Source organism: Ruegeria sp. BE9 (assembly GCF_056538765.1).
This window is the reverse complement of record NZ_JBQFTS010000013.1, coordinates 1-43,489: the sequence shown is the minus strand read 5'-3', so window position 1 is coordinate 43,489 and position 43,489 is coordinate 1. Positions and strand designations below refer to the sequence as shown.

Here is a 43,489-nt window from a genome sequence, read left to right as displayed (position 1 = left end):
GAAGCCGAAGCCGAAGCCGAAGCCGAAGCCGAAGCCGAAGCCGAAGCCGAAGCCGAAGCCGAAGCCGAAGCCGAAGCCGAAGCCGAAGCCGCACAAGAGGAGCCTGCTGCCCCGGTTTCAGAAAAGCCCGACGACCGCAAAGAGGAAAAACGCAGCGGTTTTGTGCCAGCTTTGATTGGCGGTGTAATTGCGGCAGGGATCGGATTTGCAGCCGGTACCGCCGGTATGTTCGGTTCGGACAATTCGGACGCACTTGCCGCTTTGGAAGCGAAACTCAAGGAACAATCCAGCCAGATCGAAGCGCTGACGAATTCGCTGTCGGACAGTTCTGATGTGGATAGCAAAATCGCTGCGCTGACAGATCGGGTCACGCCACTTAGTGCGGAACTGACCAACCTAAAATCCAACCTCGACGGCTTGTCGGGTAAAATCGATCCATTGGCCAGCCGTTTAAGCGATCTGGAAAGTGGCGCGTTGACCCAAGGAGCGTCGCCCGAGGTTTCAGCCGCTTTTGAGGCAGAGCTGAAAAAACTTCAGGATTCGCTGGCTGCTCAGCGGGCCGAAGTCGAAAAAATGGTCTCTGATGCGCAAGCTCTTGAAACCAAGGCGGCGGCTGATGCGCAAGCTGCTTCAAATGCAGCCGTCCTGTCGCAGATCAATGGTCAATTGGATGCCGGGCAACCCTATGACGGACTGATCGCCGAATTGACCGCCGGAGGTGTGACAGTTCCCGATGCATTGTCTGCGCCTGCAGGCGAAGGTGTAGCAACTCTGGCTGAGTTGCGTGAGACATTTACGCCAGCAGCGCGTACTGCTCTCGCGGATGCAAGGGATGCCGACAAGGGCACAGGTTTGGTCGCCTTTCTGCAACGTCAGACTGGTGCGCGGTCAGTGACGCCGCAAGATGGGGATACCCCCGATGCGATCCTCTCACGTGCGCAAGCCGCGCTTTCGGATGGTGATATCTCGGCCGCTTTGAACGAATTGAAATCCCTTCCTGACACGGCGCAAGATGCACTTTCAGATTGGGAAAAGGCGGCTCAGACGCGGGTTGCCGCCGTGGACGCCGCAAATGCGCTGCAATCCAGCGTAAACTCGAACTAAAGGACCTGCCATGCTGTGGTCACTGTTAAAGATCCTTGTTTTTGTAGCGATTGTTGGCCTGCTGGCCGTGGGCGCGATGTTCCTGATGGACACCAGCGGCGGCGTGCAGATTACGGCTGGAGGCACTGAGTATACTCTGGGGCCGTTGCAATCGGTGATCGCGCTGGGCGTTTTGGTTTTCGCAATATGGGTGTTTTTCAAGCTACTGACCCTTTTGATTGCGACCCTCAAGTTCCTAAACGGAGATGAAACGGCCCTGTCCCGGTATTTTGACCGCAGTCGTGAGCAGCGTGGCTATCAAGCGTTGGCAGATGGATTGATGGCGCTGGCCTCGGGCGAGGGGCGCGTGGCTATGACCAAGGCGCAAAAAGCCGAGAAATTGCTGAACAAGCCTGAGTTGACCAATCTTCTGGTCGCCCAGGCCGCTGAGATGAATGGTGACACCAAAAAAGCGTCAGACACTTACAAAAAGTTGGTTACCGACAATTCGACGCGGTTTGTCGGCGTACGCGGCATCATGAAACAGAAGCTGGCCGAAGGGGATGATGAAACCGCCCTTAAGCTCGCTGAAAAGGCTCTAGCGATTAAACCGCGGCACGCTGAAACGCAGGACATTTTGCTTGGCCTACAGACTAAGTCCCAAGACTGGACCGGCGCACGTTCGACACTTACTGCCAAGCTGAAGGCCGGCCACCTGCCGCGTGACGTTTTCAAACGCCGCGATGCGGTGCTTGCGTTGTCTGAAGCCAAGGACATTCTGGACGAAGGTGCGACGGTCGAACAGCAGGAGCACGCGATTGAGGCCAACCGCCTGTCGCCCGATCTGGTGCCCGCCGCTGCGATGGCCGCGCGAGCTTATATTGAAAAAGGCAAGCCGCGTGCTGCGACTAAGATCCTGAAAAAAGCGTGGGAGGCTCAGCCACACCCGGATTTGGCCCACGCATTTGCCGAGATCGAACCAGATGAGACGCCTGAGGCGCGGATCAAACGCTTTACAGCTCTGACCCGTATTCACCCTGAGAATCCTGAAACCCGCCTGATCCTGGCCGAGCTTAACATCGTGGCCGAGGACTTCCCCGAAGCACGCCGAGCGTTGGGTGACGTTGTCGAAAAGCAAGCTGATGCACGCGCTTACACGCTCATGGCCGCGATCGAACGTGGCGAGGGTGCCTCTGACGCTGTTGTGCAGGGCTGGCTGGCCAAGGCGCTGAATGCGCCACGCGGACCGCAATGGGTTTGCAACAATTGCCACGACATTCAGCCCGAATGGGGCCCAGTTTGTCAAAACTGCAATAGCTTTGACACGCTCAGTTGGCAAACACCCCAAACACCTGAGATCGCAACCGCTACCGGTGTTCATATGCTTCCGCTGATCGTCGGTGCGCTCGAGGACAAATCAGAGCCTGATGGAGAGGTCGAGCCTGAGGTGGATGAAGCTGAAGAAGTTGCCGACACTGACATCATAGAGATGGAGGCTGAGCCGGTCCGCCCTGATGTGGAACCAGTGGTCGAGAAACAGGTCTAACGGGCAGTTTCTACGTCAAAAGCGTTGTTCCAGATCTTGAACAATTCAGCACGTCGGATTTGATCCCGCGCGACTAATAGTGCGGGTGAAAGGGCAATGAACCGGCGTGCGCTTGGGGGCAAACCCGTTTCGGAGGCGTCCATGCGTGCAACCAGTCCTGCAGAGGCCAAAAGGTTCTGTGCCTCAGGCGAGAGCAGGAAATCCAGAAGATCGGTCGCAGCGTCTTTGTTTTCGGCCTGAGCCGGGATCATGAATGCGCGGGACAGGACCAGAGTGTAATCCTCTGGCAGGATTACACCAACGCCGGGTGCATCTGCGTTGGCCACATAAGATCCCAACACGTTGTAGGCGATCAGAAACCGACCTTCAGCCACATCGCGGATAATCTCGGAAGAGCAACAGGTGGCGACGGCGTCGATCCGAGCAAAACCTTCGATCAACGAACCGAAAGTTGTGGCTTCAAGACTATCACCATAGGCAAACAAATACCCGAGACCCGAGGCGGCAATGTCGTAGGTTGCTACACGTCCCCGCAACAATTCGGGTTGTGTGCGCATGGCGTCCAGCAGGGCAAAACGGCTGCGAGGTACGTCCTGATCGTCAAGCAGGGCTTTGTTATAGGCGATGACAGCGGGCTCTGTTGTTATGCCCCACAGCTCGTTCCGCCATCTGCGCGCGTCCGGTAGCGCATCAGTCAACGGAGATCGGTAACGATGACCGCACGCTGAATTCACAAGCCATACCATTTGCTGGATCGCTGAGGAAAACACCACGTCTGCGGGGTTCTTACCGCCTTTGCAGACCGTGCGGCTGTGCTGGAACAGCGCGTTCGATCCCCATTGCTCGTAAGTAATCAAAAGCGCAGGATGCAGCTCGGCAAACCGCTCTAACACCGGTGCGATGATGGCAATATCGGTGGTTGAACGAATTAACATCGGCTCGTCACCGCTGCCGAAGCTCGCGCTTGCTTCCTGCGCGCGCAGTGCGCTGGGCAGGGCCAAAAGCAGGCAGACTATCAAAGCGCGGATCATTCCATCCCCCTTGCCGGCATGCGTGGAAAGCTGAGTGCGGCGCGAAAACCCGCTTCGTCGCGGGCCATCTCGACCTTGCCGTCAAATGCCTCGGCTGTGGATTTCACGATGGATAGGCCCAGACCTGTGCTGTCCTCGCTCGAGCCGCTTGTGCGGTTGAACCGGTCACCGATGCGGTCCGAGACAGGATTTGCAGGACCTGTGCCATGATCACGAACCCAAAGAATGGCGCGTTGGTTTTCCAGTGTCGCCCCAATTCTGACAGGTGGCTGACCGTGGCGCAGCGCGTTTCCCAGAAGGTTCTTGGCGGCTTCTCCAAGTGAAAATGCGTCGGCATTAACGAACACCGGGGTTTCGCCGATCTCAAGCCGTACCTCGACACCGGGCGCAACCAGTTCGTGGTCGCTTTGCTCTAACACATCCAGCGCCACCTCGCGCAGGTCCACAGGCAGCCGCGGTGCGCTGTCTATGCGGTGGATCACCATGGCGCGAGACAGCAGTTGGTCCAGCAGAGTACCGAGCGATCGCGTACGTCCCAGCAACCGGTCCAGTGCTCGTTTTCGGACCGGTGGATCAGGGTCATCCTGTGCGATTTCGGCCTGTACCCGGATCGCCGCAACTGGCGTCCGCAGCTGATGGGCGGTGTCGGCGATCAGGTTGCGCATCGTGTTTACCTGCCGGTCCAGACGTCCCATGAAACGGTTCATCGCGGTCAACATAACCTGCAGTTCGCGTGGCAACCCTTCGCTCGCCATCGGCGTAAGGTCGTGCGGATCACGCCGGATAAGGTCATCGGACAATGCTTCGAGAGGGCGCAAGGCAGATCGGGTGACGAACCATGACATGATAAGCAGCAAAATCCCGGCGATGGCCATTGGCAACAGGGCGTCCCGCATTAGGCCCGCCGTCATGGACTGGCGCGCGCGCAGGGTTTGACCAACCAGAATTTCGACCTCACCCGAAAATTCCCTTTCGGCAAACAAGCGGGCAACGCGAACAAAGCGTGCGGGCTCTCCGTTAAGATCAGCCGCAAAGTACAAGGGCGTCGTATCGGATTGTTGCGGGACTTCGATCACCGTGTCACGGTCCAGTCCGGTGATAAAGGCGCCGTTCGGGACTTGAACCGCGTAGAAAATGCGATCATCCGGAGCCTGCGCCAGCAACTGAAATGCGGAAACCGGCAGATCGACGATTGGCTCACCTTCCTGAATTCGAACGGATTCGGCGATATCACTGGCCGCGCCTAGCAGCAGTCGATCATAGGCTTGCCGCGCCGCCAGCCTGCCATTTGCCCAGATCGATAGCGCGACCAGGCAGCCGCCCAGCACAAGGATCAGCATCACGGCGCTGAGAACCCGTGCGGTCAGGCTGTGGGGCACGTACAGTCTAGCCATCCAGGCCAATCCGATACCCAACGCCCCGCTGGGTCGAGATGTTGACTGCGCTGCCAGAGAACTTCTTGCGTAAGCGGGCGATATACAGCTCGATGGCATTTTCGCCGACATCGGCGTCCTCGAAGCCATAAAGCGAGTCGTAAAGCCGCGTTTTGGACAGGTATTGCCCCTCATGCCGGATCAACGCGTCCAGAACGGCGGCCTCACGGGCGGTCAGATTCAAGCGCTTTCCATCCAAAGTGGCGCTGCGGTCCTTTGGGGCATAGATCAATGGGCCCAGCGTGATTTGTTCGCTCTTGCGGTCGGCATCGCGACGCACCAGAGCGCGAAGGCGAGCTTCCAATTCACGCTGGTCGAATGGCTTGCCCAGATAATCGTCCGCGCCCTTGTCCAATGCAGCCACGCGATCCTCGACCGAGGTGAGCGCCGTCAGCATCAATACGGGTATGCGGTCACCCGAAGCGCGGATTTTGCCCAGAAAGTTCAGGCCGGATCCGTCGGGCAAGTTGATGTCCAACAACATGGCGTCATAACTTTGTACTGCGCGGAAATCACAAGCGGATTCCACGGTGGTGGCCAAATCGCATACCACCCCAGACCGGGCGAGATGGGCCACGACACCCTCTGCCAGATCTTCGGCATCTTCGATCATCAATACGCGCATGACTCCTCCCAAAGTCGAACGCCGGAACCGTGACAGGTTCGTGACAGCATTATTCGGTAAACAAATTCAACCTGCAAGGAAAGGCCACGCGCCGTGATCCCTGCAGGCACCGGTTTCGGCTGTGGAACACAGCCCAAAAAGACCCGAGGAGGAGACACGAATGAAACTGTTTGGAACCAGTGGCGCGATTGCGGCTGCTGTCTTTGCACTGTCCGGCGTAGCCGCCAGCGCGCAGGAATGTATCGCACCGGCAAACCCCGGCGGCGGCTGGGACTTCACCTGCCGTCAGGTTGGTAAATCACTGCAGGATCTGGGCCTGATCGACCAGACTATGCAGGTGGTGAACCTTGCTGGTGGCGGCGGTGGCGTGGCCTTTGCCGAAGTAGTGAACAAGCGCGGTGACGACAACGAACTGATCGTTGCGGCCAGTGCGGCCACTGCGACCCGTCTTGCGCAGGGCGCGTATCCCGGAAACACCATGGATCAGGTCCGTTGGCTGGCCGCCATTGGCGCGGACTATGGTGTGATCGCCGTTGCGGCCGACAGCTCTGTGAACACTCTGCCCGAGCTGCTGGACCAGATCAAAAACGATCCCGCTGCCGTTTCCGTGGCAGGCGGATCTGCCGTGGGTGGCTGGGACCACTTGAAGGTGCTGATCGCTGCGAATGCCTATGGCATCGAAGATGTCAGATCCGTCAAATACATCGCCTTTGACGGCGGTGGTGAGGCTGTAACCCAGCTCCTGGCCGGTTCTGTGCAGGCCTTCACAGGTGACATTTCCGAGGCCAAAGGTTTTGTGGACTCTGGCGATATCAAGGTGATCGCTGTTCTGGCCCCAGAACGTCTGCCCGGCGAATTCGCCGATTTCCCAACAGCCAAAGAACAGGGCGTTGACGCTATTGGCGCAAACTGGCGCGGATTTTACGCTCCGGGCGGCATGACCGATGAGGCCTATGGTGACTGGGTCGGTAAGATCGGTGATCTATACGCCTCGGATGAATGGAAAGAGGTCATGGCCGCAAATGGTTTGGCCCCGCTGGATCTGCAAGGTGCGGCGTTCCAGGACTTCGTGGCTGAATCTGTAGGCCAGATCCAAACCATCTCGAAAGAGATCGGGATCATCAAATAACCACTCACCAAGACCCGGGCGCGGAATCAGTTATCCGCGCCCGGGTCCACAAGTTTTACCCGAAAAATAGGAGACACCGATGAGTGACCGCATCTTCGGGGTCGTCGGACTGCTACTCGCCATCGGATTTGCCTTTTCCGCTTTGGCGATTGAAGAGAGCTTTCTGTCCGATGCCGTTGGACCCAAAGCTTTCCCTCTGATCATCGCCGCCATTCTGGGCCTGTCGAGCATCGTCATTGCCTTGCGCCCCGATTCCGAACCCGAGTGGCCCGCGCTGAGCCGTCTTGTCGAGGTCGGCGCCGCTGTTGTGATGATGATCCTTTACGCCGAACTGTTGCCAGAGATCGGCTTTGTCATCGCCACCGCTTTTGCCGCCACCTATCTGGCTTGGCGTCTGGGCTCTGGCCCGATTGAAAGCGTGTTGGTGGGTATCGGCACATCTGTCGGTATCTACGTCATTTTCCACTTGGTTCTGGGCCTTTCGCTGGCCCGCGGCCCACTGGGATTCTGAGGAACAGACTATGGAAACTTTTGCATCCCTCGGAGACGGTTTCGCCATCGCGCTGACATGGCAGAACCTGATGCTGGCCCTGCTGGGCTGTTTTCTGGGCACGATCATGGGCGCGCTGCCCGGTCTTGGCCCATCAAACGGCGTCGCAATCCTGATCCCGCTGGCGTTCACACTTGGGCTGGGGGCGACGCCCTCGCTGATCCTGCTGACTAGTGTTTATTACGGAGCAATGTACGGGGGGCGGATCTCTTCCATCCTGCTGAACATACCCGGAGACGAGCCTGCCATGATGACCTGTCTGGACGGGCATCCGATGGCTAAAAAGGGCTTTGCCGGTGAGGCGCTGTCGCTGTCCGGTATCGCATCGTTCGTTGGCGCGTTTTTGGCCACTTGGGGCCTGATCTTCCTTGCGCCGCAGCTGGTGAAGATTGCGCTGCTGTTCGGACCGGCTGAGTATTTCGCTCTGTTCGCGTTGGCCTTCATGACACTGGGCGGCGTGTCCTCGACCAATCAGGCGAAATCCGCATTTGCCGCGGCGCTGGGCCTCGGATTGGCGACGATTGGCGTCGATACTCAAACCGGTGTACCGCGTTTCACTTTTGGCGAAGTGCACTTGTATGACGGCCTTGACTTCCTTGTGGCCATCGTTGGCCTGTTCGCCCTGTCCGAAGTGTTCATCTTCCTTGAACACCGCCACGGCGGGTCGGATGCCGCTGGCCGTAAGTTGAAAATCGGGCGTCTCTACCCGCCGATGTCGATGGTCAAGAAATGCACGCCAACCATGCTGCGGACATCGTTCCTGGGATTTATCGCTGGTGTTCTGCCGGGGGCCGGGGCCTCGCTGGGTTCGTTCATTTCGTATTCGATGGAAAAACGGCTGGTCGACAAAGAGAACACCTTTGGTACCGGTGATCCACGCGGTGTTGCTGCGCCCGAGGCCGGGAACAATGCAGCCGCTGGGGGAGCCTTGGTGCCGATGCTGGCGCTGGGCGTTCCGGGGTCGGGAACAACGGCTGTATTGCTTGCTGTGTTGCTGGCGCTGAACATTACACCAGGGCCGCTGCTGTTCACTCAGAACCCGGATGTGGTCTGGGGGCTGATCGCGGCGCTGTTCATTGCAAACTTCATGTTGCTGGCGATGAATATCCCGATGGTGGGTTTGTTTACCCGTGTCCTCATGATCCCTTCTCGCATCCTGATGCCGATCGTGGCGATGGTCAGCTTTGTCGGTATCTACGGTATCTCCGGCTCTAGCTTTGATCTTCTGGTGATGATCGGTTTCGGTGTCATGGGCTGGGTACTGCGCAAACTCGACGTACCGCTGGTGCCGATCATTCTGGGCACGCTGCTGGGCAATTCGATGGAGAACAACCTGCGTCGCGCAGTAACGATCGACAACGGCAATTGGTGGACCCTGATCGACAGCCCGCTGTCCATTGCACTGTGGTCCATCGCCATCATTGGATTTGTTTTGCCCCTGATCGTTGGGGCCCGTGTCAAAGCCAAGATGCACCAGCGCCGGGATGAGGAAGGCGCGATCAGCGACTAAAGAAAGGGCGCCGCCGGTTATGCACTGGCGGTGCCGACACTCAACCTTCTCAATCACTTTCTCCATCTCAACCCTAGTGTTTCTAAGGTCGGTTTTTTTGCTAAACTACTGCAAACGCAGCAAGTTCTAACAGGCGCACAAAACAAGCTCTGGAAAGATGAAGTGGAAACTGTAACTCTGATTATCTAGGGTGCAGATGACCGAAGGAAGCGCGTATGGAACTTAGTGATGAAATCCGTATCTCGGCACCGCGTGATGCGGTGTTCAAAGCTCTGAATAATCCCGAAATCCTGCAAGAATGTATTCCGGGTTGCGAAGAGCTGGTTCAGAACTCTCCGGAAGAGCTTGAAGCAAAAGTCGTTCTGAAAATCGGACCAGTTAAGGCAAAGTTCGCCGGCCAAGTTACACTGGACAACTCCAAAGCACCCGATGCGTTTTCATTGACCGGTGAAGGAAAGGGCGGAGCTGCGGGTTTTGCCAAGGGCGGGGCCGACGTGACGCTGACAGAAGACGGGGATGAGACGGTGCTGTCCTATACCGCCAAGGTTGATGTCGGCGGTAAGATTGCTCAGTTGGGCAGCCGTTTGATCTCGGGGACGGCCAAGAAGCTGTCTGGCAAGTTCTTCACCCGTTTCGGAGAGATCGTGTCCGAGCAGTCGCCGTCCTGACGGCTGTGGGCTTGGTGCGCTCTACGCAAAAGCTCAGGTTTTCCTGATCAGCACCCAAACAAAGCTTTTCATCACTTGCGCCGTGTCGGAAGATCGTCCTGCTTTTCTTTCAGCACGTTCTTGAACAGAGCGGTGAGTTCGGACTTTTCGATTTGAGGCAACGTGCGCCCCATGTCCAAAGGCTTTCTGTTTTCGCTAGTCATGGAAACGCGTGTCGTTTTTGCCGTCTTTAAACGATTTAGAAATAGCTTCAGGCGCATAGTGATTATCCTTGAATTCAAATCTAAAAAATGTGCCGCTGCAGACCCGATCCGAACTCTGGGCGAGGGCTCAAGGATCATTCATCCGTGAGTGGTTGGTCCGCAGCGACACTGTGCATTTAAGAAAGGTGTTTTTTGTGGCTAGGGGGAAGAATCTCAGGATTTGCATCATTAATTTATCGTCCGGTCAAAAAAATGATGTGAACCTTACGTTTACGTCAATCAGTTAAGGTCTGACCGGCGAAAACCGACGCTACGTCACTTGAAATGGTGGTCAGAAAAAGTGCGGGGAGCGCTGATTCAGCTGGCTCAGGGCAACGTATTCGGGGGTCTGAAAACTACAGAAAGAAGCCGGTCTTAAGGTGAATGATCGAGGAATATCGAGATTTGCAGAGATTTGAGGTAAAAAACCTGCAAGAATGTAAACAGTTGAACGCCCGGCGCTATGAGCCGGGCGAGAAAAAGTAAGATGTTACCGGAGCGGAAGCCGGTGTTTAGGGGGTAGGCTGATTTCCAAGGTTTTAATCGACGTTCTAGCGTTTTTCCTGCTGGTCGCGGCGCTATACCTTACTTTTCAGGCAGGAGCTTTTCAGAACGATCTAACGGACGGCGAAAGTAAGCCGCCCGTTGTTGTATTTGGCATCGCCTTAGCATTGGTCGCCTATCTGCTTTTGGTGTTTGCGTAATACTAGGCCGAGCCCTTTAGACAGGAAGCGAGTTTCGCGGTTTCGGCAGTTCCCAAGTTGCGATCAAACAGTACGAACCCCCTTAACAGGCCGTCGAAACGAACATTCAAGCTGAAGCGTGCCCCGATTGTCAGGCTGTTGATTGAGTGTGTTCCTACGTTATGTGGTCCGAAATCGGAACCGTTAAGGCGCACATCAGATTCAACTCCGTCAAACTTTGCGACGACTATGTTAGGTGCAGCTTCCGCAACCGGCCCCAATACAACGTCTGAGCCTCCGAATTGATGCAAAGAAAACGCTTCATAACGCAGCGAATTCCGACCGCTGGAATCCGCGCCATCCGTTAAATAGCAAGCGGCCCTTGAGCCGGTTGAGAATGAAATTCCCTGCGTCGAGGGTTGGCTCAGAGACTGAGGGAAGGTCACAGATAAATAGTCGTCCACGCCATCAAATTGCAGCCAATGATGGGTTCCATCCGTCTGGTATGTGGGGCGGAAGCTATTGTTAGCAGTTTGCAGGGCATCATAGCCATTGCCGCTCTTGTCATTAATGCGGGCGACAGGATCGCCCGAGGTCATGACCGGAATGGTTCCCGCAGCATCTTGAAACATAGTGGAGAGGTCGGACGGGTCGAGCCACGAGATTGGGGCCAGCGACTCAATACCCTCGTTACGCTTCCGCGATCCCGCCGAGATGGTTAAAGACAGACCTATCATCCCTGATCACCACAGGGCGAGGATAGAGCTTGCCGTTGTCCCGGTTTCCAGAACACGGGAGAACCTGCCGGGCAGAAGAAAGCCGCTTGGGACATTTTCATATGTTTCCGTATGGCCAAAAACCGTGGTGGCGCGAATGCTACCGCCTGATCCAACCCAAAGAGCGCGAGTGGCGGTTTCTAGATCTTGAGTGTCACTTACGGTGACCGCAATGTGGTGCCCTTGTGGACTGTCCAGTCCGGCTTGATGATTCTTGAAGTCGTCAGACATGGAACTCTCCGAAATTGTTTGAGAACTGGCATGAAAGGCAAACCTGCCGACAACCTTTTAAAGAGAGATTTCCAGACCGAACGGTAGGGTTCAGCTATTGGTCTTGACGTAACGATTTCTACGTTTGCACTGTTGGAAGGTCACAACCTGATGCCGTCGCTAGCGGTCTTAAAAAGATCCTGATCTATCGACTTAGGGGATTAACCCCCAAAGCTTCAAAGTGGCGTTATCGTTGTATTCTCTACGCTAATAGCCAGCACGAAATTCAACTAAACGGCATATGTTAAACAAGTTGTCATAGGAGCTACCAAGAACTGGATAGCTCAAGAATTTCACATGGCAGAAATCAGTGCGCTCGCGGCCCCGACAAAGCCTGCCACGGCCACCACACTCGCCAACAGTATGCAGAAAACTTCTAATACACTGAGCTTCATTTTGACCCCTATCAAAACGGTCTGCATGGGATAGATCAATTCGGTTATGCAGCAAAGTAGGGTTAACTTTACGTAGCGGAAACTTGCTGTTTGAGCAGCGCAAAATTGCTTACAGAGCAAGCTTTATTCGAGAAGAGGCGAGCCCAAAAAGCTTATCCCAAGAACGACTCGATCTGGTGAAAGGCTCCTTAAATAATGGGCCTGTGATGCTATGAATCTGAAAAGCAAAAGAAAACACGTTCGCCTTGCAGCGTGAGCGGTACAATTTCCAGTGCTTACGAAACCACTTTGCTTTCCAAAACTGTTTACTCCTAATGCAAAGCAGATGAGCGGATTTGTACTTTTGACAATCGCGACACCGAAAACGATGATCGAAATCATCAATGGAAACAGATTCATGATCACCTTAGTTGGGAAATCGACACGGAATCCTGACGAACGATTGTGGAATTTAGTCTTTTGTCGGGGGATTTGGTGCCCAGGAGAGGACTCGAACCTCCACGTCCATACGGACACTAGCACCTGAAGCTAGCGCGTCTACCAATTCCGCCACCTGGGCAGGTGTCGTGGAGGGGCGTTTAAGCCTACTGGCGAGGGGCGTCAACTAGATTCGGGAAGATTTTTGAAAGTTTTTTGACCGCCAACCAAAAGCACCTGTATTGCACTGTTTTTTTCACAGACACGCGGCGTTATTGCGCCTTGTTTGAAGGGGCGTAGAAAGGTAAATCGGATCAAGACCCACTAGCAGGAGCCCCCTCATGTCCAAAATGGTCACGATTTATGGCGGATCGGGATTTGTCGGCCGATATATTGCGCGGCGCATGGCGAATGAAGGGTGGCGCGTGCGGGTTGCAGTGCGGCGCCCCAACGAGGCGATGTTTGTCAAACCTTACGGCGTTGTAGGCCAGGTCGAACCCATTCTTTGCAACATTCGCGACGATGCTTCTGTTGCCTCTGCTATGCACGGCGCAGATGTGGTTGTGAATTGCGTGGGTGTGTTGAACGAGCTTGGTAAGAACGAGTTCGACAAAGTGCAGTCCGAAGGCGCTGAACGGATCGCCCGTTTGGCGGCAGAGGGCGGTGTCCAGCGAATGGTCCACATCTCGGCCATTGGCGCCGATGCAGAGTCTGATAGCGAGTATTCACGAACAAAGGCTCAAGGTGAGGCTGGTGTGCTGACCCATATGCCTAACGCTGTGATTTTGCGGCCCTCGGTCATTTTCGGGACCGAAGATCAGTTCTTTAACCGATTTGCCGGGATGACCCGTATGGGACCATTCTTGCCCTTGGTTGGTGCCGAAACGAAGTTTCAGCCGGTTTACGTGGATGATGTGGCCAAGGCGGCTGTCAAAGGTGTTCTCGGCCAGGCAGAGGCCGGCGTTTATGAGCTGGGCGGTCCAGAGGTTAAGTCCTTCCGTGCGCTGATGCAGCAGATGCTAGAGGTAATTCACAGACGCCGTGTCATCATCGGGATGCCGTTCTTTGTGGCCAAGATCATGGCAGGCGTTCTGGATATCGTGAAGTTTGTCAGCTTTCAGCTATTCCCGAACCACATTCTGACTCGTGACCAACTGAAGAACTTGCGTCGTGACAACGTTGTGTCTGAGGGTGCAAAGGGCTTTGCAGATTTGGGCATTGAGCCGGCCACTTTGGAATCCATCCTTCCTGAGTATCTGTGGAAGTTCCGTCCTTCGGGTCAGTACGACGACATCCAGAATTCGGCCGGCAACCTGCGTATCTGATCAGCTGTAAGCGATCACCAGTAGGATGGTGCCAAGTATTACCCTGTAAATAACATACGGGGTGAAGCTAACGCTGCGAAGCAGACGCATCATCAGGCTCAGCGCCAGAAGGGCTGAGATAAAGGCGAAAAACGCCGCGATTGCTCCGTCAATGGCAAGTTGTGCATTTGCTTCACGGATCACATCGACAGAAAGCAAGGTTCCCGAAGCCAGAATAGTCGGGATAGACATAAGCATTGCGATCCGAGCGCCGTCTTCGCGTGTATAGCCCAGCTGTCGGGCTCCGGTGATTGTGATGCCTGACCGGGATGTGCCGGGAATCAACGCCAGTACCTGCCATAGCCCCATGATCAAGGCATCGCGCGCGCCCCATTCTGTGGCTTTTTTAGTTTGAGAACCTTTCTGGTCCATCCAATACAGAAGAATTCCAAAGCCAAGCATCGCCCAGCCGATTACCGCCATCGATCTTAGTGAGTTACTTAGTCCTGTCTTGAACAGAATGGCACCGACGATGACGGTAGGAATCGTTGCAATGATCAGGCCCATGGCAAGTTGGGCTTGTGGGGTATCCGTGCGACCGGTCAATGCGCGAGGTAATCCGGCGACGGCTTGTTTGACGTCCGACCAGAAATACAAAATTACGGCGCCAAGTGTCCCGACATGCACGGCCACGTCGATCGCTAGCCCTTGGTCGTCCAAGCCAGTCAGGCTGGGCAAAAGTATTAGGTGTCCCGAGGATGAAATCGGCAAAAACTCAGTGATGCCCTGAATAATGGCTGCGAGAATCAACTGAAAAAAACTCATAATACTGCCCGTGCTGCCGTCACGTGTTCTATGCGATCAATGCGTATAAGTGTGGTGCCAAAAAGGAAAGTGCGCATATAGGTCCGAATCGGAACTAAAAACATCGATAAATTCTGCAGACTTGAGTTCAAGGCCAGATTTTTTTCAAAATAGGTCAGCACAATTGACTTTTCATCTGGTCGCGCATCTCTTAAAGAAACTCGACCAAGCCAATTCATGGAGTCTGACCCGTGGCCAAGCAACCGATGCTGAAATTTGTGCAGATCGACCGCGTCATGCCGGAAAAGCGTGCCGCTGATGACCGCAAAGCGGACTTTGACGAAATCTATGCTGAGTACGCGTCCGCAAAGGCGGAAGAGCAAGCCAGCCGCTGCAGCCAATGTGGCGTGCCATATTGTCAGTCGCATTGCCCACTGCACAACAATATTCCTGACTGGCTGCGCCTGACCGCAACAGGTCGTTTGGAAGAAGCCTATGCAACCAGCCAGGCCACCAACACCTTCCCCGAGATCTGTGGTCGCATCTGCCCTCAGGACCGTTTGTGTGAAGGCAATTGCGTAATCGAACAATCTGGCCACGGCACAGTCACCATTGGCACCATCGAGAAATACATTACCGATACCGCATGGGACAAAGGCTGGGTAAAGCCGGTTGCACCCGCAGCTGAGCGCAGCGAAAGCGTTGGCATTATCGGTGGCGGCCCCGGCGGCCTGGCTGCGGCAGACATGCTGCGCCGCGCCGGCATTCAGGTGACTGTATATGACCGCTATGACCGTGCGGGCGGCCTGCTGATGTACGGTATTCCGGGATTTAAGCTGGAGAAAGACATCGTACAGCGCCGGAATGACTTGCTGGCTGATGGCGGTGTTGAGTTCGTTTTGAACTGCGATGTAGACGCCGAAAAATTTGCAGAAATCCGAGCCAAGCACGACGCCGTAATCATCGCGACCGGTGTTTACAAATCGCGCGACCTGTCCATGCCAGGAAGCGGTCTGGCTGGAATCGAGAAAGCGATCGATTTCCTTACAGCCTCGAACCGCAAAAGCTTTGGCGATGCTGTCGAGGATTTTGACAACGGTCGCCTGAACGCCAATGGCAAGAAGGTTGTCGTCATCGGCGGTGGTGACACTGCGATGGACTGCGTGCGGACCTCGATCCGCCAAGGCGCGACCTCAGTCAAATGTCTGTATCGCCGTGACCGAGCCAACATGCCTGGTTCGCAGCGAGAAACCCAAAACGCTGAAGAAGAAGGCGTCGTGTTTGAGTGGCTGAGTGCTCCCAAAGGCTTCACTGGAGACGACAAAGTCGCTGGTGTGATGGTGCAGAAGATGCGTCTGGGGCAGCCCGACGCCACAGGCCGCCAAGCGCCCGAAGTGATCGAAGGTGCGGACTATGTCGAAGATGCCGATCTGGTCATCAAGGCGCTGGGCTTTGAGCCCGAAGATCTGCCGACCCTGTTCGGTCAGCCCGACCTGCCCGTAACGCGTTGGGGGACCGTTAAAGCAGCCTTCCAGACAGGTGAGACCGAGATGGATGGGGTCTACGCCATCGGTGACATCGCACGTGGTGCCTCGCTGGTGGTCTGGGCGATCCGCGACGGCCGCGACTGCGCCGATGCGATCATCGAACGGTTCAACGCCAAAGCTGCGGTAGCAGCTGAGTAAGCCAACGCCCAGCGACAGGAGGGTTTTATGCCTGAATTGCAAGGCCAATGTATGTGCGGTGCGGTCACTGTGACCGCCACACCAGCGAAGGAATCGCTGGGTGCTTGTCATTGCGATCAGTGCCGCGGCTGGACCAGTTCGATGCTGGTGACGTTTCAGGCTGAACCCGGCTATGCCGCGTTGGGTCCAGTCAAGACTTTTACGTCCTCCGACTGGGCCGAGCGCGCGTTTTGCTCGGATTGTGGATCGGCGCTGTGGTACAGAATTACACTGCCCGGCGAGATGCACGGACACACAGAAATGGCGGCTGGCCTGTTCGACGACACGGGCCTCAAGCTGCAACTGGAACTTTTTATCGACAAAAAGCCCGACGGGTACGCGTTCGCAGGTGAACGCAAGCAGATGACCAAAGCTGAGGTCGAAGCGATGTTTGCCCAGCCGGAAGAAGGAGACAGCCAATGACCAAATATGATTCCGATTGGGTGCGGGCCGAAGAAGCCAAACGCAAATGGATGGCGGAAAATGGTCTCTATTCAGAAGAAGAAGAGCATTCTTCCTGCGGTGTAGGCCTTGTTGTATCCGTTGATGGTAAGCCGTCACGCAAGGTTGTGGATGCAGGGATCGACGCTCTGAAAGCGATCTGGCACAGGGGCGCTGTGGACGCCGACGGTAAAACCGGCGATGGCGCGGGTATCCATGTGCAGATCCCGGTTCCCTTCTTTTATGACCAGATCCGTCGCACCGGTCACGAGCCCAACCTGAACGAGTTGATCGCGGTTGGTCAGGTATTCCTGCCCCGCACAGATTTCGGCGCGCAAGAAAGCTGCCGAACCATCGTGGAAACCGAAGTCCTGCGCATGGGTTACTACATCTATGGCTGGCGTCACGTGCCGGTCGATGTGACCTGCCTGGGTGAAAAAGCTAACGCGACCCGTCCTGAGATCGAACAGATCCTGATCTCGAACTCGAAAGGTGTGGACGAAGAGACCTTTGAGCGTGAACTGTATGTGATCCGCCGCCGCATCGAGAAAGCCGCAGCCGCCGCTGGTATCTCCGGCCTGTATCTGGCGTCGCTGTCCTGCCGCTCGATCATCTACAAAGGTATGATGCTGGCCGAGCAGGTTGCAGTTTTCTACCCCGACCTGATGGATGAGCGCTTTGAATCCGCGTTTGCGATCTATCACCAGCGTTACTCGACCAACACCTTCCCGCAATGGTGGCTGGCGCAACCGTTCCGCATGTTGGCCCATAACGGTGAGATCAACACGTTGAAAGGCAACATCAACTGGATGAAGAGCCATGAGATCCGCATGGCCAGCGGCACCTTTGGTGACTACGCCGAGGATATCAAACCGATCATCGCAGGCGGGTCGTCGGATTCCGCTGCATTAGACTCTGTTTTTGAGGTTCTGGTGCGCGCGGGCCGCTCGGCCCCGATGGCGAAAACCATGCTGGTTCCGGAGAGCTGGTCCAAACAGGCGGTCGAACTGCCGCAGGCGTGGCGCGACATGTATTCCTACTGCAACTCGGTGATGGAGCCATGGGACGGCCCCGCCGCTTTGGCAATGACCGATGGTCGTTGGGTTTGTGCTGGACTCGACCGGAACGGCCTGCGTCCGATGCGTTACGTTGTGACCGGCGACGGTCTTGTCATCGCGGGCTCAGAAGCTGGCATGGTGCCGATCGATGAGGCCAGCGTGACCGAGAAGGGCGCTTTGGGTCCAGGGCAGATGCTGGCCGTGGATATGAAGAAGGGCAAGCTCTACCGCGACACCCAGATCAAGGACAAACTGGCGCGAGCGCTGCCGTTTGGTGAATGGGTCGGCAAGATCAATGACCTTGATGAATCACTGGCAGGTGTAACCGAAGCTCAGATCTTCTCGGGTGAAGAACTACGCAAGCGTCAGATCGCAGCGGGTTATTCGGTTGAAGAACTGGAACAAATCCTTGCGCCAATGGCCGAGGATGGCAAAGAGGCGTTGGCCTCGATGGGTGACGATACTCCGTCGGCGGTTCTGTCAAAGAAATACCGCCCACTCAGCCATTTCTTCCGCCAGAACTTTAGCCAGGTTACCAACCCGCCGATCGATTCACTGCGTGAATACCGCGTGATGTCGCTTAAAACGCGGTTCGGTAACCTAAAGAACGTGTTGGATGAAGACAGCAGTCAAACCGAAATTGTTGTGCTTGGCAGCCCTTTTGTTGGCAACGCGCAATGGGACAAGCTGGTTGAAACCTTTGGGTCCCCGCTGGCTGAGATTGACTGTAGCTTTGAACCCGGTCGGGGTGCGCTTAGCGCCGCTTTGGCCCGTGTTAGAGCCGAAGCAGAAGAGGCCGTGCGCTCGGGTGCGGGGCATCTGGTACTGTCCGACATGAACTCGGGCGAGGGTCGTGTGGCAATGCCTATGATCCTAGCGACCAGCGCGGTTCACTCGCATCTGACCCGTCAGGGGCTGCGTACCTTCTGCTCGCTGAACGTACGTTCCGCAGAATGTGTGGACCCGCATTACTTTGCGGTTCTGATCGGCTGTGGTGCGACCGTTGTGAATGCCTATCTGGCCGAGGATTCGCTAGCCGACCGCATCGACCGCGGGTTGTTGGACGGCACCCTGACCGAAAACGTGGCGCGTTATCGCGAAGCCATCGATCAGGGCCTGTTGAAAATCATGGCCAAGATGGGGATTTCGGTGATTTCCTCGTATCGCGGTGGTCTGAACTTTGAGGCTGTTGGCCTCAGCCGCGCCATGGTAGCCGAGTACTTCCCGGGCATGACCAGCCGGATTTCCGGCATTGGTGTCACCGGTATTCAGACCAAGGTTGAAGAAATTCACGCCAAGGGCTGGGACAGCGGTCTGGACGTGTTGCCCATTGGTGGTTTCTACAAAGCGCGGAAATCGGGTGAGACCCACGCGTGGGAAGCCACGTCTATGCACATGATGCAGATGGCCTGTAACCGCGCATCTTACGAGCTTTGGAAGCAATATTCGGCCAAGATGCAGTCGAACCCGCCGATCCACTTACGCGATCTGATGGACTTCAAACCGTTGGGCAAGCCGGTGCCAATTGAAGAGGTCGAGTCGATCACCTCGATCCGCAAGCGGTTTGTGACACCGGGCATGTCGCTAGGCGCGTTGAGTCCCGAAGCGCACAAGACGCTGAACGTGGCGATGAACCGGATCGGCGCGAAATCCGACTCGGGTGAAGGTGGAGAAGATCCTGCACACTTCGTGCCGGAGCCGAATGGCGACAACCCGTCGGCCAAAATCAAGCAGGTGGCCTCAGGTCGGTTCGGTGTAACCGCCGAGTACCTGAACCAGTGTGAAGAGCTGGAGATCAAGGTGGCCCAGGGTGCGAAACCTGGTGAGGGTGGTCAGCTGCCGGGCATGAAGGTTACCGACTTGATCGCGCGCCTGCGTCACTCGACCAAAGGCGTTACGCTGATCTCGCCACCGCCGCACCATGACATCTACTCGATCGAGGATCTGGCGCAGCTGATCTACGACCTCAAGCAGATCAACCCGCGCTGTAAGGTGACGGTCAAGCTGGTGGCGTCCTCGGGCGTTGGCACGATTGCAGCCGGTGTGGCCAAGGCAAAAGCGGATATTATCCTTATTTCGGGTCACAATGGCGGTACCGGAGCATCGCCCGCGACCAGCATCAAATACGCTGGCTTGCCGTGGGAGATGGGCCTGACCGAGGCGCATCAGGTCCTCGCGATGAACAACCTGCGCGACCGTGTGACACTGCGGACCGATGGTGGCCTGCGCACCGGGCGCGACATCGTCATGGCTGCGATGATGGGTGCCGAGGAATATGGCATCGGCACCGCCGCTTTGATCGCGATGGGCTGTATCATGGTGCGTCAGTGCCAGTCGAACACCTGCCCGGTTGGCGTGTGTACGCAGGACGAAGATCTGCGCGCCAAGTTCACCGGCAACGCGGACAAGGTCGTCAACCTGATCACCTTCTACGCGCAGGAAGTGCGCGAGCTGCTGGCCAGCCTCGGCGCGCGTTCGGTGGATGAGATCATCGGTCGTGCAGACCTACTGGCTCAGGTCAGCCGTGGCTCGGCCCATCTGGACGACCTGGACCTGAACCCGCTGCTGATCACTGTCGATGGCGCTCAGGACATCGTCTACAACCGTGACAAGGATCGCAATGCGGTGCCAGATACGCTGGACGCCGAAATCGTTCGCGATGCGGCGCGGTTCCTGAAAGACGGTGAAAAGATGCAGCTGTCTTACGCGGTGCAGAACACGCACCGGACCGTGGGCACACGCGTTTCCAGCCATATCGTTCAGAACTTCGGTATGCGGAACACGTTCCAGGACGACCACCTGCATGTTAAACTGCAAGGCTCGGCCGGTCAGTCGCTGGGGGCCTTCGCTGCTCCGGGTCTGAAGCTGGAAGTGTCGGGTGACGCCAACGACTATGTCGGCAAAGGTCTGTCGGGTGGCATGATCGTCGTGCGCCCACCGCAGGTCAGCCCGTTGAAGGCGGATGACAACACCATCATCGGCAACACCGTTCTGTACGGAGCCACCGATGGTCACCTGTTCGCGGCTGGCCGCGCGGGTGAGCGGTTCGCGGTTCGGAACTCGGGCGCCAAGGTTGTGATCGAGGGCTGTGGCTCGAACGGGTGTGAATACATGACCGGCGGAATCGCAGTGATCCTCGGCGATATCGGCGCCAACTTTGGTGCGGGTATGACGGGCGGCATGGCCTATCTGTACGACCCCGAAGGCAAGGCCGAGGCGCTGATGAACATGGAAACGCTGGTGACCTGCCCGGTGACCGTTGACCATTGGGAAGATCAACTCAAGACGTTGATCGAAACTCATCAGGCCGAAACCTACAGTCGCAAGGCTGCGGACATTCTGCAACACTGGGATGTTGAGAAAAGTCACTTCCTACAGGTCTGCCCGAAAGAGATGCTGAACAAACTCAGCCATCCGCTGACCAATGAAGCAACAGCGGTTCCTGCCGAATAAGCAGCCGTTGATAGAAAGGCCTAAGAACCCGCGTGCCATCAATACACGCGGGTTTTCCTTTGGTATTTTGGATCTTGGAGCCGGATACTGGTAGAAAGCTGGTGTTCATTGTCCCAGTGGGCGTTCAGACGTGCGCTTACAATCTGCCTGCGTGTGTTCAGATCTTCGAATTAGTTCGTCTGTTCAGAAAATACTCTGTTGTATTGCTCTGCTGCTTGGGGTGCTTTGGCGATATAAATCGTTCCAAACATGGCCGCTGCATCGTATAGCAACAACATGGCAAAAAAAGCAGTACGCAAGTCGAGCAGTAAAAAAAGCAAAGCGTCAAAGGCAAAGAATAGAACACCCTTACGAATTCGCCGTTGGGTGACCCGTGCCTTATTGGGTATGGTCGTCTTTATCGTCGGGCTGGTGGCCCTGTATTCGGTCGTGAACCCGCCAGTAACACACACAATCTGGTCCGAGTGGCGCCGGTTGGGCAAGGTTCAGCGAGAATGGGTACCGATCGAAGAAATATCGCCGGTGATGGCGCGATCGGTTGTAGCCGCCGAGGATGCGAACTTTTGTTTGCATTGGGGCTTTGATGTAGAAGCCATTCGGGAAGCGCTTGAAAATGGCGGCACGCGCGGGGCGTCTACTATTACGCAGCAGGTCGTGAAGAACGTGTTCCTGTGGCAGGGTCGCAGTTGGGTACGCAAGGCGCTGGAAACCTCAATCACGCCGGTTGTTGAAGTTTTCTGGAGCAAACAGCGTATTCTTGAGGTGTACCTGAACGTGGCGGAAACCGGCCAAGGTGTGTTTGGTGTCGAGGCCGCAGCCCAAACCAATTTCAACGTCCCAGCGGCCCAGCTTTCACCGGTACAGGCCGCCCGCATCGCAGCGATTTTGCCATCACCCCGGAAAAGATCGGCCATAGACCCTTCGGTTCGAACCCGTAGGCGAGCGGCTTCGATCCTCGATGGGGCGGCCACCATCCGCGCAGATGGTCGCGCAGATTGTTTCGAGGATTGAAACTCAACACCTCTCAGGGCTAAAGCTGGGAGGTATTCACTGGTTCGATTGGAAGCCCATGGCGCGTCTGTTTCACGTTCCCCTTTCCCCCTATTGCCGTAAGGTTCGTCTGTCTCTGGCCGAGAAAAAGATCGAAGTTGAGCTGGTTGAGGAGCGATATTGGGAAAAAGATCCAGACTTTCTGCGTCGAAATCCGGCAGGTAAGGTTCCGGTCCTCCGTCTTGATGGCCAGGTCATGTCGGAAAGCGCGGCCATTTGCGAATACATTGAAGAAACACGCCCAGAGCCTCCACTCATGCCGAAAACACCCGAATCGCGATACGAAGTGCGTCGCCTTGTTGGGTGGTTTGACGACAAGTTCCACCACGAGGTTACGTCAAAACTGTTGTATGAGCGGGTGAACAAGAAAGTGACCGGCGAAGGCTATCCTGACAGCAAAAACGTCAAGGAAGGCGCGCGCGCGATCAAGTATCACTTGGACTACATGGCCTGGCTGTTGGATCATCGCCGCTGGCTGGCTGGTGATCAGATGACCTTGGCAGATTTCGCGGCGGCTGCGCATCTTTCGGCCTTGGATTATATCTCGGATGTAGATTGGAACCGATCTCAGGCGGTGAAGGATTGGTACGCCAAAATTAAGTCACGCCCGGCGTTTCGCTCGATTCTGGCGGACCAGGTTCCAGGGTTCCGCCCACCGGCTCATTACGCTGATCTGGATTTCTGATAGGGTCCTTACGACAGGGGGCTTCGGCCCCATTGCGGCCCTTTTGGTCAATTCACCCCAAGGATTCTTTTTGACCAGATGAAGAGCGGATTGGAATTGAAGGAACGGCTGGTTGCACAAGCCCTGTCTGAGGGGTTCGTGTCATGTCGCGTGTGCCGACCGTGGGATGTGCCAGAGGTTCCTCAACGTCTGCAGAGCTACCTAGATGCCGGATATCATGGGCAAATGGGATGGATGGCCGAACGTACCCACTGGCGTGGAGACCCTGCTGCGCTGTGGCCTGAAGCCCAGTCAGTGATCATGCTGGCCGAAAGCTATACGCCCGAGCATGATCCAACAGAGGTTTTCAATTTCCCTGAGAGTGCTGCGATTTCTGTTTATGCGCAGAACAAGGACTACCACGATCTGGTCAAAAAGCGGCTGAAGCGACTTGCCCGTTGGTTGATTGCCGAAGCCGGTGGGGAAGTGAAAGTGTTTGTTGACACCGCCCCCGTCCCAGAGAAGGCGCTAGGCCAGGCGGCAGGTTTGGGTTGGCAGGGAAAGCACACCAACCTTGTCAGTCGAGAATGGGGCAATTGGGCCTTTTTAGGCTCTGTTTTTACCACGTTGGACTTACCAACAGATATTGTTGAAACGGATCATTGTGGGAACTGTCGGGCTTGTTTGGATGCGTGCCCGACAAACGCATTCCCGGCACCTTATCAGCTGGATGCGCGGCGGTGTATCTCGTACCTGACTATCGAACACAAAGGCCCGATTGACGAGGAACTGCGTGGTAAGTTGGGCAATCGAATTTACGGATGCGATGATTGTCTGGCAGCATGCCCTTGGAACAAGTTTGCTGTTGCGGCCAGCGATGTTCGTTATTCCGCAAGGGATGATTTGAAAGCTCCACCATTGGCAGAACTGGCCGCGCTGGATGATACCGCTTTTCGTGCAAAGTTCTCGGGATCACCTATCAAACGGATCGGCCGGGATCGGTTCGTGCGCAACGTGCTATATGCCATCGGCAACTCCGCATTGGCGGAATTGCGGCCCGTTGCACAAGGCTTGACGGATGATCCTGACCCAACGGTGGCCGACGCGGCGCGCTGGGCAGTCAAACAACTTTCATAAGTGCCGCAAACAGGCTGGACGTGTCGTCCGAAACCGCTACACCGATCTGCAGCGAACAGAAAGGAGATCCCGATGGCGTTGGCTTTGGGGGTGGATACAGGCGGTACCTATACGGATGCGGTGCTTATCCGGGATGAGCAAGAGGTGATTGCTTCAGCCAAGTCATTGACGACGCGGGCAGATCTGGCGATTGGCGTAGGTAAGGCTATTTCTGCTGTGTTGGATCAAGCGCAGGTTTTGCCGGATCAGATATCGATGGCTTCGTTGTCGACCACTTTGGCCACGAATGCTCTGGTCGAAGGGCAGGGTGGCCGTGTCGCTCTAATCTACATCGGGTTCAAAGACAGTGATCTGGACAAGCACGGCCTGCGAGACGCGCTCAAAGGCGATCCAGCGTTGGTGATAGCCGGCGGTCACAGCCATGCAGGAGGCGAAGCAACTTCGTTGGATATAGAGGCGCTTGAGGCCTTCTTAGACACTCACAAAGGGGTTTCTGGGTTTGCAGTGGCGGCTCAATTCGCCACCCGAAACCCTGCACATGAGCTTGAGGCCGCGCGGATCATTGTTGAAAAGACCGGCGCCCCGGTGACGTGCTCTCATCACTTGTCGGCCAAGCTGAACGGGCCGAAACGTGCAGTAACGGCTGTTCTGAATGCTCGGCTGATTGGAATGATTGATCGGCTGATCGGTCGGGCCCAGGACCGACTGCTTGAGTTGGGCATTACCGCGCCGATGATGGTGGTGCGCGGGGACGGTGCCCTTATGAGCGCTGAACAGGCGCGTGAACGACCGATTGAAACGATCCTCAGTGGCCCTGCGGCTTCGATTGTCGGCGCCAGCTGGCTGACGGGTACTAAGAACGCTCTTGTATCGGATATTGGCGGAACGACTACGGATGTCGCGCTGATCCGGGACGGGAAACCGGCAATTGACCCCGCGGGCGCTCGGGTCGGTGGGTTTCGCACTATGGTAGAAGCGGTTGCGATGCGCACTCATGGTTTGGGCGGCGACAGTCAGGTGCACGTCGTCACCGAAGGACTGGGCGGTGGGGTTTTTCTTGGGCCAAGGCGCGTTTTGCCAGTGTCGTTGATCGCATCCGAAGCTCCTGAGGTTGTGCACGCAGTATTGGACGCGCAGTTGCGGGCAACAACGGTAGGCGAACATGACACACGCTTTGCGCGGTGTGTTCCGGGTATTCACGCCGAGGGTCTCGGCGCCCGAGAGGAGGCCTTGCTCGAGAGACTGGGTGACAAGGTTCTGCCGCTCAGTGATTTGCTGCGCACCCGGATGGAAAAGGGTGCCTTGGCGCGCCTTGTGGATCGCGGGATCGTGCAGGTTTCGGGCATCACCCCGTCGGACGCCAGCCATGTTTTGGGCCGATTGGATGCTTGGGATACTGTGGCCGCGCATAAAGCCTTGGAATTGATCGCACGTAAGCGGGTGGGAACTGGGGACAGGCTGGCCAAGTCCCCAGAAGAACTTGCGCAAATCATCGTAGACCAGCTGACAGAACAGACCTCTTTGACTTTGTTAGAGACCGCTTTTGCAGAAGAGGCAGAGGATTTTGGTATTCCGTCCGCGGATCTTGCGCGGCATGTTCTGACGCAAAAAGGGCTGTCCCGCCATCGCGGCCTATTGGCTATAGACGCTTCTCTGAATGTGGATGTGGTGGGGTTGGGCGCATCTGCCCCTAGTTACTACCCTGCTGTCGGTGAGCGCTTGCATTGCAGTATGATCCTGCCTGAGCATGCAGGTGTTGCGAACGCTATTGGTGCGGTGGTTGGACGCCTGACGTTGCGCCGAACCGGGACCGTGACGTCACCATCCGAGGGGCGATATAGGGTGCATCTAGAGGACGGACCGCAGGATTTCAGCGAATCCGACAAAGCGCTGGCGCTATTGGAATCAGTTTTGAGGAACGAAGCGGAAGGTGCTGTGCGGCAGGCCGGAGCGGAAGACATCCGCGTGGTTGTAGACCGCGACATCCGCACCGCAAGGATCGAGGCGCAAGAGGTGTTTGTCGAAGCAATGATCACCGTTGAGGCCAGCGGACGCCCCCGGGTTGCAGCAGGTTAGCCCCTTAACAGGGGCTAGCCCAGTTATTCAGCCGCGTCGCGTTTTGGTAGAACCCAATCGGGGCGCGGGAAATGACAGGTATAACCGTTGGGAAGGCGTTCCAGATAGTCTTGGTGCTCAGGCTCGGCTTCCCAGAAGTCGCCAACTGGCTCGACTTCGGTCACAACCTTACCGGGCCAGATACCGCTGGCGTTCACGTCGGCAATTGTGTCCAGAGCAACCTGTTTTTGCGCATCATCAACATAGTAAATCGCTGAGCGATAACTCATCCCGATATCGTTCCCTTGACGGTTAACCGTCGTCGGGTCGTGTATTTGAAAGAAAAACTCCAGCAAATCGCGATACGAGATGGTCGCAGGGTCGAACCAAATTTCGATTCCTTCAGCATGGGTGCCGTGATTGCGGTAGGTGGCGTTTGGAACATCACCGCCGGTATAGCCGACGCGGGTGCGGGAAACGCCGGGAAGTTTGCGGATCAAATCTTGCATGCCCCAAAAGCAGCCTCCGGCCAGAACAGCGCGTTCATCGGTCATTGGATATCCTCCACATGGATCAAAAATTCGCCATATCCTTCAGCTTCCATTTCGTCGCGATGGATGAACCGAAGGGAGGCGGAGTTGATGCAATAGCGTAGTCCGCCATGCTCGCGCGGACCATCGGGAAACACATGGCCCAGATGGCTATCACCATGTTTAGAGCGTACTTCGGTTCGGAACATCCCAAGTGTTCGGTCCTCTAGCTCTTCGACATGCTCATGCACGATCGGCTTAGTGAAACTGGGCCAGCCGCAGCCAGATTCGTATTTGTGGGTCGATGCGAACAATGGCTCGCCTGAAACGATGTCGACGTAAATTCCGGGCTCTTTATTGTTGAGCAGCTTGCCAGTACCCGGGCGTTCTGTCCCGCTGCGCTGCGTGACGTGGAACTCTTCGGGTGAGAGGGCGGCAATAGCGTCTGGGTCTTTTGTATAGCGGGTCATGACTCCTCCGGTGGCTTGCGGATGTTGTACATTATTTGGGCGTCGTGTCAGGGAATTCAAAGCCATGTTACAACTGACTCGCGTCCTCGTGCGGGTGATCCAGAAAAGGAGCATGCGCGTAAACATCAATAATGGAGGTTCGGCAATGTTTCGATTGATGCTTTTGACGTTCTTGTTGTTGGTGGGCCGTGCTGTTCAAGCTGCCCCGCTCAGTGGAGAATTCGCTTCGATCGATGGAGGAACGTTGTCGATTGAAGATTGGCGCGGTCAGCCAGTTCTTGTGGTGAATACCGCTTCGAATTGTGGATTCACCGGTCAATACGAAGCGCTGCAAAAGTTGCACGAAGACTACGGCAAACGTGGTTTGGTAGTTTTGGCGGTGCCGTCCGACTCGTTCAATCAGGAACTCGGCTCAACGGAAGAGGTGAAAGAGTTCTGTGAATTTAATTATGGCCTCACGCTTCCGATGACCGACATCACTCCGGTCAAGGGTGCAAAAGCTCATCCCTTCTATCGCGAAGTGGCAGCTGAAACGGGTTTTGTTCCCAGTTGGAACTTTAACAAGATATTGCTGGACCCACAGGGAACGGTTGTCGCCACCTTTGGATCAGGAACAATGCCGGATTCCCGAAAAATTCTCAGTCAGGTTGAAGCTTTGCTGCCTTGAACGGGTTGGCGTGAGAGTTGCACAGCTAGAATCCCCACTGTTGTCACCAGTACCCCGACCGCATCCATTGGGCCCAGCTTTTCACCTAAAAGCAGCGCCGCAATTGTGACCCCGAATACCGGGTTGAGAAAGTGGAATGTAGCGGCACGGGTTGCCCCAATTCGGTCTAACAGCAGGAACCAGATAAACGTGGCCAGAAGACCAGGAAACAGGGTCGTATAGGTAAAGGCCAAGGCCCAAGGCACCGTAGGGTGTATGTAGATCGTTTCAAAAATCGGGGCTGCAACAAACAGTACGGCGGAGCCAACCAGCATCTGTAGCCCCACAACCATCATGAAGTTTCCACCTGATGTGGCCCCTCGGACCGCAAGTGTGGCGAAGGTAAGCGCCAGGGCGCCAAAGCCGCAAAGTATAACTCCGAATAGGTCAATGCCCGCGCTGATCCGGCTGCTCATGATCAGGGCGACACCGGCAAAGCCGGCAAGCAGCCCCACAACGCCAATAGGTTTGAGTCTCTCGCCCAAAAGCAACCAGCCTGCCAACGCAACCAACAACGGCATTGTCGATGCAATAATGGCTGCTACCGACGCCTCAATCGTTTGCATGGCATAGAAATTCAGACCCAAATAAAGGGCGTTCTGGCAAATCCCGAACAAGATCGTCGCATACCATTGCGATCGCGTAAGTCGCCAGCTTTGTCCCATCGCACGCGCAATGGTGATGCCAATCAGGCCGGAAACAAGAAACCGTAAAGCCAGAGAGAACAGAGGAGAAGAGTCTGCCACGATAATCCGGGCCGAGGTAAAGGCTGACGACCAGATGAATGCGAACACCAGGCCCATTGCTATGGCGCGAAGATCCATCGGGCCTCTCTCTGAATTTTTCGGCACTCTTTCTTAAATTCTATTCCGCTGCAAGCAGTGCAACTTTTTGCGTCAAAAAAAGCACATTCAAAAGGTGGGTATTAATGTTTGCCTGTTTTTATTGATTGACTGGCCAATAAAAGATAACGGCAAGACCATCAGAAATATCATGGGAGGCTTTTGGTGCTTCTGGAATACATCCTGTCGTTTGGCGTCCTGCTAGCTTTGGGCTTGGTCGCTTTCTTTGTGGTGAAGTGGTGGAATCTGCGCTGTGTCGGCGTAACACCTGTCCATCTTTTCACTTTCATCGCGATCCTGTTCACATCCGGTCTGGATGTTGGCTTGATCATGTTCCCGCTGACTGAGTTCGGTGGCTATGCCGAGGAACCAGCCTATGCTTTCGCGAATCCGCTCGCGATCGAGTTCGGGTTCTGGGGTTTCCTGATCTGGGCGTTCTACTTCCTGACCGCGTTCTATTTTTGCGTTCTCGAACCGCGCGTGCAGTTCTTTGAGATCCCTCTGGTCAAGCTGATCAACAACGTCGTGATCATCGGCACCTGTGCCTTCACCGCCAGCCTGTTCCTGATCTACTTGCCGGGCTATCTGCCTGAGGTCGGAGATGGCGAGTCCGTGGTCTCAACGTTCTACATCATCGTGTTCGTGGTCATTCTCGCGGCGGCCTACTCGTCCACCGACCTGAAATACGTACGTATCCTCTCGGTAGGTTCGACCTTTCTCTTCCTGGCTCTGATCATTGGCATGTGGGTTGCGGCAGGCATGGGCTTCACTGGATTTGTTGAAACCGGCAGCAACATCGGTGCTTACTTCGCGAACATTCACAAGTTTGTACTGCCGCTGACCGACTATCACGCCTTCTACCTGTTCTGGTGGTTCGCATGGTCGATCATGATCGGTCAGTTCACATCGCGCTTTGTTGGCGGCCTTACTACGTGGCAGTTGTTGGCGGCACTGTTGATCTTCCCGTCGATCCCGTTGGCGATCTGGTTCACCGTTCTCTACTACTACCACCTGAACGGTATCAGCACTGCAGGCATCACCAACATCGCAATGGTGATCGTGGGTGTGACCTTCGTGATCAACTCGCTGGACTCACTGATCCGCCTTTACACCGACAACCTGAACATGACGGTCGAGCGGTTTGGCAAGGCGATGTATGTGGCTGGCAACGTTGTGCTGCTGTTCGTCCTGACCTTGCTGTTCCAGAGCCAGTGGTTGCAGATTCAGTGGATTGGTGCAGTGGTTGTCGGCCTCTATCTGGCCTGTGTGGTCTATATCCTGATCAGCAAGCGTAAAGAAGTGATGAGCATCGACTCGATGCCCGAAGACCGCGATCTGGACTTCCACAAGGTTGAGACGGTTCACTAAGTTCTCTGACCAACGAAATTGGCTAACGGGCGTCTTTCTAGGCGCCCGTTTTTCATTCTGCGGTTGGCACGGGCGTTTGCCGCGCTAATTCAGACTGAGGAATGTGAGGAGCATCATGCTGGAAGAAAAACGCAAGGATCTGGACTCGGAAAAGCAGAAGAAACTTCTGTTTCGACTGGTGGATGAAATCAGCCATTCGTCACCAGACTTGTATTACAGGCCGACCAGCGAAATCGCGTCTTATCTTGAGGCATACATCCGAAAGGGTGCCAAGTTGTCTGCTGATGACAGGGCGCTAATGACCCGCCTTAGTCGCCGCGATTTGGAAGTGTTGTTGAGTCTGCATTAAGTGCGGAGAAAACAATTTCCTGATCAGTAGGCCTCACTCATCTTGCAAAGGTTGCCGGGATAGATTGTTCACGCTGATCATCACCCTTTTCAAGATCGATCAACTAACACCACCAGTGAGGTAGACGCGTACCTTAGGATGTATAGGGGCTCATCAAACTTTCCGAGTGTCTCGTTTTGCCCAAAGAATGCGACGTAGCGATCAATAAATGTCTAAGTCTTCATCGTACCAACAGTGTTCGATCAGGCCGTCTTATCTCACTCGGGTTCCCGCGGGGACAAACACTTTGCTTCGCACTCTTTGGTTTGAAAGTTTCTCTTCAAGAGCAAGGAAACTCACATCCTCCAAAGAAAAAGGGCCCCCAACCGGCGGCCCTCAATCACTTGTCCGTAAAGGCTGGGATCAGCCGTTTACGCTGTCTTTCAGTGCTTTCGCGATGGTCATTTTGACCACTTTGTCAGCCTCTTTCTTAAACTGCTCGCCGGTGGCGGGGTTGCGCACCATGCGCTCGGGGCGCTCGCGGCAGTAGATTTTGCCGACGCCGGGCAGGGTAACGGCACCGCCGGCCGAAACTTCGCGGGTGATCAGGCCGGTTACGGCCTCCAGCGCGGCGTTTGCGGCTTTCTTGTCGGTTCCCATTTCCTCAGCGAGAGCAGCAACCAGCTGAGTTTTAGTCATAGGCTTTGCCATTTCTTGGTCTCCTTAACGTGCCCGATAGATTGGGCCTCACCGCGTAACTGTAACGGGATATTGTGGCTGAACACAACGAATAGTAGGGCGGAAAACCCTAAAAATATGGGGAAAACGTTGCTTTTTTGCGTCAGAGAAAGGCTGTTTCGTCGAATGAACGCAATTTCCGGCTGTGCAGGCGCTCTAAAGGCATACCGCGCAGGTGCTCCATTGCGCGTATACCGATCGCCAAATGACGGCTGACCTGTGTGGTATAGAACGCCGATGCCATGCCAGGAAGCTTTAATTCTCCGTGCAGGGGTTTGTCCGAAACGCACAGGAGGGTGCCGTAAGGAACACGGAACCGATAGCCGTTGGCAGCGATGGTGGCGCTTTCCATATCCAGTGCAATCGCTCGGGACTGACTGAGGCGCTGCACCGGGCCAGACTGGTCTCGTAGTTCCCAGTTTCGGTTGTCGACAGATGCCACAGTGCCGGTGCGCATGATCCGTTTTAGCTCGTAACCTTCCAGTTCAGTAACCTCGGCCACGGCCTGTTCCAGCGCTACTTGAATCTCGGCCAATGGCGGGATTGGCACCCAGACCGGTAGATCATCGTCCAGTACCTTATCTTCGCGCAGATAGGCGTGTGCCAGAACGAAATCTCCAAGCGCCTGCGTGTTCCGCAACCCTGCGCAATGCCCAACCATCAACCAGGCATGAGGGCGCAGAACAGCTATATGGTCGGTCGCGGTTTTCGCGTTCGAAGGACCGACACCGATATTGACCAGAGTGATTCCAGATCCATCGGCGCGTTTTAGGTGATAGGTCGGCATCTGAGGCAGTTTCAGCGGTTGTTCCAGAGTGCCATCCGGCGTCGTTATCTCGACATTCCCAGTAGAAACAAAACTGGTGTAACCGCTGTCCGGATTTGCCAGTTGATCGCGCGCATAGTTTTCGAACTCAGACACGTAGAACTGGTAGTTGGTGAACAGAACATGGTTCTGGAAGTGGCTGGGGTCGGTCGCCGTGTAATGCGACAACCGTGCCAGTGAGTAATCCACACGCTGCGCGGTGAACAGAGCCAGCGGGCCGATTTCGTCCTCAACGTCGTGCACACCATTGACGATGTCGTCATTTGTGGTGGTGAGATCCGGCACATCGAACACGTCGCGGAGGGTAAAGCCCGCTGCGCCTTGGTGCGGAACCACCAGATCAGGGTTATTGGCGACCGCAAAGTGCACTGGAATAGGTGTGCCGGAGGCCTGAATGGTTACCTGTTGATCGTGGTTCTTGATCAGCAAGGCAATTTGTTGCGTCAGGTAAGATCGAAACAGATCGGGTCGCGTTACAGTGGTCGCATGCGTGCCGGGCTCGGACACATGCCCAAAGCTCAGGCGGCTATCGACCTGCGCATAGGATGAGGTTTTAACGCGAATTTCCGGATAAAAGGCTCGGTACCGCTCGGTAGGGGTGCCCTGTTCCATTGCAGTTGCAAAGCTTTCGCACAGGAACTGCGTTGCCATTACATACAGTTCTTCCAAGCGAGCAACTGCGGCAGCGGGATCAGAGAATTTCTCGGGTGATGGGACGTTCGGTGTTTTTATTATTGTCATGCAAGAGGTTCCAGAAGGTCGATCTTTTCAAATGTGCGTACATCCACCAAGCCCAAATCCGAAATCCGAAGTTCGGGGATCACAACCAATGCCAGTAGTGAGTGTTGCATGTACGCGTTATTCAGCTGGCAGCCGCAGGATTGCATCGCCTCGACCATCTTTTCAGCCTTGGCAGCGACTTCATCGGCGGGGCTATCGGACATCAGACCGGCAACGGGCAATTCAACCAGTGCAAGTTCTGCTCCATCGCGGAAAATGGTAATCCCGCCTCCAACCTCGGCTAGCCGGTTCGCGGCAAGCGCCATTTGCTCGCGATCTGTGCCGACGACAATCATGTGATGGCTGTCATGAGCAACTGTCGAAGCCATGGCCATTTTGCCCTGGTACCCAAAGCCCGAAACGAAAGCGTTGGTCACTCCACCCGTGGCGCGGTGGCGTTCGACGAGTGCAATCTGGCATACTTCGCCCTCGCCTTCGACAAGTCCGCCTATAATGGGCAGTTCTGCTTTGAGTGCTTTGGTCGGGGCTTGGTTCTCGACTACGCCGATTACGTTTGCCTGAACACGATTGGCGCCGGCAGGGGCGTGAATCTCAAAATCCGTATCAGTCAGTGAGTGGCCGAGATGCACGGTGTTGCGTGCGGTCTCTGGCCAGTTCAGATGCGGGCAGTCGACCGTAATCTTGCCGTTCTCGGCAACGATCTGACCGCGAGCGATGACCATTTCGATGGGGAGTTCATACATGTTCGAGCTTAAAATGACATCTGCCCGTCGTCCCGGAGTAAGCGATCCGATGTCGCGTTCTAACCCGAAATGCGTCGCTGTGTTTATCGTGGCCATTTGTAGCGCGATCAGTGGGTCGCATCCGCAGGCAATTGCATGACGCACTACGCGGTTCATGTGCCCGTCATTGACCAATGTGCCGGAATGGCAGTCATCGGTGCAAAGAATAAAGTTGCGTGGATCTAACCCCTTTTCGGTGACGGCCGTGATCTGGCTTTCGACGTCATACCAGGCCGAACCCAGCCGCATCATCGACCGCATCCCCTGTCGGACGCGGGCAATCGCGTCCGCCTCGCAGGTACCTTCGTGATCATCCGCGGGGCCGCCGGCAACGTAGGCTGCAAAATCAGGCCCTAAATCAGGCGAAGCGTAGTGTCCGCCTACCGTCTTGCCAGCCCTCTGAGTGGCAGCGATTTCTGCCAGCATCTTTGGATCACCGTTGATCACGCCCGGGAAATTCATCATCTCCCCCAACCCTATAATGCCAGGCCAGCTCATCGCTTCAGCTACATCGTCGGGAGTGATCTCAAAGCCGGTTGTTTCGAGCCCCGGCGCAGATGGCGCACAAGAGGGCATCTGCGTAAAGATGTTCACTGGCTGCATCAACGCTTCGTCATGCATCATGCGTACGCCGTCCAAACCCAACACGTTTGCGATCTCATGCGGGTCGGTGAACATGCTTGTAGTGCCATGTGGAATCACGGCGCGGGCAAACTCGGCCGGCGTCAGCATGCCAGATTCGATATGCATATGCGCGTCGCATAGGCCCGGCACCATGTAACGACCATTTGCGTCGATGATCCGCGTATCTGGGCCAACGCAATGTGAAGCATCAGGCCCAACAAATGCAATGCGCCCGGCGGCAATGGCGATGTCGTGATCTGGCAGGGTTTCACGGCTATGAACATTCACCCAGATACCGCCACGAATGACCGTATCCGCAGCCTCGCGTCCTGCGGCAACTGCAATCAATTTAGGAGCGACATCGGGCCAGCTTGGGAAAGGTTTGTATTCCATGGCCCAACTTTCCCGAATGCGTAAGAAGGTGCAACCCCTGCAGATCAGGTATCATCAAACCGTCACGAAGCGCGTAAGTGCTGCACTGACCCACCAAAACAGGTGCGGGAACCCATCTTTGCGGATGGCGGTAGAGCCGCGGGTTAACAAGAAAGGTCAGCCTGCATTTCGCGCCGGATCCAATCAGCAAAAGCCAAAGCTCCCGGAGTTTCCTCGGCCTGAGGCGACAGCAACAGATAATAGGCTTCTGGCATCACCGCCCGGTGAGAGAAGGGGGCTACCAACCGACCTTGTTCGATCAGGTCGCGTGCGATGGTGTCGTGGGCCAGGCAGAGGCCTCCTCCGGCCATCGCAACGGATAGGCTAACCAGATACGTTGTTGCGTATGTTATCGGAGGATTGCCCCATATTAGAGCCTGATCTTCCGCCCAGTTTGCCCAGTTGGACAAAAGGTTCGAGCAATCAAAAAGCGGCTGCTGTTGCAAAGTGTCCAACGTCACTTCGTATTCGGGCGCACAGACTGGATAATAATGCTCTGTTCGAAGCAATTCCGTGCGAACCGTATCTGAGGGACGCAGCGAATAGCGGACTTCAACCGATGCGCCCTCGGCCATTTCACGCGGTTCCCACAACTCGGTGAAAATATTCAACTGCACTTCGGGATGCTCGGATCGAAACTGCGGAAGGCGGGGGGCCAACCAGTTAACTGCAAAGCTCATGTTGCTTTGCACCTGAACCGCATTTTGCTGAGCGCCGGTCACCGCCTGCGTCCCGCGAACCAGCGTGCGAAAAGCATCGCGGACAACCGGCAGATAGGTGATCCCGGCCTCGGTCAGTTCCAAGGCGCGTGGACGCCGCAAAAACAACGGCTGTCCCAAGTAACCTTCCAACGACTTGATCTGCTGGCTGACCGCGCTTTGGGTCATGTTCAGGTCGCGGGCCGCTCCGGTGAAGGACAGGTGGCGGGCTGCGGCCTCGAACGTCCGTAACCAACCCAACGGAGGGAGCGTTTTTTTCATGTTCATAACCTTGGCATAAGTTTGACTTATGAGATAGGTGCGTTTTTTTCGTTGGTCAAACATTCGCGGCAAAGGCACCCTTTCTTTCAGCCAAGTTATTCCTGAAGGAGCCCGCAATGACCGTCGCAAACCTGCGCCCAAACATAGACCATTGGGCAGAACGCGTTGACCTAGCCGCCGCCTTCCGCTGGACCGAGCGGCTGAACATGCACGAGGGCGTGGCCAATCATTTCAGCCTGGCAGTGAATGAGGACGGAACGCAGTTCCTGATGAATTCCAACCAGATGCATTTTGCGCGCATCAAGGCGTCGAATCTGTTGTTCTTGGATGCCAATGATCCGGACGTGATGTCTCAACCCGGCGCGCCTGATCCAACCGCGTGGGGGTTGCATGGGTCAATTCACCGCCACTGTCCTCACGCTCGCTGCGTGATGCATGTTCACTCGATCTTTGCCACGGTTCTTGCATCACTTGCGGACAGCAGTTTGCCACCGATCGACCAGAACACCGCCACTTTCTACAATCGCTACGTCGTGGATCAGGAGTTCGGCGGTCTGGCTTTTGAGAGCGAAGGTGAGCGTTGCGCCGGGATGCTTTCGGACCCGAAACAGAAGGTCATGATCATGGGTAATCATGGCGTATTGGTGATCGGCAGTGATCCGGCAGATACGTTCAATCGCCTCTATTATTTCGAACGCGCGGCGGAAACGTATATCCGAGCCCTGCAAACCGGTCAGCCTTTGCGCGTGCTGTCGGACGAAATTGCCGAGAAGACAGCACAGGAGCTGGACGACTATCCCGATCAGTCCGGGGCGCATCTGCGCGAGATCAAGGCTTTGCTGGATGCCGAAGGCTCCGACTACGCCACATAACCCGACGACGCCACAAAAAGGGTATTGCCATGACCGACGTCACCCAAGACCCCGAAGCCGCCCGCTGGCACTATCACCCCGAAGGGCCGGTAGGGTTGAATCCGCTGTTCAATTGGCCGCCGCGTCCGGCTGCTGTGTTGAAATGGTATAGCGGCGCTTGGTTGCAGATCACTTCACTTACCCTGTGCATGGTGTTGGCTGTGACCGCCTATGCATTTTTCTTTCCTGCGTTGGAAACGATGAAAAGTTTCGCGCCAGGGTGGATGTTTCGCATTTGGCTGCTGAACATGGTGCCTCAGATCTTCATCGCCGGCGGTCTGCATTGGTGGCTGTACATGCGCAAAGGTCAGGGCATGTACAAGAAATTCGACCGGCGCGATCTGACGCGTGATAATGGCAACTTCACCTTTCGCAATCAGGTCTGGGATAACATCTGGTGGACGCTCGGCAGTGCGATGACCGTGGCGACTGTCTATCAGTGGGTGATCTATTGGGCGATGGCCAATGGGTACGTGCCAACTGTGACTTGGGCCAGTGCCCCGGTCTGGTGTGTGGTCTGGATGCTGTTCATCCCAATGTGGTCTGGGCTGCACTTCTACTGGGCGCACCGGTTAGAGCATCACCCCAAGCTCTATAAGTACGTCCACGCAGTGCATCACCGGAACGTCAATATCGGTCCGTGGTCGGGGATTTCGAACCACTGGTATGAAAACCTGCTGTATTTCACTACCTACTTCATCCACCTGATCGTTCCGTCTCATCCGCTGCACGTTCTGTTTCACACCTACTTTCAGCAGATCAGTCCGGTTCTGTCGCATTCTGGTTTTGAAAAACTTCAGGCAGGAAACACAGACGCGGCCAGGGCGGGGGATTTCTTTCACCAGCTGCATCACCGGTATTTCGAGTGCAACTACGGCACGTCCGAGATCCCCTTTGACAAATGGTTTGGCACTTATCACGACGGTTCAGCCGAGGCGACGACGCGTACCCGTGCTTACAAGAAGCAGATGTATACCTGAAGGCTAGGTTCGCTCGAACAGGGCAATCAACGCGGTATCGTCCTTGTTGGGGCCGACAGCAAGGTCGCCATAAATCCGAACTTCGGGCAGGGTCAGGTTGTGTATCTGGCCCTGCGCCAGTTTGTGCAGCGCATCGGCAAAGCCCAGCTTTTCGTAGTGCTTGGCGTTGATCGACAAGGCGAACTGCGCACCGGGGCGGGCCACGCGCAGGAGCGCAGTCAAAGCTTCAGGACCAAGATGGCCGTGGGTGAATGTACCCGAAGACACGATACCAGAATAACTGTCGCGCGGAACGGGGATACCTTGGTTCAGGTCAGCCTCAATCGCGTCGCGGTAAATGTCTTTGCGCATAGCCTGATCCAGCATTTCGGCGCTGATGTCGGTGGCGTCGATTGGGCCAACGCCCAGTCCAGCCAGAACTGCACCGCATAAACCCGTGCCGGCTCCGACATCCAAAACCGGACCTTGCCCACCCGCGGCTACAAAGGCCCGGGCCGTATGAATATGGAGCTGATAGTCCTCTCGCGCGGCGAAGGTCTCATCATAATCTCCAGCCCATTCGGCATAGAGTTGTTTGTGATCGTCTGGCGATGCCAGAGAGTAAGCAGTGTGCAGATTTGGTGTTTTCTCGGCCATGCTTAAAAGAAAGGCGCATTGAGGGATTCGAATCAAGTATTCAGGCGCAGGTGCTTGCATCCGCCGGGATTGCGGACCATCAAAGGCGCTATGACACGTAAACTCTTTTCGTTCGGCCACGGGTATTCGGCACAAGCCCTGTCCCGTTTGCTGGAACCACAGGGTTGGCGCATCTGTGGCACGACCCGCGATCCCGCCCAATCCCCAACAATTCGAGCTTCGGGCGCCGATCCCTTGATTTGGCCCGGTCAGACTCCTGACCTTGACGGCGTCACGCACCTGCTAATTTCAACGGCGCCCAAGGCCGACGGCGATCCTGTGCTTGCGGGCCTGCAGGACGAAATCACTCGCCGCGCCGCGCAGTTCCAATGGGTTGGATATCTGTCGACCACAGCTGTGTATGGCGATCATCAGGGGGGCTGGGTGGATGAATCTACGCCACCCTCACCAACATCCAAACGCGGTCAGTTGCGTGTAGAGGCCGAGCAACAATGGCAAAGCATCCCCGGCTTGCCGACCCATATATTCCGTCTAGCCGGTATATATGGTCCGGGACGCGGACCGTTTTCCAAGCTCAAACGAGTAGGAATGCGCCGCATCATCAAACCTGGGCAGGTTTTCTCACGTATACATGTCTCAGACATCGCACAGGTTCTTGAGGCCTCCATGCTGGCACCTAATCCCGGTGCCATCTACAACGTTTGCGATGATGAGCCCGTTCCGCCGCAGGACGTCATCGCCTATGCCGCCGAGTTGCAGGGACTACCTCTGCCTCCGGCCGTGGCGTTTGACGAAGCGGAAATGACGCCAATGGCTCGTAGTTTTTATAATGAGAACAAGCGGGTCAGGAATGACCGGATCAAGGATGAGCTGGGCGTGCGCCTGCTGTACCCGGACTATCGCTCTGGGTTAGAAGCATTGATGACTGGCGCTTGACGGGTACTAAGCCGCTGCTTTGATCAGCTCGGCGGCTTTCTCGGCAATCATGATGGTTGGTGCGTTGGTATTACCCGAGACCAGCGTCGGCATGATCGAGGCGTCGACCACCCGCAACCCTTCAATCCCCCGCACACGCAATTCCGGGTCGACCACGGCCATGTCATCTATGCCCATTTTGCAAGTTCCGACCGGATGATAGATCGTATCAGCGCGGTCACGGATATGCTTTTCCCAATCGGCATCGGTTTGGGCCGTGTCCGTTCCGAACATCTCTTTGTGCCGGTACTTTGCCAATGCCGGGGCCTCAAGAATATCGCGCGTCATCTTTGCGCCCCTGATCATAGTTTCCAAATCGCGGTCGTCGGACAAAAAGGCGGGATCAACGGCGGGTGCTGAGAACGGATCGGCACTGTTCAAGCTGACTGTTCCACGACTTTCAGGGCGCAGTTTGCACACATGGCAGGTGAAGCCATGGCCGTAGTGCAGTTTGCGAGCGTGATCGTCTACTAGAGCTATGGCAAAATGCAGCTGAACGTCAGGTCGATCGAGATCGGGTGAGGTTTTCAGAAATCCTGCACCTTCGGCAAAGGGGGTGGCGGCCATTGAAACCCCGGTCTTGCGCCACCGCAAAAGGTGTCGAGTCAGATTTACCGCTGCAGCTGGGCCAATGCCGAAATTGTCAGTGTCTTTTGTTTTATATGACAGGATGAAGTCCAAGTGGTCCTGCAGATTTTTACCCACGCCGGGCAGGTTTTGCAGGACGGGAATGCCGTGCCGGGTCAGGTCTTCGACTGCCCCGATCCCGGACAATTGCAGCAATTGTGGGGATTTCAGCGCTCCGGCGCAGATCAGCACCTCGCGTCTTGCAGTAACCTTGATGTCGGAGCCTTTAGCTTTCTTTTTATAGATCACGCCAGTCGCGCGCTTACCTTCAAAGGTTAATTGTTTGGCATGGGCGTGGGTTATCACAGTCAGGTTGGGGCGGTTCATGACCGGAAAGACATAGGCTGCAGCAGCGGAGCACCTCTCTCCGTTTTTGTCAGGGTCATGAAATTGAGTGACTTGATAAAGTCCGACCCCTTCGTTGTCGCCGCGATTGAAATCATCGGTGCGGCGGTGCTGCATCTGCTCGGCTGCTTCGACAAAAGCGTGGGTGATCGGGCGCGGATCTTTCTGGTTCGACACCTGCAGCGGACCTGTGTCGCCGTGCAGTTCATCGGCCCCATCTTCGTTGTTTTCGGATAATTTGAAATAGGGAAGGACGCTGTCCCAATCCCAGCCGTTGCAGCCCAGATCGGCCCAACCATCATAGTCCTGACGTTGCCCCCTTATATAGAGCATCGCGTTGATTGCGCTGGATCCGCCCAAAGCTTTGCCGCGCGGCTGGTATCCCCTGCGCCCGTTCAAGCCCGGTTGCGGTACAGTTTCAAAAGCCCAGTTGTTGATTTTTGGGCGTCCGGGCAAAGAGGCGACAACAGCGGAAGGCATGCGGACCAGGATACTTTTTCCGGGACCTCCTGCCTCAAGCAGGCAAACACTTTTTTTCGGATCTTCGCTAAGACGGTTGGCGAGAACTGAACCTGCAGATCCGCCGCCAACAATAACGTAGTCGAACTCCATCGTGTGTTTCCCCCTCATGCCCGACCACGCAAGAGCGTACGCCGATCAGCCCTGTATCACTTGCGGAGGTTTCCGCATTTCTCCCTGCTTCAAACTTTGGCGGAGTGATGGGAAAAAACAATTCCTGCACTTTGGATGTGACCCAAGGTTATTAATGGATTTGGGCTGTTGTGATGAAGGGTGCCAGCGATTGGTGAAGAAATCATAATTTTTACCTATGGCATTCATCATTAAACAAAACTTTTTCGCATGATTTGAATTTGCTACATCTGAGGGAGACAAGACAGAAGAGTCGCCAAAACCCTTGCCGAAAGCGCACCGTAAAGTTTGGGCATTTTCGGCAGGGTATTAGTGTCATCTAAATGTGTTCTTGATCGACCGAGTTTTGACCGCGCGAACCTGCCGGAAATTAGCCAGGATTGGAGATCGATATGGACGGAAGTGATAACCCAAAAACGGGCGGTTGCCCGGTAATGCATGGCGCGGGAACCCGGTCAAACCGGGATTGGTGGCCAAACCAGCTAAACCTGTCGATCCTGCACCAGAACACGCCGGCGTCGAATCCGCTGGGTGCGGAATTCAACTACGCCGAAGAGTTCAAAAAGCTGGATATGAAGGCGCTGAAAGAAGACCTTTATGCGCTGATGACAGACTCGCAGGACTGGTGGCCCGCTGACTATGGTCACTATGGCGGCTTTTTCATCCGTATGGCGTGGCACAGCGCTGGTACCTATCGTACCGCTGATGGTCGTGGCGGTGCTTCGACTGGCAACCAGCGTTTCGCTCCGCTGAACAGCTGGCCTGACAATGGTAACCTGGATAAGGCGCGCCGTTTGCTGTGGCCGATCAAGCAGAAATACGGAAACCAGATTTCCTGGGCCGACCTGATGATCTTGGCCGGTAATTGCGCCATCGAGTCGATGGGCGGCAAGACATTTGGTTTTGCGGGTGGCCGCGAAGACATCTGGGCCCCCGAAGAAGACATCTATTGGGGCTCTGAAACCGAATGGCTTGCCCCGACCGACAACCCGCACAGCCGCTACTCGGGTGAACGCGATCTTGAAAACCCGCTGGCTGCGGTTCAGATGGGCCTGATCTACGTGAACCCGGAGGGCCCTGATGGAGAGCCTAACGTTCTGGCCTCGGGTCGTGACATCCGTGACACCTTTGGCCGGATGGCGATGAATGACGAGGAAACCGTTGCTCTGGTCGCCGGAGGTCATACTTTTGGTAAAGCGCACGGTGCAGGCGATCCCGATTTGGTTGGGCCGGACCCTGAGGCCGCCCCGATTGAAGAGATGGGCTTTGGCTGGATCAACAAGTTCGGTTCGGGCAAGGGTGACGACACTACTACCTCGGGTATCGAGGGTGCGTGGACTGCGAACCCAATCAAATGGGACAACGGTTATTTCGACCTGCTGTTTGGGTATGACTGGAACCTGACCAAGAGCCCCTCGGGCGCATACATCTGGGAACCGGTGAACGTTAAAGAGGAAGACATGGCCCCGGCGGCGCATGATCCGTCCAAGAAGGTTAAGACCATGATGACCACCGCCGACATGGCGATGCGCATGGATCCGATCTATGGCCCGATCTCGAAGCGCTTCCACGAAAACCCGGAAGAGTTCGCCGACGCTTTTGCCCGTGCATGGTTCAAACTGACCCACCGCGACATGGGTCCGCGCTCTAACTATATCGGTGAAGAGGCCCCGACTGAGGAGTTGTTGTGGCAGGACAACGTTCCTGCTGTAGATCACGATCTGGTTGATGACGCTGATGTGGCTGATCTGAAGGCCAAGATCGCAGCGGCCGGATTGTCGGTTTCCGAACTCGTGTCGACCGCTTGGGCCTCGGCGTCAACATTCCGTGGATCGGACAAGCGTGGCGGTGCCAATGGTGCCCGTATCCGTCTTGCGCCTCAAAAAGACTGGGACGTAAACGAGCCGATGAAACTGTCCAAGGCGCTGGGCGCGTTGGAGGGTGTCCAAAAGGCGTTCAACGATGCGCAATCAGGCAACAAGAAAGTCTCGCTTGCTGATGTGATCGTTCTGGCTGGTAATGTTGGAATCGAGCAGGCGGCCAAAGCGGGTGGTCAAGACGTCGAGGTTCCGTTCACACCTGGTCGCACCGATGCGACGCAAGATCAAACGGATGTGGACAGCTTCTCAGTTATGGAACCCATCGCAGATGGCTTCCGCAACTACCAGAAGGCCGAATATACCGTGTCGCCAGAGGAACTGCTGGTCGATCGTGCGCAGTTGTTGACCCTTTCCGGTCCCGAGATGACTGCGCTGGTTGGTGGCTTGCGTGTTCTGGGCGCGAACTTCGGAGACACCAAACACGGTGTGCTCACGGATCGGGTCGGAACGCTCAGCACTGACTTCTTCACCAACTTGCTGGACATGAGCACCGAATGGAAACCTGCCGGTAAGGGAGTGTACGAAGGTCGCGATCGTTCCAGTGGTGAGGTCAAGTGGACTGGCACCCGAGTTGACCTGGTCTTCGGATCCAACTCGCAGTTGCGGGCACTGGCCGAAGTTTATGCTCAGGCTGACGCCGAGGGTAAATTCGTTTGTGACTTCGTCACAGCGTGGAACAAGGTAATGAACGCGGACCGCTTTGATCTGAAATAAGCACACGCTCATAACAGCGATAGCGCCGCCCGAGGAGATTTGGGCGGCGTTTTCTTTGGGGCGAGTCCCTAAGGCATACCAAGCTTTGGGTACGATTCCGGACTAATGTCAAAGCTTCTTTGGATTGGAACGGGGTTTTAGCGGGGCCGCGAGGCCATTTCTAAAGGTAACATGTTGTTTTTATTAAGATGAGTAAGTTTCTGCCAAGAAATGTGAAGTTTTTTCAAAATGGGGGTTGCAGGTCCCAGACCTAATCCGTAAATACCCCTTCACCGGCGCTGCTGAGGCGCTAGTGACACACCGGCGAGACGGTGGGACACACTGGAGAGACGGTGGAGACGCTCAGGATAGACTG

At 55.7% G+C, this 43,489-nt stretch carries 37 protein-coding genes and 1 tRNA gene; 21 read left to right on the top strand and 17 right to left on the bottom strand.

Going from position 1 to position 43,489, the window contains the following annotated elements:
• A partial coding sequence (locus ACR0EO_RS21970) for a COG4223 family protein (protein ID WP_480693046.1) occupies positions 1 to 1,104 on the top strand: 1,104 nt, incomplete at its 5' end.
• Between the two features lie 10 nt (positions 1,105 to 1,114).
• Complete coding sequence (locus ACR0EO_RS21965; RefSeq protein ID WP_480693045.1) at positions 1,115 to 2,629, top strand: heme biosynthesis HemY N-terminal domain-containing protein; 1,515 nt, start codon at positions 1,115 to 1,117, stop codon at positions 2,627 to 2,629.
• Here the strand turns inward: ACR0EO_RS21965 and ACR0EO_RS21960 are convergent.
• The 3 genes from ACR0EO_RS21960 to ACR0EO_RS21950 are packed head-to-tail and all read right to left on the bottom strand — an operon-like array spanning position 2,626 to position 5,718.
• Positions 2,626 to 3,660, bottom strand: coding sequence for an ABC transporter substrate-binding protein (locus ACR0EO_RS21960; protein ID WP_480693044.1), 1,035 nt, complete (start codon positions 3,658 to 3,660; stop codon positions 2,626 to 2,628). The two genes, ACR0EO_RS21965 and ACR0EO_RS21960, sit on opposite strands and share 4 nt — an antisense overlap.
• Entirely contained in the window at positions 3,657 to 5,054 is a 1,398-nt protein-coding gene (locus ACR0EO_RS21955; protein ID WP_480693043.1) for a sensor histidine kinase N-terminal domain-containing protein, read from the bottom strand. The genes ACR0EO_RS21960 and ACR0EO_RS21955 overlap by 4 nt, the downstream gene beginning before the upstream one ends.
• Positions 5,047 to 5,718 (bottom strand): response regulator transcription factor, encoded by a 672-nt coding sequence (locus ACR0EO_RS21950; RefSeq protein WP_480693042.1) that lies wholly within the window; start codon positions 5,716 to 5,718, stop codon positions 5,047 to 5,049. Before ACR0EO_RS21950 ends, ACR0EO_RS21955 begins: the two co-directional genes overlap by 8 nt.
• A 160-nt stretch (positions 5,719 to 5,878) precedes the next feature.
• Here ACR0EO_RS21950 and ACR0EO_RS21945 point away from each other — a divergent pair, with 160 nt between their 5' ends.
• The 4 genes from ACR0EO_RS21945 to ACR0EO_RS21930 all read left to right on the top strand — a co-directional run bounded on the left by ACR0EO_RS21945 (position 5,879) and on the right by ACR0EO_RS21930 (position 9,575).
• Positions 5,879 to 6,847: a Bug family tripartite tricarboxylate transporter substrate binding protein gene (locus ACR0EO_RS21945; protein WP_480693041.1), complete on the top strand. Its 969-nt coding sequence runs from the start codon at positions 5,879 to 5,881 to the stop codon at positions 6,845 to 6,847.
• Positions 6,848 to 6,926: 79 nt separating this feature from the next.
• Entirely contained in the window at positions 6,927 to 7,358 is a 432-nt protein-coding gene (locus ACR0EO_RS21940) for a tripartite tricarboxylate transporter TctB family protein (protein WP_480693040.1), read from the top strand.
• Positions 7,359 to 7,368: 10 nt separating this feature from the next.
• Positions 7,369 to 8,907, top strand: coding sequence for a tripartite tricarboxylate transporter permease (locus tag ACR0EO_RS21935; protein ID WP_480693039.1), 1,539 nt, complete (start codon positions 7,369 to 7,371; stop codon positions 8,905 to 8,907).
• A gap of 215 nt (positions 8,908 to 9,122) precedes the next feature.
• The gene (locus tag ACR0EO_RS21930; protein ID WP_480693038.1) at positions 9,123 to 9,575 is read left to right on the top strand and encodes an SRPBCC family protein; all 453 of its coding nucleotides are present in this window, start codon (positions 9,123 to 9,125) and stop codon (positions 9,573 to 9,575) included.
• 71 nt (positions 9,576 to 9,646) lie between these two features.
• On the opposite strand, the gene ACR0EO_RS21925 is transcribed toward ACR0EO_RS21930, so the two are convergent.
• From ACR0EO_RS21925 to ACR0EO_RS21910, 4 genes are all read right to left on the bottom strand, one after another.
• Positions 9,647 to 9,835 (bottom strand): hypothetical protein, encoded by a 189-nt coding sequence (locus tag ACR0EO_RS21925; RefSeq protein WP_480693037.1) that lies wholly within the window; start codon positions 9,833 to 9,835, stop codon positions 9,647 to 9,649.
• A 688-nt stretch (positions 9,836 to 10,523) separates the two neighbouring features.
• Positions 10,524 to 11,237 (bottom strand): hypothetical protein, encoded by a 714-nt coding sequence (locus ACR0EO_RS21920; protein ID WP_480693036.1) that lies wholly within the window; start codon positions 11,235 to 11,237, stop codon positions 10,524 to 10,526.
• Between the two features lie 6 nt (positions 11,238 to 11,243).
• Positions 11,244 to 11,507 (bottom strand): spike base protein, RCAP_Rcc01079 family, encoded by a 264-nt coding sequence (locus tag ACR0EO_RS21915; protein WP_480693035.1) that lies wholly within the window; start codon positions 11,505 to 11,507, stop codon positions 11,244 to 11,246.
• A gap of 906 nt (positions 11,508 to 12,413) precedes the next feature.
• Positions 12,414 to 12,500, bottom strand: a tRNA-Leu gene (locus ACR0EO_RS21910).
• A gap of 199 nt (positions 12,501 to 12,699) precedes the next feature.
• Between ACR0EO_RS21910 and ACR0EO_RS21905 the strand changes: the two genes are divergently transcribed.
• The gene (locus tag ACR0EO_RS21905) at positions 12,700 to 13,683 is read left to right on the top strand and encodes a complex I NDUFA9 subunit family protein (RefSeq protein ID WP_480693034.1); all 984 of its coding nucleotides are present in this window, start codon (positions 12,700 to 12,702) and stop codon (positions 13,681 to 13,683) included.
• Here ACR0EO_RS21905 and ACR0EO_RS21900 read toward each other — a convergent pair whose 3' ends face one another.
• A complete protein-coding gene (locus ACR0EO_RS21900) occupies positions 13,684 to 14,487 on the bottom strand; it encodes an undecaprenyl-diphosphate phosphatase (protein ID WP_480693033.1) in 804 nt (267 codons plus the stop codon).
• Positions 14,488 to 14,717: 230 nt separating this feature from the next.
• Here ACR0EO_RS21900 and ACR0EO_RS21895 point away from each other — a divergent pair, with 230 nt between their 5' ends.
• The 7 genes from ACR0EO_RS21895 to ACR0EO_RS21865 all read left to right on the top strand — a co-directional run bounded on the left by ACR0EO_RS21895 (position 14,718) and on the right by ACR0EO_RS21865 (position 26,069).
• Complete coding sequence (locus ACR0EO_RS21895; protein ID WP_480693032.1) at positions 14,718 to 16,151, top strand: NAD(P)-dependent oxidoreductase; 1,434 nt, start codon at positions 14,718 to 14,720, stop codon at positions 16,149 to 16,151.
• A gap of 27 nt (positions 16,152 to 16,178) precedes the next feature.
• Positions 16,179 to 16,613 (top strand): GFA family protein, encoded by a 435-nt coding sequence (locus tag ACR0EO_RS21890; RefSeq protein WP_480693031.1) that lies wholly within the window; start codon positions 16,179 to 16,181, stop codon positions 16,611 to 16,613.
• The gene (gene gltB, locus ACR0EO_RS21885; protein ID WP_480693030.1) at positions 16,610 to 21,142 is read left to right on the top strand and encodes a glutamate synthase large subunit; all 4,533 of its coding nucleotides are present in this window, start codon (positions 16,610 to 16,612) and stop codon (positions 21,140 to 21,142) included. Before ACR0EO_RS21890 ends, gltB begins: the two co-directional genes overlap by 4 nt.
• A 276-nt stretch (positions 21,143 to 21,418) precedes the next feature.
• Positions 21,419 to 22,153, top strand: coding sequence for a monofunctional biosynthetic peptidoglycan transglycosylase (gene mtgA, locus ACR0EO_RS21880; RefSeq protein WP_480693029.1), 735 nt, complete (start codon positions 21,419 to 21,421; stop codon positions 22,151 to 22,153).
• Positions 22,154 to 22,211: 58 nt separating this feature from the next.
• Positions 22,212 to 22,877, top strand: coding sequence for an FtsZ-binding protein FzlA (fzlA, locus tag ACR0EO_RS21875; RefSeq protein WP_480693028.1), 666 nt, complete (start codon positions 22,212 to 22,214; stop codon positions 22,875 to 22,877).
• Between the two features lie 78 nt (positions 22,878 to 22,955).
• Entirely contained in the window at positions 22,956 to 23,993 is a 1,038-nt protein-coding gene (gene queG / locus ACR0EO_RS21870; protein ID WP_480693027.1) for a tRNA epoxyqueuosine(34) reductase QueG, read from the top strand.
• 72 nt (positions 23,994 to 24,065) lie between these two features.
• The gene (locus ACR0EO_RS21865; protein WP_480693026.1) at positions 24,066 to 26,069 is read left to right on the top strand and encodes a hydantoinase/oxoprolinase family protein; all 2,004 of its coding nucleotides are present in this window, start codon (positions 24,066 to 24,068) and stop codon (positions 26,067 to 26,069) included.
• Positions 26,070 to 26,092: 23 nt separating this feature from the next.
• Here ACR0EO_RS21865 and msrA read toward each other — a convergent pair whose 3' ends face one another.
• Both msrA and msrB read right to left on the bottom strand, forming a co-directional pair.
• Positions 26,093 to 26,602: a peptide-methionine (S)-S-oxide reductase MsrA gene (msrA, locus tag ACR0EO_RS21860; protein WP_480693025.1), complete on the bottom strand. Its 510-nt coding sequence runs from the start codon at positions 26,600 to 26,602 to the stop codon at positions 26,093 to 26,095.
• A complete protein-coding gene (gene msrB / locus ACR0EO_RS21855) occupies positions 26,599 to 27,048 on the bottom strand; it encodes a peptide-methionine (R)-S-oxide reductase MsrB (RefSeq protein ID WP_480693024.1) in 450 nt (149 codons plus the stop codon). Before msrB ends, msrA begins: the two co-directional genes overlap by 4 nt.
• A gap of 145 nt (positions 27,049 to 27,193) precedes the next feature.
• Between msrB and ACR0EO_RS21850 the strand changes: the two genes are divergently transcribed.
• Positions 27,194 to 27,715 carry a glutathione peroxidase gene (locus ACR0EO_RS21850; RefSeq protein WP_480693023.1) on the top strand — a complete coding sequence of 174 codons (522 nt, stop codon included), beginning with the start codon at positions 27,194 to 27,196 and terminating at the stop codon, positions 27,713 to 27,715.
• Here ACR0EO_RS21850 and ACR0EO_RS21845 read toward each other — a convergent pair.
• Positions 27,691 to 28,578, bottom strand: a complete 888-nt coding sequence (locus tag ACR0EO_RS21845) for a DMT family transporter (RefSeq protein ID WP_480693022.1) — start codon at positions 28,576 to 28,578, stop codon at positions 27,691 to 27,693. The two genes, ACR0EO_RS21850 and ACR0EO_RS21845, sit on opposite strands and share 25 nt — an antisense overlap.
• 189 nt (positions 28,579 to 28,767) lie before the next feature.
• Here ACR0EO_RS21845 and ACR0EO_RS21840 point away from each other — a divergent pair, with 189 nt between their 5' ends.
• Both ACR0EO_RS21840 and ACR0EO_RS21835 read left to right on the top strand, forming a co-directional pair.
• Entirely contained in the window at positions 28,768 to 29,964 is a 1,197-nt protein-coding gene (locus tag ACR0EO_RS21840; protein ID WP_480693047.1) for a BCCT family transporter, read from the top strand.
• Between the two features lie 115 nt (positions 29,965 to 30,079).
• Positions 30,080 to 30,313, top strand: coding sequence for a hypothetical protein (locus tag ACR0EO_RS21835; protein WP_480693021.1), 234 nt, complete (start codon positions 30,080 to 30,082; stop codon positions 30,311 to 30,313).
• A 402-nt stretch (positions 30,314 to 30,715) separates the two neighbouring features.
• Here ACR0EO_RS21835 and ACR0EO_RS21830 read toward each other — a convergent pair whose 3' ends face one another.
• The 4 genes from ACR0EO_RS21830 to ACR0EO_RS21815 form a co-directional block, all read right to left on the bottom strand.
• Positions 30,716 to 31,003: an HU family DNA-binding protein gene (locus ACR0EO_RS21830; RefSeq protein WP_170349467.1), complete on the bottom strand. Its 288-nt coding sequence runs from the start codon at positions 31,001 to 31,003 to the stop codon at positions 30,716 to 30,718.
• A gap of 130 nt (positions 31,004 to 31,133) precedes the next feature.
• Positions 31,134 to 32,597, bottom strand: coding sequence for an AMP nucleosidase (locus ACR0EO_RS21825; RefSeq protein WP_480693020.1), 1,464 nt, complete (start codon positions 32,595 to 32,597; stop codon positions 31,134 to 31,136).
• Complete coding sequence (ade, locus tag ACR0EO_RS21820) at positions 32,594 to 34,396, bottom strand: adenine deaminase (protein ID WP_480693019.1); 1,803 nt, start codon at positions 34,394 to 34,396, stop codon at positions 32,594 to 32,596. The genes ACR0EO_RS21825 and ade overlap by 4 nt, the downstream gene beginning before the upstream one ends.
• Positions 34,397 to 34,539: 143 nt before the next feature.
• Positions 34,540 to 35,415 carry a LysR family transcriptional regulator gene (locus tag ACR0EO_RS21815; RefSeq protein WP_480693018.1) on the bottom strand — a complete coding sequence of 292 codons (876 nt, stop codon included), beginning with the start codon at positions 35,413 to 35,415 and terminating at the stop codon, positions 34,540 to 34,542.
• Between the two features lie 116 nt (positions 35,416 to 35,531).
• On the opposite strand from ACR0EO_RS21815, the gene ACR0EO_RS21810 reads away from it, so the two are divergent.
• Positions 35,532 to 36,287: a class II aldolase and adducin N-terminal domain-containing protein gene (locus ACR0EO_RS21810; protein WP_480693017.1), complete on the top strand. Its 756-nt coding sequence runs from the start codon at positions 35,532 to 35,534 to the stop codon at positions 36,285 to 36,287.
• A 29-nt stretch (positions 36,288 to 36,316) separates the two neighbouring features.
• Positions 36,317 to 37,306: a sterol desaturase family protein gene (locus tag ACR0EO_RS21805; protein WP_480693016.1), complete on the top strand. Its 990-nt coding sequence runs from the start codon at positions 36,317 to 36,319 to the stop codon at positions 37,304 to 37,306.
• A 3-nt stretch (positions 37,307 to 37,309) separates the two neighbouring features.
• Here the strand turns inward: ACR0EO_RS21805 and ACR0EO_RS21800 are convergent, their stop codons facing one another.
• Positions 37,310 to 37,942, bottom strand: coding sequence for a class I SAM-dependent DNA methyltransferase (locus tag ACR0EO_RS21800; protein ID WP_480693015.1), 633 nt, complete (start codon positions 37,940 to 37,942; stop codon positions 37,310 to 37,312).
• A gap of 90 nt (positions 37,943 to 38,032) precedes the next feature.
• On the opposite strand from ACR0EO_RS21800, the gene ACR0EO_RS21795 reads away from it, so the two are divergent.
• Positions 38,033 to 38,878, top strand: a complete 846-nt coding sequence (locus ACR0EO_RS21795) for an SDR family oxidoreductase (RefSeq protein ID WP_480693014.1) — start codon at positions 38,033 to 38,035, stop codon at positions 38,876 to 38,878.
• A 6-nt stretch (positions 38,879 to 38,884) separates the two neighbouring features.
• Here the strand turns inward: ACR0EO_RS21795 and ACR0EO_RS21790 are convergent, their stop codons facing one another.
• Complete coding sequence (locus tag ACR0EO_RS21790; RefSeq protein WP_480693013.1) at positions 38,885 to 40,501, bottom strand: GMC family oxidoreductase; 1,617 nt, start codon at positions 40,499 to 40,501, stop codon at positions 38,885 to 38,887.
• Between the two features lie 431 nt (positions 40,502 to 40,932).
• On the opposite strand from ACR0EO_RS21790, the gene katG reads away from it, so the two are divergent.
• Positions 40,933 to 43,134 carry a catalase/peroxidase HPI gene (gene katG / locus ACR0EO_RS21785; RefSeq protein WP_480693012.1) on the top strand — a complete coding sequence of 734 codons (2,202 nt, stop codon included), beginning with the start codon at positions 40,933 to 40,935 and terminating at the stop codon, positions 43,132 to 43,134.
• The last annotated feature ends 355 nt before the right edge of the window (positions 43,135 to 43,489 follow it).

What these genes read in the sequence shown, in the direction of transcription:
- ACR0EO_RS21965 (WP_480693045.1), top strand. Translation starts at nt 1,115, where the DNA reads ATGCTGTGGTCACTGTTAAAGATCCTTGTTTTTGTAGCGATTGTTGGC.
- ACR0EO_RS21960 (WP_480693044.1), bottom strand. Translation starts at nt 3,660, where the DNA reads ATGATCCGCGCTTTGATAGTCTGCCTGCTTTTGGCCCTGCCCAGCGCA.
- ACR0EO_RS21955 (WP_480693043.1), bottom strand. Translation starts at nt 5,054, where the DNA reads ATGGCTAGACTGTACGTGCCCCACAGCCTGACCGCACGGGTTCTCAGC.
- ACR0EO_RS21950 (WP_480693042.1), bottom strand. Translation starts at nt 5,718, where the DNA reads ATGCGCGTATTGATGATCGAAGATGCCGAAGATCTGGCAGAGGGTGTC.
- ACR0EO_RS21945 (WP_480693041.1), top strand. Translation starts at nt 5,879, where the DNA reads ATGAAACTGTTTGGAACCAGTGGCGCGATTGCGGCTGCTGTCTTTGCA.
- ACR0EO_RS21940 (WP_480693040.1), top strand. Translation starts at nt 6,927, where the DNA reads ATGAGTGACCGCATCTTCGGGGTCGTCGGACTGCTACTCGCCATCGGA.
- ACR0EO_RS21935 (WP_480693039.1), top strand. Translation starts at nt 7,369, where the DNA reads ATGGAAACTTTTGCATCCCTCGGAGACGGTTTCGCCATCGCGCTGACA.
- ACR0EO_RS21930 (WP_480693038.1), top strand. Translation starts at nt 9,123, where the DNA reads ATGGAACTTAGTGATGAAATCCGTATCTCGGCACCGCGTGATGCGGTG.
- ACR0EO_RS21925 (WP_480693037.1), bottom strand. Translation starts at nt 9,835, where the DNA reads ATGCGCCTGAAGCTATTTCTAAATCGTTTAAAGACGGCAAAAACGACA.
- ACR0EO_RS21920 (WP_480693036.1), bottom strand. Translation starts at nt 11,237, where the DNA reads ATGATAGGTCTGTCTTTAACCATCTCGGCGGGATCGCGGAAGCGTAAC.
- ACR0EO_RS21915 (WP_480693035.1), bottom strand. Translation starts at nt 11,507, where the DNA reads ATGTCTGACGACTTCAAGAATCATCAAGCCGGACTGGACAGTCCACAA.
- ACR0EO_RS21905 (WP_480693034.1), top strand. Translation starts at nt 12,700, where the DNA reads ATGTCCAAAATGGTCACGATTTATGGCGGATCGGGATTTGTCGGCCGA.
- ACR0EO_RS21900 (WP_480693033.1), bottom strand. Translation starts at nt 14,487, where the DNA reads ATGAGTTTTTTTCAGTTGATTCTCGCAGCCATTATTCAGGGCATCACT.
- ACR0EO_RS21890 (WP_480693031.1), top strand. Translation starts at nt 16,179, where the DNA reads ATGCCTGAATTGCAAGGCCAATGTATGTGCGGTGCGGTCACTGTGACC.
- gltB (WP_480693030.1), top strand. Translation starts at nt 16,610, where the DNA reads ATGACCAAATATGATTCCGATTGGGTGCGGGCCGAAGAAGCCAAACGC.
- mtgA (WP_480693029.1), top strand. Translation starts at nt 21,419, where the DNA reads ATGGCAAAAAAAGCAGTACGCAAGTCGAGCAGTAAAAAAAGCAAAGCG.
- fzlA (WP_480693028.1), top strand. Translation starts at nt 22,212, where the DNA reads ATGGCGCGTCTGTTTCACGTTCCCCTTTCCCCCTATTGCCGTAAGGTT.
- queG (WP_480693027.1), top strand. Translation starts at nt 22,956, where the DNA reads ATGAAGAGCGGATTGGAATTGAAGGAACGGCTGGTTGCACAAGCCCTG.
- ACR0EO_RS21865 (WP_480693026.1), top strand. Translation starts at nt 24,066, where the DNA reads ATGGCGTTGGCTTTGGGGGTGGATACAGGCGGTACCTATACGGATGCG.
- msrA (WP_480693025.1), bottom strand. Translation starts at nt 26,602, where the DNA reads ATGACCGATGAACGCGCTGTTCTGGCCGGAGGCTGCTTTTGGGGCATG.
- msrB (WP_480693024.1), bottom strand. Translation starts at nt 27,048, where the DNA reads ATGACCCGCTATACAAAAGACCCAGACGCTATTGCCGCCCTCTCACCC.
- ACR0EO_RS21850 (WP_480693023.1), top strand. Translation starts at nt 27,194, where the DNA reads ATGTTTCGATTGATGCTTTTGACGTTCTTGTTGTTGGTGGGCCGTGCT.
- ACR0EO_RS21845 (WP_480693022.1), bottom strand. Translation starts at nt 28,578, where the DNA reads ATGGATCTTCGCGCCATAGCAATGGGCCTGGTGTTCGCATTCATCTGG.
- ACR0EO_RS21835 (WP_480693021.1), top strand. Translation starts at nt 30,080, where the DNA reads ATGCTGGAAGAAAAACGCAAGGATCTGGACTCGGAAAAGCAGAAGAAA.
- ACR0EO_RS21830 (WP_170349467.1), bottom strand. Translation starts at nt 31,003, where the DNA reads ATGGCAAAGCCTATGACTAAAACTCAGCTGGTTGCTGCTCTCGCTGAG.
- ACR0EO_RS21825 (WP_480693020.1), bottom strand. Translation starts at nt 32,597, where the DNA reads ATGACAATAATAAAAACACCGAACGTCCCATCACCCGAGAAATTCTCT.
- ade (WP_480693019.1), bottom strand. Translation starts at nt 34,396, where the DNA reads ATGGAATACAAACCTTTCCCAAGCTGGCCCGATGTCGCTCCTAAATTG.
- ACR0EO_RS21815 (WP_480693018.1), bottom strand. Translation starts at nt 35,415, where the DNA reads ATGAAAAAAACGCTCCCTCCGTTGGGTTGGTTACGGACGTTCGAGGCC.
- ACR0EO_RS21810 (WP_480693017.1), top strand. Translation starts at nt 35,532, where the DNA reads ATGACCGTCGCAAACCTGCGCCCAAACATAGACCATTGGGCAGAACGC.
- ACR0EO_RS21805 (WP_480693016.1), top strand. Translation starts at nt 36,317, where the DNA reads ATGACCGACGTCACCCAAGACCCCGAAGCCGCCCGCTGGCACTATCAC.
- ACR0EO_RS21800 (WP_480693015.1), bottom strand. Translation starts at nt 37,942, where the DNA reads ATGGCCGAGAAAACACCAAATCTGCACACTGCTTACTCTCTGGCATCG.
- ACR0EO_RS21795 (WP_480693014.1), top strand. Translation starts at nt 38,033, where the DNA reads ATGACACGTAAACTCTTTTCGTTCGGCCACGGGTATTCGGCACAAGCC.
- ACR0EO_RS21790 (WP_480693013.1), bottom strand. Translation starts at nt 40,501, where the DNA reads ATGGAGTTCGACTACGTTATTGTTGGCGGCGGATCTGCAGGTTCAGTT.
- katG (WP_480693012.1), top strand. Translation starts at nt 40,933, where the DNA reads ATGGACGGAAGTGATAACCCAAAAACGGGCGGTTGCCCGGTAATGCAT.